Raw genomic sequence first — 57,671 nt, forward strand, 5'->3', positions numbered from 1 at the left:
ATCATATCCTCCGTTACCGGTATACCATATGGCGCAAGAGATGCATCTAACTGATTTTTCACCTGCTGCCTTGCTGAACTTTCAATCTGTGTTGCGATTGATTTCTGAATATTATCATCCAGTGATGTATATGAAATTAACCAATTTGCAATCAACGGCGCTAAAATGTAAGACAATACAACAGAGAGGATTGTAATCAGCAATCTGAATACAGACCGCAGAAATCCTCTCCGAAACCCTATAAACATTCCCGTTAATATCGCAAGTACTACTATAAATGTCATTTTTCCTGACCTTATTTTCTCTTATTCTGCATCTCCCGGTGTTGCTGTCGTCGGAAGATTTTCTGTTACGGTCTCCGCCTGCGTACCGTTTGAAGTTGTCTGAGACTCTCCTGTCGGCAGTACATTTTTCAGTTTGATTACCTGTGTTTCGTTCTCGTATACAACTACATATTCCAGATGTTTTCCGCTTGGCACCACGCTTCGTATGCGATTTTTCAATTTTCCATCAAACCTCACAGATCCATTTTTACGAAAGATTGCACAATCATTTCCACCTGTCACAATAATCTCATCTTTACCGGCAAATATGTTGTCATAATCAAAAGAGATTGATTTGGAAAACATCTCATTTCCGCGCAGATTATAGGCCTGGATCGTATAGAGGTTATCCATATCTGCATTTGTGTTTTTCTGAATCACACCAATATAATCTTCTCCATAAAACACACTTCGGATTTCCTGCTCGAATGCAATACGCTTTTTGAGCATTGGTTTTTCTTTCATGGTGTAAATCTCAATCGTTTTTGTTCCAAATGCAACTACAGTATCATTATCAACAAACTGCACCTTTGAAAACACCTGATCTGAAAAATCATAGCTGCCAACCAGACGGTCCGCATTACTATTCTGCCCCACCTCTCCAAAATTATAGGCTGCCAGAGCATTCTCCATAACCATATTCCCAACTCTCATATAGCTTGTAAATAACTTTTCTCCATTGTCAGAGATAGAAATATCAAGCGGATATCCATTCTTATCGATACTTGTCTGAATCTCATATACAATCTCACCTTTACGTGTATAAAGATTCACATAGTTTGTTTTCTCACTTTCAAGCACGACCGCAAACACACCTTGATCGCCGACATCAACATCACAGATTGGATACTGCATCGTCTGACTGCTGACTTCTCCTTCTGTGTTGAATACACAGACGGTGTTACCATTCATGTCTGCAACAACTGCATAATCCCCACTTGCAACAGCAACCGGAACCTTCATATTGATTCCTGTCGTCCAGACCGTCTCACCTTTTGCATTGATATAGGAAACTCCATCCGTCGTATATTTAAGCAGGTTGTCGCTGAACCGGATATAGCTCGCTGTATTTGAGTAATCTGTCTGATTACTTTCTACGACCTTGTAACCTTTATACTCCCAGTGCGTACCTATCACATACACCACAGCTGCCGCCACCAGCAGAAACAAAATAATGATTCTTGTAATCCGTTGTTTTTTTCGCTTCTTATTTACATATTCTGCGTTGCGCTCGCCCGCAATCTGCGAACCACCCACATCAATTATCTTTTCGTCTGTATTTTCTTTTTTTCTCATATTGTTTCCTCATAGTCTATTCGGTTCAAAATACAACTACATAATTCAATAAAGTATATCACATTTACTCCATATTGGGTAGGAGTATTTTCTGCCCGACAAAGATGTTATCATCAATTCCAATATCGTTTGCCTCTGCAATTTTTGAAGCCAGATCTGCATCGCCATACCGTGTAAATGCAATCGAGCTTAAAGAATCTCCATCCTGAATAATATAATACTGTTCCTGATCTGCCGCTACCGGCAGCGCACTTTCCGTTGTCACAGTTTCCGTTATTCCGGTGTTTTCTGTTGCATCCGGCACCACTTGCTCTGTAGGAGCGGATAGGATTGCCTCCGTTGTCGCCTGACCATTTGCTGCATCCATTCCGGTTGCTGATGGAATCTCGGTTGTCGCCATCGCCTCCACATAGTCAGAATCCACAGCTGTATCTGCTGTGACTTCAAGGCGATTGATAGATACCTCCATCTTTTTCATCTTGTCGTAATTACTTACAATTGTGATTCCCATCGCCAGGAGCGCGAGTACGACAAAAGAACTTGCAATATACACAAATCCGACTCCTGTATCTTTGTTTTCCGGCAGATCCTTGTTTTTGCGGCGAAATTGACGCACGATTTCTTCATCTTTTCTCTGGATCTCGGTCTGTTCCAAGGGAACATCTCCCTTTTGCTTCATAATGTAGTTTTGCATTGCCTCGTTTTTCTCATAGTAAATATAGTACCCCTTCTGTTTCACAAGCTGTCCTTGTTCATACATATAAAATGCATCTTCTGATTCCAGCGAATCCGTAATAAACAGCACTTTATCTTTACCCGGGAAATTCTCTACATGCATTTTCTCGATTTTGTCGTTGACAGCAGTCGAAAATCCCATCCGGGACAAAAACCATCCCATCACCGACAACCCCGGGAAGAATTGTTTCACCTGGTCATAAATAGTTGTCCACGCTTCTTGCGTAAACTCGCTTTCATCCATATCAAATTCAATATTTTGCGCATCAACCGCACCACTGATAAATATGACATCCCCCATATCCGATTTCTTGCTTTCTCCAAGCAAGATTGCGCCACGCGCCTGTGTACTTCCCGGTCTGGCAATATAATTCAGATATGTAACCACATAATCTTCCATGTAGATCCGCTTATGTCCATCCGGATTTCCAATCTGACGTATGTTTTTCGGCAGGCGCAGGTTTACGCTTACCTCGTGTTCATTTTTTTCGCTTGTTCCCTGCTTTTCTTTGTCCTTGTCTTTATCATAGATAATCTCAATCATGCTATGCTACGCCTCCATAATTTGTTTTATAGAATATAGCATCAGATACAAATGATGTGTTTCGAAACCTGTCGCCTGTTTCCCGCTTTCCACCGCAACTTATTTCAACAACGTGTATTCTGCGACAGAAAAGGAAACAGATTGCAGCTTTGTTTATTTTTCTAACAACATGTTAATACTTTGTGCATAAAGTATAAAAGGAGCAAATGTGTCTGAGGTGTCTATGAAGGAAATAGCAGAACGAAAAACCGGGATTCAGTATTTTGATGTTACACAAGGGCATACCCATATTGAGCTCGGAAAATGTATTCTGGAATATCTGCAGGATGTAGAAATCGAACAATATACCCCTATCATTCTATGTATCGGAACCGACCGTGCCACAGGCGACTGTCTCGGTCCACTTGTCGGGGAACAGCTTTTAAATTATAGTGAAACCTTCCATGTTATGGGATGTCTGTCCGCCCCCGTCCATGCCTTGAATATCTGTGACGCCCTACATGATATCAAAAACAATTATGAAAATCCATTTGTAATTGCGGTAGATGCTTCGCTTGGAAGCAGTTCGCATGTCGGTCTGGTCACGGTCAATGATGGTCCGATTCTGCCCGGCAAAGGCGTAAAAAAGAAATTGCCGGCAATCGGAGACCTCTCCATTACCGGCATTGTTAACGTATCCGGCGGACATCCGGGACTCCTGCAGTCCACCCGTCTGTACACCGTTATGCAGCTCGCTGACTGCATTGCTCACGCACTCAAATATTCAATTCATCATCTGGATGCCTTCTGACTTTTGTAGACAGAGATTGCTTCCGAAACCGTATCTGCCTGCCCCTCCTGCATAATTGCAATCAGTTCCTCCAGTTTGTCCTGCCTGCACAGATCCTCGCCAAGAATGGCTGCATATTTATTCGCAATCAAAAGAGTCTGATCCGAAAAGCGTTTTTCCTCAGCCGCAACTTCATTTTCAAGACTTGTTTTTTCTTCCTTCATCGCTTCTAACGCCGGAAGTCTGCGGTTATTGATCTCCTCTGTGATCATAACGGTTGTCTCTTCCTCAAATGCCCGAAGCGCCTCCTGCTTTTCCTTGCCAATGGCATCCGCTTCCGCATCCAGGTTATCCATCTTTTCGTCATATGCATCCAGATTATACTGGCTGTCATCATGATCTTTGTTGATAGAATGACGAATTGCGTTCGCCTGCTTCTTATTCGCAATCATCTTGTCCCGGATACTGCGTGCCTGTGTCAATGCATCCATGTGTTTCAACTTCGTCTTACTGTAAATCGCAAAATAAATCAATAATAACACTATCAGCGTTCCTGCCGCAATCAGCGCACACCAAAACGCAATATTAATATCTTTCTTTGTATCAAGTACAAGTTTTTTTATAAGAAATGTCACAAGTCCCGGAATACCGCCAAAACCGATTATAAATACCAGAAGTTTCAATCCAAACTCCCGTACGTTCCGCGCATAAAACAATGCAAAGTATAATTTCTTACCGCAGAAAGATGGAAGCTTATATTTCCGCAACAACGTCTGCATCTCAACCTTCAAATCCTTATCACTTTCGCGTAAGCTCTTTGTCTCTTCATGATAACGTTTGTCCATGCGCTCTTCTTTTTTCTTATCACGCTTATTTGCCACCTTCTTTTTACGCGCACGATTATCATCAAGTCTGTCATCGTAGGTTGCCTGAATCTCCTGCCGGCGTTTCTTGATCGTGGTTGCAATTTCATCTGAAATCGACTTTTCTTCCGATGCAATACTCCGCGACAATTTCTTCTGCTGCTGTTTCATCCTGTCGATATTTGCCGCATATTCATCCCGTTTTATCACTTCGTCACGCGCCGCAACGATATAATCCTGTTTTTCGTCAAATTTATTTTCTGCCATCCTGCATACCTCCTCGTTTGGATTCGGATATTTTCTCTAAAAATGGAACAAGCGATAATTGCATCCAATCATCGCTTATTCATGTACTCTTCCAATCGTTCCCGGTCAACCTTGATACGATTATCCATAGTCTTCATTATATCAACGATCTGGTAACGCCGATATACACCATTATTACTCAAATCATAAATTTTATTCGTTGAGAATCCCAAGACAACCGGACGCAGAATATTCTGCGGATTCTCTGATATGACAAGCCCTTTCTCACGATTCGTAAGCTCGATACATACGCCCGGTGTCAGAATGTTGATACTCTTAATCAATGCTCCAACAATCTCCTCATCGAACTCGTCTTTATTCAATAACAGATATTTGATCGCTGCAATCTCTGATATGGCTTCCTCACTAATCTTCATACAGGTCATCGTATCAAACAGATTCGCAACTTTCAAAATCTTCGTACTCTTTAAAATCTTACCCTGTTCCAGATTGCTGTTTCCATATTCCATCCGGTGAATCTGGGCTACGATTCTGCGAACGCCACTATCGATTCCAATCTCCGGTCTGAGCAATCCCAATCCATCGTTCTGAATCTTCTTGACAATGATCAGGTCATTCGTATCGTAATCATCGTACTTCTCTCGCACTTTGTTTGGCAGCAACAGCTTTCCGATATCATGCAGCAATGCCGCCAATACCAGTTCTTCCTGCTCCGTTGGTGTATAATACACCTGTGCCGAGATTAACGCGCACAAAATCGCTGTATTTATCACATGCTTGTATACATAATCCGTGGTTGAACGCAGATTCTGTGTGAACGTGATTTTATGATCCAGACGTCCATAGTTTGTAATGATTGCATTCGCCAAGCGTTTCAGGTTGATTGGTTCTCTGCCGGCAATAATGTTATCCAGTTCTTCCCGAATGCTAAACACCGCCATCGTCTGGAAACGCTCAAAATCGAGATCCTCCTCTGACATCGGTGGCACCGGTTCCGCCGGCTCCAGAATATATAATCCGAGCAGGCCAAAATTCTTTACACTTTCGATACCCTGAAGTGTCAGTCTTGTATTACGCTCATACAGCAAAACACCAGTCTTGTTGTAGATTGGTTTTGCCAGTCGCATACCATATTTCAAGTCTTCCGACTTCACAAATATCATGGTGTTACTCCTCCTGCTCGTTTTTTGCACATTTATCCACGCATGTTGTCAACTGTATTATCGACACAACATTTAGATTATTTTAGCACAAACTGTCAGATAAAACAAGAAGAAACAACATGGTATATTTTATTCAAATGTCTATTTGTTCATATGGTTTGAACGGTTCAATGCACTGATTAAAGCATAGGCAGAGGCATCAATAATGTCGGACTTGATACCCGCGCCCCAGACAATACCTTTCACGCCTTCCACTTCCAGTCCAACATATGCACATGCCTGCGAATCCGAGCCGACCTGCAATGCATGTTCTTCATATGTAACAAGCGAGAACTTGATATCGAAATGCTTCATGATCGCATTGCTGATCGCATCGAGACGTCCATTTCCCTGTCCATGATATACCTTCTTCTCGCCATTTACCAGAATTGTAAGTTCTACCTGAATACCGTCGATCTGCTTGAAATGATATTCCACAAGCTTAACTGTATCATCACGGTTTACATATTCGTTCTGGAAGATATCCAATACTTCCTTTGGAGAAAGTTCCTTATGCTGATGGTCAGATACACCCTTAACTGTATATCCAAGATCCTCACGCATCTTCGGTGGCAAGTTGAATCCATACTTCTGCTCGAGTAAGAATCCGATGCCGCCCTTTCCGGACTGACTGTTGATACGGATGACATCTCCATCGTATTTTCTTCCGACATCCTCTGGATTTAATGGCAGATACGGAACAGTCCACATACCATCCGGATCATTCTCACGATACTTCATGCCCTTGGCAATCGCATCCTGATGGGAACCGGAGAACGCTGCAAATACCAACTGTCCTGTGTATGGAGAACGCTCGTATACATGCATTCTTGTCAGTCTCTCATAAACCTCTGTCAAACGTGGAATATCAGACAGATCCAGCTTCGGATCGACGCCATGTGTAAACATATTCATAGCAAGTGTAATAATATCAACGTTACCAGTACGCTCACCATTTCCAAACAGTGTACCCTCGATACGGTCTGCACCTGCCAGTATACCAAGTTCTGCATCCGCAACACCACAACCACGATCATTATGCGGATGAAGGGAAAGTACGACATTTTCACGGTCATGCAGATTCTTGCTCATATACTCAATCTGACTTGCATAAACATGCGGCAATGACATCTCAACGGTTGCAGGAAGATTGATGATAACCTTACGCTCCGGTGTCGGCTTCCAGATATCGATGACGGCATTACATACTTCCAACGCATAGTCAATTTCAGTTCCGGTAAAGCTTTCCGGCGAATATTCAAACTGATGGTTTACACCATATTGGTCTGCCATATCATTCAACAGCTTTGCACCGTCGGTTGCGATCTTCAGAATCTCTTCCTTAGACTTCTTGAACACCTGTGTTCTCTGTGCATAGGATGTAGAATTATACAGATGCACAACCACATTCTTTGCACCCTGAATTGCCTCAAATGTTTTCTTGATAATGTGCTCTCTCGCCTGTGTCAGAACCTGGATTGTCACATCATCCGGAATCAGATTTTCCTCAATCAATGTCCGGCAGAACTTGTATTCTGTCTCAGATGCTGCCGGGAAACCTACTTCGATTTCCTTGAAGCCCACTCGCACCAATTCTTTGAAAAATTCAAGCTTTTCTTCCAGACTCATCGGAATGATCAGTGCCTGATTGCCGTCACGCAGATCCACACTGCACCATGCCGGCGCCTTATCAATATACTCCTTGTTTACCCAGTCTGTACTCTGTACCGGTGGCATATAATAGCCACGCTTGTAATGCTCAAAATTCTTCATATTTCTACCTCCATACATAAAAAAATAAACCTGTGCCTCTAATAACTACTTAGAGACGCAAGTTTCATCATTCCAACCTCTTACGCGGTACCACTCTAATTCATACATATCGTATGCTCTCACAGATACAAAGATGCATGCATCCTATATCTTCCCGCTGTAACGGTCAGGCTCCGTCCGGATCTACTTATGTCAAACCGCTTCGTCTCACATCTGTTCAATCGGCTGCTCCAAGGCGAGTTCAAAATCTTCGGATTATCGTTTCACACCAGCCAACGACTCTCTGAAATCCTTTGGATTCCTACTATTCCTCTTCTCTGCATTTACAGATTTACATTATCACAGATTCTTTTTGCGGTCAACCACATTTTTCAAATAATCGAAAAAGATTTACATCTGCAAAACATTTCCTATTTTATAGAGAAAATCCATGTGGTATTCTCCTGACAGTTGTGATAATCTAGTACTATATAGAAAATAACGAATTGATATCTGCCAGCCGCGCGCCGGCAGTGCTTGCAAAGGAGAGTATTATGCCACCAATTCGAAATGACTGGGCTGCGGTTTTGGCACCGGAATATAATAAGCCCTATTATCGAAAGCTGTTTGATTTTATCGGGAAGGAATACAGCACCCACACGATCTATCCACCCGGAGATGACATCTTCAATGCGTTTCATCTGACACCGTTAAAGGATGTGAAATGTGTCATCATCGGGCAGGACCCTTATCATGGTCCCGGACAGGCGCACGGACTTTCGTTCTCCGTAAAACCGGGTGTGGATATCCCACCGTCTTTGGCCAATATCTATAAGGAATTGCATGATGATGTAGGCTGCTATATTCCAAACAACGGATACCTTGTCAAATGGGCCAAGCAGGGAGTTCTTCTGCTCAACGCAGTTTTAACCGTGCGGGCACATCAGGCTGCTTCCCATCAGGGCATGGGCTGGGAAGAATTCACAGACGCAGCAATCCGTGCCGTCAACAAGCAGAACCAGCCAATCGTATTTTTGTTATGGGGAAGCTTCGCACAGAAAAAAGCAGCCATGTTGGATAACCCAAATCATTTGATCCTGAAAGCACCACACCCATCGCCGCTCTCCGCCTACCGAGGATTCTTCGGCTGTAAACACTTCAGTCAGGCGAATGAATTTTTGCAGAAGCACGGCGTAGCTCCAATCGACTGGCAGATTGAGAATATTTAGGAATTGGAGATAAAATATGGAAATATATATTGTACGCCATGGAGAAACCCTGTGGAACCGTGAGAAACGTCTACAAGGGCGCGAGGATATCGAATTAAGTGAAAAAGGACGCGAAGTTGCACGGCTGACGGGTACAGCATTAATGGATACACGGATTGACAAGATTTTTTCCAGTCCATTAAAGCGCGCCTATAAAACAGCCTGCCTGATTCGGAACGGACGCAATATCGAGATTGAAACGGATGACCGGTTACGTGAATTATCATTCGGACATTTTGAAGGTCAGAATTTCTCAGAACTGATCAAAGATGAAACTCTTACATTCCGCTACTTCTTCAAGCAGCCGGAATTGTATGTACCTGCAGACGACGCAGAGACGCTTCCGCATCTGATTGCACGCGCCGGAGATTTTATGCAGGACAAGATTGAACCGCTCGCCACTTCCTGCGAACGTGTGATGATTGTTGCACATGGTGCACTCAACAAAGGAATTATGTCTTATATCAAAAAACATGAGATCAAGGATTTCTGGTCGGGCGGATTGCAGCAAAACTGTAACGTGATGATTGTGGATTATACCGGCGGGAAATATCGAATCATAGATGAGACAAAGTTATTTTATACACTGCAGGAGAATACAAAAAGGGACTGTCGCTAATAAGCGCGGCAGTCCCTTTTTGTATATCAGATCAATGGTAGAAAGACCATTATTTTTCACAATTACATTTCTTCTTATCCACACATGGTGCCGAACGGTCAAACGCCGGATTAAATGCATAGAAATTCTTCTCATCCAGTTTATCCTGCACCAGACGCAGTGCTTCACCAAACCGCTGGAAATGCACTACTTCACGTGCTCGCAGGAATTTGATAGGCTCGTAAACATCCGGATAATCCTTACATAATCGGAGGATGTTGTCGTAGGTACTGCGTGCCTTCTGTTCAGCCGCCAGATCCTCATACAAGTCGGTAATCGTATCCCCCTTGCTTTGGAATTCACAGGCATTAAACGGAATACCTCCCGCTGCCTGCGGCCAGATACCAATCGTGTGATCGATATAATATTTGTCAAAGCCGGAAGCTTTGATTTCTTCCATAGAAAGGTTCTTCGTCAACTGGTAGATGATGGATGCAACAATCTCCAGATGTCCGAGCTCTTCCGTTCCGATATCCGTCAGAGTTGCCTGACACTCTTTGTATGGCATAGCATATCGCTGGGACAGATAACGCATGGATGCGCCCATTTCCCCGTCAGGACCGCCATATTGTGATATGATTGCCTGCGCCAGCTTCGCATTTGTCTCCTTAATATTCACAGGACATTGAAGTCTCTTTTCATAAATCCACATTTAACAACCACACGCTCCTTCCCAAGGCCATGGACCATCAATCCACGCATTCCAATCGTCGCACGTGTCCACATCATAGCGATTGAGTGGACCATATTGTTTTACATAATCCGAAACAGCTTCGCACCGAAGCATCTTGAAATGATTATAGGCATCTATTGCTTCCCGGCAGTCTGGATGCGTATCTAAAAATAAGGCAATATCATCAATCATAAAGGAAACCTGATCGATAAACTGTCGAAGTTCTGCTTTGCACATAGGTTTCATGATCCGTTACCCCCTTTTCCCGCAGAAAATCAGATTCAGACAAGGAAATGCGGTGCCCTGACACAAAGCTGTTGCCGGATCGTACATTTCCTCCCATTTTTGCATTGGAACATAGCCTATGCCAACCGGCATGTGACGCATATGTTCGTTTTTATCTCCGCATCTGCAGTTATTTCTGCGTGGAATGGATGCACACCCACAATCTGATTTCATCGGCATTTCCTTGCAGCCGCAATCCGGCATGGATGGTTTATTTCCGCAGCCGCAATCCGACATGGATGGTTTATTACCACAACCACAATCCGGCATGGATGGTTTATTACCACAACCACAATCCGGCATGAATGGTTTATCTCCACAACCGCAATCCGGCATGGAAGATTTCCGGCACGTCGTATCGGCCGGCATCACACAGCGGCTGGAACCAGAATATGGATAGCTGCCATTTGTGCCGCGCGGATTCATGTTACGACCTCTGCCGCAACCATAGTTTCTATAAGAATCCAAAATGATTACCTCAAACATTCTCTTTGTATACTTCATTGTATGTATTTGTGAGAAAAATGTGAAAACAGGAATATATCTTGCAAAGATTGGACAAACATACTAAAATAACGCTATTATCTTTTATTTCCATATAATGGGGGAACAAAATGGACGATACACATCAGTCGGATAAAAATCAGAAAATGGTATTAAAAAGCATCGCAAAATGGTTGGTTATCTTTGCGCTGATTGCTTTTGTATGCTATAAAAATCAGGATCTGATGCAGGAAGCACTGGAAGAAATCCAGATAACTCCTGTATGGAAACTGGTTGTGTGTCTGCTGCTCGGAAATCTGTATTTCATCGCGGAAGGCTGTATCATCAGCGAAATGACGAACACCTGCGACCATCGTTTATCTGTATGGCAGGGAATCACCTGTGCATACCTGTGTACATTTTTCCGGATTGCAACACTTGGAAGCGGAACCGGAGTCGCGCAGCTTTATTATTATAATCTGCATGGCATCCGTGTGAGTACCGCAACCGGTATGTCTATTGCACAGTACACATTCCAGAAGATCACAATCGGAATCTTTGGCATTGTGTCATTTATCCTTCTGATCTTGAGCGGGCACAGTGGCATCCGCAAATACGCGTGGTATATGTTTGCCGGTGCAGTTGTGATTTCGTTAATCTGTCTGTTTTTGTTTATATTAACGGTTTCCAAGAAATTCTCCGATTTGATCATGAAGCTGGCTCGAAAGCTTGTGAAACAAAAGAGCCGCCTGTATCCGCTGTTGGATAAAGCGCAGGTTTCCATCGACTATCTGCAGGAACAAGGGCGTATCGTATGGAAAGATAAGCGATTGTTTCTGACTGTCGTCGGTTTGGATTTCTTCAAATTCGCATGCTGGTATGCAATTCCGGGAATTTTCTTTGCCGGAAGTTATTCTGTCACAGTTGCAACCTGTCTGGGACTTACTGCCGTCTGCAACATGGTTGGCTGTGTCATGCTGGCACCATCCGGTGTCGGTACGCTTGACTTTGTATTCGCGTTGTTCTTCGCCTGTGTCATTCCGGACGGCGATGCCGTAGCAGCCGCACTTGTAATCTACCGGTTATTCACCTGGATCGTTCCTTTCGTGATCGGACTGGTTCCGGCACTGGCGGTACGGAAGAGGGATGAGAAGTAAAATGCTGCTATTTCTCATTCTTCTTCCGCTGGATTACCATATTGACAACGCCTAAACCACTGAGAAGAAGCAAGAACATCATCCCAATCACATCGCAATCACCAGTATCCGGGCTTTTGTTTCCCGCTGAAGCGTTCGTATCTGTTACATTTCTTTCTGTTATATCCTTTTTCTTTATTATAGTATCTGCTTTCCCAATTTCTTTCGTTGCATCCGCATCACTATAATATCTATTACATGCATCGCAATACCAGTATTCAATATTTCCCTCTGCATTGTCCGTAGCCGTTTGCGCTGGAAAATGCTTAAGATTCCTATGTCCCCGTGTGTCGAATTTCTCACCGCAGATCGTACAGACTGCGGACGATGTACAGTCTGGCTGTACTGCACTTCCTGCATGATCACAGATCTTCCACCTTGCCTTTAAAGTCACCGATTCTGTCACAGGTATCGTAAAATCATATGGCTCGTCATTCCTGTACCACCCCTCGAAAATATATCCTTTTTTCGTTGGATTTTCCAGTTGTTTTGCTGGAACATTTGCCAGCACCTGTGCTGGACATTCTGTACCTCCATCCGCGTCAAAGGTCACAATATACGCCCCGGTAATCCCACCTGCGAACGTTCCACCTGAAATCTGTCCCGGCGTATTTTCCGGTTCTGGAATACACGTTTCATTTATCACCGGCGCATGGAAAACACCGCCTGAAATAATGCCATGGCTTCTCCCCTTTACATTCGTAACTGTCCCATTGAATGTACCACCGCAGATCGTGCCATCATTATTTACTACATCATTAAACGTTCCATCCGAAATCACATTTCTATTTCTTACCGGTCCATTGAAAATTCCGCCTGTCACAGATAAATTTCCACCTGAATCTATTTTAACTCCATCGTCAAATATGCCGCCTGAAATCTGATTGTTCCCATCGCTTCCAACCTGCATGGATCCATTCCACTCATTCGCTTTACAATCAGTAATCGTCACTTCATCACAAATTATCAGGTTCCTTACACTATACAGTCCTCCACCTTCAAATCCATACACATCACTTGCGATAGCACGACATCCTTGAATCTTCGCCGTCGCAAACAAAGTCGTATTTCCAAAATTACAAATACCTCCCCCTCTTGTATCGTCCCCGTCTGCTCTGGCAAGACACCCAGAAATCGTTCCACCTGACATGGAAAAACTGCCCTCTACATACACACCACCGCCTTCTCTGGCGCTGCATCCAATGATATTTCCACCCTGCATGGTGAAAGCACCGCCCTCTGCAACATACACGCCGCCTCCGGCTGGGGAATTACCTCCTGTAATAACGCCTCCGTAGACAAGCTTATTCCCACCAGCTGCAATCACCCATAAACCTTCATTGTTCTCACTGAATGTATGCTCCGCGGCTGGATTCCCATCCACAATCGTCAGATCCCCCCCACTCACTATCCGGATTACATTACCGCTTCCGTTCGCCTTCATAACATAACCATTGAGATCAAGCGTAACCGTTCTTTTGATCAATATACATGCCGGTATTTCTATATCCGACATCAGTTTTATTTTCGCCGCAGTCGAATCAACCGCATTGGATAATTCCGAAACATCAGATACCACAATTTCGTCCGACAATCGCAGTTTACTTTGTTTTTGAATGTTATAGTCTGCAAGAGTACGACCATCTGCGAGTAATCTATCTCCGAAATAAAGATACTTTCCATCTGTAGAAATTCCGGCATTCCGAATTTTCTGTTTCACATTATCAATACTGTCACCTGACTCAACCTCCAAAGTCAGATCTGCTTCACCAATAATCGTTAAATCTATATAAATACTCATAGCCCTTGCCCTCTCAACAGGTACAAGCAACAAAGCCATAACACACACAAATACTATTCTAAAAAATGATCTTTTCATACAATCCCTCCAATTCTCTGTCCGCATATTCTATGAAGGTGTCGAATTTCCCCTCTATAGTAAAAGTATAATTTTTTTCATTGAAAAAGACAAGAAACTATTATCGACATTTTATTTCTAAGGTTGATTTAAGGTTCGTCCCCTATACTTCGTATTGTAAACAAAAACAAAACGAATTCGAAAGGACGTGATTTTATGAAGAAAAAATCTATTTTACCACTTGTAACAGTAACGATGCTTGCAACTGCCCTGCTTGGTGGATGCGCAAATAAAACAGATACGACAACAACCACTAAGGCAACACCTACAGAGGCAGTCAAGGAAGGGAACAGCTATGCAGGACAGACGATCTCCGGTGAGGTAACTGAGATTGATGGTGATACGATCTCCATGACCCCGGAAGGCGAGGAGGACGACATTTCCTTTACCGTAAATGATGATGATGTAGAGATCACCCGTGAAGGCATAGGGCTGCCACCGGAGATGTCCGGCGATGGCAGTTCCAACACACCTCCGGAGAAACCGGATGGCGATGCTCCTTCTGATAATGGCGGTCAGTCCGGTGACAGAAGTTCCGATAACAATTCTGACAGCAACACACCACCGGAAATGCCAGACGGCGAGGTCCCTTCCGGAAATGCTCCGGGTGGCGATATGGCAACTTCCACCGACGCATCCCTGACAGATATCCAAGTCGGTGACACGATACAGGTAACCTTTGATGATGACGGAACCGTAACCGCCATTGTGATATCAAACGGAAATGCAGGTGGAGGTGCTCCGGGACAGCCGGGCGGCGGGAACTCCGGTGGAGTGGAAAGCTACGATGCTGTCTCGGAATATACAACCGACACGGACGTGGACGGCGAGACATTTGAGTCCACAGGCACGGATGAAAACGCTATCCATGTGTATGATGGCGCGAATGTAAAATTGAATAATATTACCGTCACAAGATCTTCTGCGGAAAGCAGCGGTGGTGATAACTCCAGCTTCTACGGTGTCGGTGCAGTAATCCTTACAACCGACGGACAGACAACGATCACGAACAGCACAATTACAACGGACGCCAACGGTGCCGCAGGCGCATTTGCCTACGGTGACGGTACGGTCTACATCTCCGATTCCACAATTAAGACTACCGGAAATACAGCTGGCGGTATCCACGCGGCTGGCGGCGGTACACTCTACGCATGGAATCTCGATGTAGAGACTGACGGCAACTCTTCTGCCGCTATCCGTAGTGACCGAGGCGGCGGAACGATGGTTGTCGATGGCGGAACCTATACCTCAAACGGAACCGGTTCCCCTGCCGTATACAGCACTGCCGATATCGCAGTAAGCGGCGCAACGCTCGCCGCAAATGGTTCCGAAGCAGTCTGCATCGAGGGATTAAATTCACTTCGTTTGTTTGATACCGATCTGACCGGAAATATGTCAGATGACAGTCAGAACGACTGCACATGGAATGTGATTTTGTACCAGAGTATGTCCGGTGATTCAGAAGTTGGTAACAGTACATTTGAGATGGACGGTGGCAGCCTGACAGCGAAAAACGGCGGTATGTTCTATACGACCAATACCGAGTCCACATTTATCTTAAATGATGTAGATATCACCTATGCAGATGACAATGTTTTCTTCCTTCGCTGTACCGGCAACAATACCCAGCGTGGCTGGGGTACTTCCGGTTCCAACGGTGCGGATTGTAAATTCACCGCCATCGATCAAGACATGGAAGGTGATGTGATCTGGGATTCCATCAGCCAGCTTGATTTCTACATGACCGGTGAAAGCACACTCACAGGTGCCATTACAGATGATGAGACCTATGCTGGAAATGGCGGGAACGGCTACTGCAATGTCTATATCGAAAAAGGAAGCACATGGACAGTAACCAGCGACAGCACACTGACAAATCTCTACTGCGCCGGAACGATCACCGATGCAAGCGGCAAGACAGTTACAATTGTCGGAACCGATGGCACAGTCTATGTACAGGGTACAAGCAGCTACAAAATAACCGTCGACAGCTACAGCACAACGGTTGACACAAGTGACGCCGAATCGACCACAAGCTTTTCGGACTATGAAGTAACACAACCTTAATCAATTAAACTTTTTCACAATTATAAACTCTTTCCTATTTGAATCGCGGTCGGGGTGGTTGCTAGTCCACCCTGACCCGTTTCTTTTATGTTCGGAGACATTTCATTTCCGATTCTACGCATCGCGTCAATCACTTCATCCACCGGAATCGCACTCTTAATCCCTGCCAAAGATAGCTGTGCTGCACTTACTGCATTGACAGCTCCGGCAACATTCCGTTTCACACAAGGTACTTCGACCAGTCCACAGACCGGATCACACGCAAGTCCAAGCATATTTTTAAGCGCCAGTGCGGCCGCATTTGCAATCATCTCGTTCGTGCCACCCTGCAGGAAGCATAGCCCTGCCGCTGCCATCGCAGATGCTGAACCAATCTCTGCCTGACAACCGCCGGATGCACCGGCAATCGAAGCATTTTCCGCAATGACGGCACCTACCCCTGCGGAAATGAACATCGCCGCCACCATCTGTTCTTCCGTACATGCAAGCTTCTCCTGCGCCGTCAGGAACACCGCCGGAATCACGCCGCACGAACCTGCGGTCGGTGCCGCAACGATCCTTCGCATGCACGCATTTCCCTCTGCCATCTTGATTGCTTTCTCCATCACCAGACTTAAAAAATCACCGCAGAGATTCTTCCCCGCTTTGTTATATGCGTGAAGCTTCTCGCCATCGCCACCGACCAGTCCGGACGCTGACGTAAGCTTTGCATCGTAGGTTGCATCCGCATGGTGCATCGCCGCATACATGCTCTGCATCTTCGCATAGGAAGCTTCCTGCGTCACGGCACGTTCCTCCATATCCGCACGTTCGATCACCTGTGCAAACGTCATCTGTTCTTTCTCGCACAGCCCCAATATATCCTGAATCGAATGATACATTATCATTTTGTCTCGCCTCCTATACTAAGGTATGTCACCTTCTTCACACCCTCGACCTTCTTCAACCAGTCAATTCCCTCCTTCGGAATCTCCTGATCGCATTCCACGACCATAACCGCCTCTCCGCCACGGCTGGAGCGGTACAACTGCATGTACGCAATGTTTACACCTTTGTGTGAAAGCATCGACGTCACCTCCGCCACGTGTTCCGGCTGATCCTGATTGTGTACGACAAGCGTCGGATAATCACCGGAGAAATTCGTCTCAATTCCGTCAATCTCGGCAATGTTAATCCGGGAACCACCCAGCGACTGCCCGATGATTTCCAGACTTCTGTCATCCTGTCCCTGCAGAAAAAGTTGTGCGGTATTCGGGTGCGCTTCCTTTAACTGCGCCTCTCCAAATTCGATCTTCATACCCTGTTCTTCGGCAAGCGTAAGCGCCTGCGGAATCCGCGCATCGTCCGGCTGCATTCCAAGCAACCCCGCCACGAGCGCTTTCCGCGTACCATGTCCTTTTCCGGTCGTCAGAAAGCTCCCATATAATAAAATACGTGCGCAAACCTGCTGTTCGCCCAACAGCTTCCGACTGATATATCCTATTTTAACAGCACCTGCGGTATGGGAACTCGACGGTCCGACCATCACAGGTCCTACGACATCAAATATATTCATTGCTTCACTCTCTTTCTTCTGTATTATGAGATTTCTGCCTTCAAATTATGTCAAACATACAATACAAACTAAAAAAAATCAACCGGAAACGACTGGTCTTTTCATTCACAGTTTTTCCGGTTGATTCACTTAAATTGTTGCTTTTATTTACATCCTGAACTTTTCTATTATAAGTTTGATTATTGATGAGACTTCTAAGATTAATCTATCCGTGGCGGTGTTCCAACACTGCCATCCGGTCTGTCACCATTTTCCGGCATCTGTCCGCCATCACCATCCGACATATCCGGTCGCTCACCGTTACCCGGCATCTGTCCGCCGTTCTCATCCGTCATATCCGACATGTCACCATCGCCCGGTGTACCGCCTCCATGTCCCATGCTTCCCATATCCGTAAGGGAAATGGATGAAGCATCGACGAGTGCGGAATCATCTTCCTGCTGCCCATCACTTATAGACGGAATCGTGCCATCTATCTGTCCGCGGATGCTCTCTGCCCGGAGCAGGCAGAACGATTTCAACGTATCCACACCTGTTTCAAACTCTTCATAGGTACAGAATTTTGTTGGATCCTGTTCTACATAAGTAGCAATCAGATTCTCCGTCTCTGTAATCAGATTCTCGAAATATCCGCTCTCAAAATACTCGGAGATAAACGTATCAAAATACGTGTGATACAGTTCCGTATAGCTCTCATCTGCAAAGATCCACGCAAGCATCGGGCGGGAATCTACCATTCCACCGGAGACCGGTGTATCGATCGGATAGTTCACCATCTGTGTTGCCGAATCGCTGCCTCCGCCACCCGCCGAGAATCCGCCAAAGGCGAGATTGTAATCCCACGGAATCATTGAAAGCTGTCCATCTTCTTCGTACAGATAGTAATTATGGATCATCGAACCGGTATAGCTGTCGAAGTTGCAGACGAAATTATGTACGACGAAGTAGCGTATCACCTCATCTACATTTACCACATCCTCGATATCTGAATTCTCGTTCAGAGACTTCAGTGAAGCAATCAGACGTTCTTTATCCTCGTCTGTAATATCTGTCTTGGCGTTATCGAAGATGTTGCTGTAACTGCTATATTCATCATCCGAATAGATGAGCGATACATCATCACTTCCCATACTGCCTCCCGGTCCGCCTTGCTTATTGCCCATGTCACCATCCGGTTTCTGCATTTTCTGACCGTCAGACTCCGTACCTGTCGGCGGTTCCATCTTCTGTCCATCCGGTCTCTGCATATCCTGTCCACCTGTGAAAGCTCCATCCGGGCTCTGCATTCCCTGTCCACCTATGAAATCTCCATCCGGTGGCTGCATATCCTGTCCACCCGCGGAATCTCCATCTGGCGGCTGCATTTCCTGTCCACCTGTGGATTTTCCATCTGCGGTCGCATCACTGTCACTGGCTGTATCTTCGCCAAAGAATTGCTCTGCCAGTCCCGTCTCCGAGATATCCGCACCATTTCCACGGCCGCCTCCCATCGACTGACTATCCGGCTTATAAAGTTCTCCATAGGAAGTGCCGTAGTTTCGCTCCAAGAAACTATCTTCCACGCCTTCAACTGCGAGATACAAGCCCCACGCTTCTCCATTGACGGTGATCCAGACATAGCTGCAAAGCGGTGCATCCACGCCCATATACCCCATCATCTGGTAGCACAGGTAATCTTTCATGTATGTATTATCCTGAATGATATTGTTGAGTGATAATTTGTCCAGACCATGATAGCTTTTGCCGCTGTCAAAATGGTCGAATTCAATCTTGAAGCTGTACCGATCATTGCCATATGCGGCAACCGAGCTCAGGGATGTATTGCCCTTTGCACGGATCGCAACATTTTTATAGGCTTCGTTATCGATCACGACTGCACAGGACACATATTCCTCGTCCTCACATCCATCGATAAAGGAATCCCAATCGTCCATCACAATATTGATCGTATGCACCTTCGATGTATCAAACAGCTTCTTCTCATATCCCATCGTAATCGGAAGCTTATTCACACCCAGACTTTCCGCATTGCAGAACACGACAGTAATCAAGATTGTAAATATCAAAATGATGCAGCAAATCTTGTCAATATGTTTGCCTGTCGACATCGCATCACCTCCTAGAGAAATTCTCCGTTGAAGCTGACGAGCGATGCACTGCTCACACCGTCCATCTCCGATAGAATATTTACAAAGTCTGCATTATCGTCCTTCATACGCACCTCCAGATTCAACTCCACATGTCCCGGCTGTGCAACCTTGCTTTTAACTACGCATTTTTTCACCTGTTTCTCCATGAACTCACGTACCTTCACCTCGCTGTCGTGTCCGTCGCACTGTACGATCAGGATGTATGGGTGTACATGTGATTTTCGGTTGACAAACACAAGAAGCATCACACCAATGAAAATACTTCCGATCAATGCAAGTGGAAGCATACCTGCCGCAAGCACAATGCCGACCGCAATCGACCAGAACAAAAATGCAATATCAAGCGGATCTTTGATTGCCGCACGGAAACGCACGATAGAAAGCGCACCAACCATACCAAGTGACAACACCACGTTCGAAGTTACCGCCAAGATCACGACAGTTGTGATCATCGTGAGCGCGACCAGCGTCACACCAAATCCCGGCGCATACATGACACCGGAGTATGTCTTCTTATAAACAAAGAAAATAAACATACCGATTCCAAATGCAAGCACCAGTGCAATCACCATATCCAGAATACTCACGCTCGCTATATTCTCCAAAAAACTTGACTTAAAAACATCTCCAAATCCCATAGGTTTCCTCCTTTTTTCTTCCTGTCATTTTCATTTTATCTGCTGTTTCTAACCTGCATATTCATACGCCCGGCACGCCGCGTATTTCGAGAAGCTCTGTGTGCCCTGATTTCCAAGCTGGACTGCACTACGGATACAATCCGGCAGGTATGCGTCCCATTTCACTTCCAGAATCCGGTGATTCTCGATAATCGGAAGCGTAACACATTCTGCATTCAGAAAATCCAACCCACACATGCCGGTTCGTATATCGTAGTCCATCGTCACCCGTACATTTCCAGGTGCATAGGTAAATGCTTCCCGCGTGTAATCGACGATTGTCTTCGGCCGCAGTTCCTGATTCACAAGCTTCGTGTAGAATTCCCGTAGCAACGGTTCTTCCGACTTCTGCAGCCACGCGACATCGCCGCGCAGAATCTGCGTCACCTGCTCTGCCGTCACCTGCACACTCTGTTTGCAGGATAGTCCGTTGATCTTCGATTTCTTCTCCAGATGAATCACGGATGTATCGCCATCATAATAGCGCAGGCGATATTTCTCCCTGCAGTTCACGCCATTGATTTTCTCCATAAACGCTTTATCGTACAGATTGTCAAAATACAGGCTGCGAATGTGGTATTTTCCATGATTGCCATGCGCATCTGCATGGGCGACAGTGTTCAGGCGTCCACGCAAGCAAAGCATATCGCCATAGGTTATCTCATGTTTTAGTTCGTGTCTGTAATTCATAGTCTCACCTCCCGATCTTATGTCGTATCGTTGCAGGATTTCCTGCTCTGATCATGAGTATACGGGGGCAACCTTAAATTTACCTTAGAAAATCTAAATGAAATATTCTCTATTGACATAAATGTATGTATAGTGTATGGTGTGTATATACATACATCACACTTTAAGGAGGCTTGGAATGAAAATCCTTATATCAAATACATCCGATTCTCCGCTTTATCAGCAGATCGAAGAACAGATTATCGATGCTATTTTAAAGGGTGAATTAGCGGAAGGTGAAGCCTTACCGTCCATTCGAACATTTGCCAATGATTTGAAGGTAAGTATTTTGACAATACGACGGGTTTACGATGATCTAGAAAAAGAGGGCTTTGTAAATAGTCAGGTCGGTATCGGAACTTTTGTTTCTACTACAAATATAGACCTTTTAAGGGATTCGAAACGACGAATCATAGAACAAAAAATGCTGGATATGATACAGACCGCAAAATCTCTTGGAATCACACAAGAAGAGTTAAACGATATGATGAATATTCTATATGAGGAGGACTAAAATGGAATACATTTTAGAGATTACAGGGTTGAACAAAAGCTATCCGGGCTTTTCTCTGCAAGATATTTCATTTGCATTGCCTGATGGGTGCATCACAGGCTTTATCGGAAAAAACGGAGCCGGAAAAACAACCACACTCAAGTCTATTTTAGGGCTGGTTCCTAAAATATCCGGTACGATCAAATGGTTTGGAATGGATTTATCTTCCAACGAAAAAGAAATTAAAGAACGAATCGGAATTGTTCTCGATGATGGCGGTTTCTATGATGAATTGACCTTATCCGAGATGAAAAGCATCATAGCTTCCGCATACAAATCATGGAGTAATGATGATTATAACATGTATCTTGCGCGATTTTCACTTAACCCGAAGCAGAAGATCGGCACCCTGTCAAAGGGTATGCGAATGAAATATGCTCTGGCACTTGCCTTATCCCATAAAGCAGAATTTCTGATTATGGACGAGCCAACCAGTGGTCTTGATCCGCTTATCCGAAATCAGTTGTTAGAGATCCTGAAAGAGTTTATGGATAACGGCGGACGCGGCGTGTTCTTTTCGACACACATAACGTCTGATCTGGATAAAATTGCAGATACGTTAATCATGATTGATGAAGGGCATATTGTTTTTCAGGAAGAGAAAGACAATTTATTGGATCGTTACAGAATCGTAAAAGGCGATGTAGCAGATTTATGTCCGGATACCGAAAAACTATTGATGAATATTGATAAAACACCGTTCGGTTTCACCGCGATTACCAAATATGCGGATGATCTCAGAAAGCTCATGCCAGACTGCATGCTCGAACGGCCATCCATCGAAGATATCATGCTCAGCAATATCAAAGGAGGGAACTAAATGTTACTTCAATTAGTGAAAAAAGAGTTTCTAATTGTAAAGAAATATGTACTGCTCATGGCTGCAGTCTGTATCCTATTTCCAATATTTTTGCTATGGCGTATGCCGGAATTCGCCGGAATATTCGGATTTGGATTAGTGACTGTTTTCTCGATTTTGATGCTTTTGCAATATGTTTCTCTAAAAGAAACGCAATATCCAAAAGCATCCACGTTACTGTGTGCATTGCCATTTTCAAGGAAAAACATTGTGCTGTCGAGATATATTTTTTGCATCGTGATCTATTTCGCCTGCTGTTTGATTTTTGGAATCGAAGCACTTTTGTTTCCAACACTTCAAAGCGTAGGCTGCAGAATCCCAATTGTGCTATTCCTGCTTGTGTCACTGTGTTTAAGTATCTACCTGCCAATCCAATACAAAGTTGGATATGAAAAGACAAAATTATTCTTCACAGTCCTTATCACGGCAACCCCTGTTGGATTTGCCCAATTAATGAAAAAAGGGATAAACCTGAAATTTTTATCCAATATTCACCCTGCACTTTTACTGCTTGGAAGCTTGATCATAAGTGCACTGCTTTTAATAATATCTTCTATCGTGTCTATAAAAATATATAGAAAAACCGAATTAGCATAACAAGAAGAAATAAGATAGTTTCAAAAAGAGAGGATCAAGCTAAATCCTCTCTTTCTTATTATAATTCTACTTTGAATACAATCCGATTGCCATCCTTGTACTCAGCAGAAATTTTTCCTTTGTGGTTTTGTACGATGGCTCGGGCAACGGATAAACCGATGCCGTAGCCGCCACTCTTCTGGGTACGTGCTGCATCTGAGCGGTAGAAGCGATCGAAAAGCCGGTCTGCTTCCACATCTGGCAGCTTCTCGCATGTATTTTCACAGCTAAGCATTACTTCCTTGCCACGTTTTGCAAGCGTAAGCACAATGTCCGCCTGCTCAATAGAATACTTAATCGCATTGTCCAGCAGGATCGTGAGAAGCTGTGTCATCTCCTCACGGTTTGCATGCAATTTGATATCTGAAGCAATCTTCGTCTGCAGTTCAATCTTTTTCAGCTTCGCGGATTCCACGAACGAGTCTGCCACTTCCTTCGTGAGCTTGCTCATATCCAGATCAGTCATCACGACCGGTGCCGTTCCTTCTTCCATCCGCGCCAGAGTAAGCAAATTCTTCATTAGTCCCGACAGGCGTTCGGTCTGTTTGCGAATGTTCTTGCTCCATTTGCTCTCACCGTTATGCAGCTCCATCGCCTCTGTGTTCGCGAGAATAATCGCAAGCGGTGTCTTGATCTCATGTCCGGCATCTGTGACAAATTGCTTCTGTTTCTCCAGATTCTCTGCAATCGGTCGGATCGCACGCTTGGAAAGCGCAATCACTAAAAGCAACATCAAGCCCCAGCCGACAACAAAAATCAGGCTGGATATAAGCAGCACTGCCAGCATGGATTGCCGGTCACTGCCCACATTCAGAAATACAATATTCGTGCCGCGTCCATCCTTCGATGACTGCACTCTGTAACGAAACTCTTCCTTCTTGCCAGAGGTCTTTCCAGATGCATAAACTTCACTCGCATATGCATTGGCTGTCTCTTCGTCCACGGAGGAAATGTTATTTACATCCGTATAGACGATCTTCCCATCCATGTCAAACCGCACAAGGAAATATCGTGCTGCCATCGCCATGTCCTCGCTGATCTCTGGATTAAAGAGATTCGGACGTTTGTCATCCTTTGCTTCTGGTGGTTCTGGCTGATTGTCTGTCGCCCCAGTCTCTGGTACTGGCAATTCCATCTGGTTCTGATCTGCCCCGCCTGTCACCGGTGGCTCCGGCATTCCATCTGTCACCGTTGCAAGCTGCGGATTGCCTGCGTTATCCCCCGGTCGCATTCCATCATTTTCGACCAGCATGGTAAGCGTGTTATTCATCTCATTTCGAAGTCGGCTGATATTAAATACGTTGACCGCGCCAAGCGTCACAACGAGCAGCACAGTGATTGCAATCATCGCTGTAATTATGAACTTCTTCTGTAACGTCTTAACCAATTTATTCCACCTCTACAAGCCGATATCCAATTCCCCGTTTTGCCTGAATCTCCACATGTACATTTAACGCCTGCAACCGTTTCCGCAGATACGATATGTACACCCAGACTACGCCAACCTCGGCATCCGTGTCAAAGCCCCATACTTTCTCTAACAGGCTTTCCGTCGACATATAAATGCCCTGATTGAGCATAAAGACTTCCATCAACTGATATTCCAGCTTCGGCAATACAAACGACTGTCCATTCCCGCTTAATTCATACGTGTGCATGTTGAGCGACAGATCGCCGCATTTCACAATGTCCGGTGTGAACTCTTCCTTACGCCGGAGCATTGCCCGGATACGTGCAAGCAGCTCGCCCATCGCAAACGGTTTCGGAAGATAATCGTCGGCTCCCATATCCAGCCCTGCAATCCGGTCTTCAACCTCTGCCTTTGCCGTAAGCAGCAGCACCGGTGTCCGGTCACCGCGGCTCCGCAGCTTCTGCAGCACCTCTAATCCACTCATCTTCGGCATCATAATATCCAATATGATGCCATCGTATTCACCGATCGTTGCATAATCAAGTGCTTCTTCCCCATCAAATACAGCATCCACCGTATACTTGTGATAGGTGAGAATGTCGACCAACGCCTCGGACATATCTACTTCATCTTCTGCAAGTAATAATTTCATGCGGGTTCCTCCTTTCCTCCTAAAAATGGGTACAAAAAAATCGGTGCGACGGGATTCGAACCCACGACCTCTGCGTCCCGAACGCAGCGCTCTACCAAGCTGAGCCACGCACCGATAAATTGGAGATAAATCCAACATTTGACATGATAGCACAGATGCCCCGAAAAATCAATTCAAAATTCGATAGAAGCAGGCATTATTTTACCATCCATCAATATGAGCACGCTGAATCGCCGCAAACATCCGGCTCTTCGCCTTCGGAAATTCCTCCTCTATCCGCGCTAACATCTGCTTTGCAGCCTCCCGCTTTGTCGCACCATCCACCGGGCATAAGTTCTTTACCACCGGAAGCTGATACCGTCGCATAAATCCACGTACCTCCGCCTCCGTCACATACACAAGCGGCCGGATCAGATCCAGCTCTGTGCCATCGAGATGTGTCACCGGCGAGAATGTATGCACCCTGCCTTCTAATACCTGTGACATCAGAAATGTTTCCACAACGTCATCCTTGTGATGCGCATATGCAATCTTGTTGCATCCCATTCGGAGTGCGGCCTCATTAAATGCGCCCTTCCGCAGCTTCGCACAGAGCGGACACATCCGCTTCTCCTGCCGCTCCATCAGTATTGGAAATATCTGCGTCGGGATGATTTCATATGGAACATTCAACGACTCGCACAGTTCTTTCACCTTAGAGAAATCCATATTCCCTACGCCGGTATCAACTGTGATCGCTGCCACATCATATTTCTTCGGATAAAATTTTCGCATTCCAGCCAGTGCATACAGGAGTGTCAGACTGTCCTTCCCGCCAGAGATACCGATTGCAATCTTGTCGCCCTCTTCGATCATCTGGTAAGCATCCACTGCCTGCCGCACCTTGCTGTATAATTTCTGTAATTCCATACCCGCATTATAATACAAAACTCCCATCCGCTCAACACGGATGAGAGTTTTTTGCTTTGCACTTATAATTCTTCAATTGCTTATACGCGCCTATTATTTCTTGAGATTACCATCTTCTCTGCAATCCTTATACCGCTTATTCAACAGTCCGAGAATTGCCAGAAGTGCTGCCCCCATCACCGCAAGCCAGATAACCGGGTCAAAGGAATCGCCGGTTTTCGCTGCATTTGTATTTACTCCGGTCTTGTCATTTGTTGTTCCATTTGCCTGTGCTTCCGTTGTCACTACCAAGGTTTCCGAAGTCGGTGACTCCGTCGTCACACCCGGTGCTTCCGTTGTTGGATTCTCTGTTGTTGTCGTTTCCGGCGTAATCTGCTTTGCAGAATCCTTATATATAATCGCATAGGTTGAAAATTCATTTGTTACAAACGAATATTCCCAGCTACTCTCATCCAGTACACCGTCGATTATAGTGACCTTTCCGTTATGCAGACGGAGAATTTTATATTCCCGAATTACAGATGCATTCTTATTTCTCAGCCGGTCCGGAATCTTGAAGGTAACACGGATATCTGTCTGCGGCTCATGAATCTGCGTTCTTGCACGATTGTCCACCTGCTTATACAAATCCGCATTAAAGAACGTTATATCCGCATCGCTTCCTGCGAATTTCTCTGCTTCTTTTGCTAACAGTTCCTTTTCCTCCGGTGAAAGACTTTCCGAATCCAATTCTGATATTTCCAGCCATACATTTGCCTTTGATCCGTTTTCCAGTTCCACTTTTTCTTCCTCTGTAAAGATTCCCTCTGCGTTCAAAAGCTCAGAAGCTTTATTATCCAGAGTTGCTTTACGAATCGGCGAACCCGGCGTAACCTGTGCAGCCTTTTCCAGTTTTCCTTCATTCGGATCTATGGCAGCGCCTAAAACCGGAAGCTTCTCATACTTTTTCTGACCACAGCCTTCTACTTTACAAGTCTTTTCCTGTTCACCCTCTGTAGATTCCGTCGCTTCCTGCGTTACAACCCACGTATCAGACCAGTCATGATCCTCGATTGTCAAGGTTCCGTTCTCATACTTCACTATATAGTTTGGATTCAATGCTGCATCCAGACTTGGCGTAAGTACATATTCTCCAACCTTTTCTCCCGATGTTCGGGATATTGTCACTGTCGAGAGTGAATCTCCATCTACCAGCGTTTCTACCGTATACGTGTACTCCGGATCCTTCATTCCAACATGCTTTTCTGCATCCTCTGCCTTTATCGTTACACTCTTTGGAGTGATTGTAAATTCGGCGGTTGCTGCTGCCTTAGCATAATTTTCATCTTCTGCCACTGTTACACGTACAACATATTCGCCTGCATCCTTTGGAGCTGACTTTGTATATACGGCATCTTCTGCATCTTTCTGCTTATACTCAACCGTCACATTCGCATCATGTGCTCCCCTATCATTCGTAGTTTCAAATACAGGTGCTGTAATTGGTTTTCCATCATACTCCTTTGACTTCACCGAAAGTCCGGTTACCTGTCCTTTCTCCCGTGTTACAGTCAATGTTATAGTTGAATCCTTTGCCGTCGTCTGCGCATCCGATTCTTCCACCGGGCGATACGATATCTTCAGCGTATGCGTTCCAACCACAAGAGTCTGTAGATATGAATTTTTCAGAACAAGCATTCCTTTTTTTATCGCATAATCATCTGCGGAAAGTGCTATACCTCCATTTGTAATCGATGCAATTTCATTTCCGTTCACCTGAATTCCCGTCTCAAGATCCGCCGTTGTCTGACGCTTGTATTCCACTTCCGATTTTTCGGTTGCTTCCGTATAGATAACTACCGATTTCGGACCGATTACGGTTACATTTCCAGCCTTATCGGTCAATCTTGCATAGATATCGGACTTCTGACTTCCCGTCATTGTTACGGTTGTTCCGGATTTCCACCCTTCACTATCCTTGGTTACTATCTCGCCCTTTGGCACAACCAAATATTCCACGCCGTTATCCGTAATACCGCTGTTTGCGTCCTGTGCCGAGATTGTTACCTCCGCTTTATCCGCAAACACATACGCTCCGTCTGACTCTCCCAGCTTAATCTCACCCGCCGGAGCCGTTTTATCAATCTTTACCACCTGTGTCTTTAACGGTGTGACATACCCATGTTCTATCTCTTTCAGATAATACCCAATCGTATGCTCGCCTTCTTCTGAGCACTCAATGCAATCGGACCATGTGCTTCCATCTTTTGATATCTGATAGCCCTCTGCCTGTAATTTCACAGTTCCATTGCTCCAGCCATCCTGCCCCGCGATATCCGGCAATACAGATACATCCGCGTCATAGGTCTGGATATTCCACTCATGCGTTGTATTCTCTGCACCCTCTAATGTATAATTTGCATTTAATACACCTGTTACCTTTGCAGTGTACCTGCCTACCTCTGTCTTCTGATTGTCCTCATAATTCAGTTCTACAGTATCACCCTCTACCGCATTCGTTACCTTCGCCTTAATTGTATGCGGCTGTCCATCAAAATAAAATGGTTCTTTTTCCCAATCAAGTTTCACAACACGCGGTGTAATTGATGCAGTAACAGTTGTATCCGAAGGAACTGTCACCGTATAATTCGAAGCCTTTGCATTTTCGGAATCCGTCACATTTACTGATCCCGCATTCATCGTGACCGCCTTATCTGCTCCGACATCCGAATTCTCAAAGCTTCCCGTTACTCCGGAAATATTCAGCGTCTCGCCTTCCACCCCGGTATCCACCGTTGCATGCAGCACAGCATCTGTCGTTCCATCATATTGCTTATCTTCGGCAGTCACAACAGCCATTACTGGTTTTGGCGTAATCTTTACTCGCGCATAGGCCTGTACCGGATTATATCCCTTCTTTGATACCCGATAACGCACGGTCTCATAATCACCACCATAATAGGATTCTGATTTTGTTACATCCTTATATGTAACCGGTGTTGTACTGTATTTTCCAGATTCCTCCCACGGATTACTTGACGGCTCGCTTACCCAATACTCAACCATTGCTCCCTCTGCCGTACCTTTGGTTTCTATTGTAATTGTATGTTCTTTCCCGTCATATACGCCTTCATAATCCGTAACCTGCACGTCTCCATCCGCAAAATCTTTCCCACGAATATACGTCGTCAGATGTCCGGTCACTGTCGCATAATTGGAATTGCCATCTACAGAAACCCGGTAATATGTTGCATAATACCCTACATCCCCATACGAATACGGTTCTGTCCGATATGGACCGTCCGGCTTCTCACTATACTCAATTTTAGCACCCGGAACATTCGTGGTTACCTTCGCCGTATATGTTGTTCCCTCTGCATAGGTTGCTTCATACACCGGTTCTTCAGTTACATAGTTTCTTGCTTTTTCTATAGATACCTCCACAAAGCCTGCTGGATTCTCTTCCGATCCAAGCCCCTCATAGTTGGCATCACCAGTCACATAATAATACACCTTATAGGATGCATTCTCCTGCGACGCATCTACGGCTGTCGGAATATCTGTACTCCACGCACCATCCGTTCCTACCCTGTAATAGATGGTTCCTCCGTTTGTATTGGCTCTAACCAGCTTCTGCGGATCACCGTTATATTCCAATCCGTTCCGTCCAGCTACACTTACCTTCGGTGTTGCTTTCGTAATGGCAAACGCATCTACGACCTGCGCACTTTTCTCTCCAACAGTAATATTACAGACCGCCCAGTAATCACCTACATTGCTTGGTGTCATCTCAAGTGCAGTTCCTTTCAGATCATCCGAAGCATTTTCCGATGTTTTCGGATAATATGTATAAGATAACACAGCGCCGGTAACTTTTTTCAGATTGCCAGATACGCCCGCTTTATTATATTCCTTTCCCGTATATACCATATCTTCCGCATTCAGTGTCAGAGTTGCAGGGGATGTCCTATACTTGCAGAAAACGCCGTCATACGTACATACAGCATTTGCAACCGCAGGATTTTCCCCATCGACACTTATACTCCAGCTATGTTCATGCTCTGTCGTTTCCACCGACTTTGTCGCAGAACTGATACTCTGTCCTCCATCACCATTTACCGCACGTACCCGGTAATAATATTCTGTATATGATTCCAATCCGGAAAGTACAATCGAAGTACCGGTTACAGTATAGTTATTATACTCACCAACCATATTGGTAAAATCTTCGTCGGTTGCAACATCGACACGGTAAGATGCTGCATCCTCAACCGCATTCCATGAAATTGTAAATCCATCTGCACTTACACCGGATGCTATTGGATCCGGAGATGCAATGGCTGCTCCCAGTCCGGTTACCGCGTAAACGCACACATAAACCCCAGTATTATTGACACTATTTGAAATCCGAATATCCCGAATTAATTTGGTTGTATTGATATCCATCGCACACCGTGTCAGATACGGTCCACCGTTCGTATCGCCATCTGTCGCATCCCCTGTATATGTCCGCATATACTGGGACGTTACACTATTGGCTGAATCATACCAGTCACGTACCACGAATGTCTGGTTGGTCGAAGATCCATCTGTATAAGCTACCGTTACATTCATCGCTGCATTGCTCCCGACTCCGACACCGCCTGCCGTTACCAGAAAATATAACTTCTGATAGCAGCCAATCGTAGAAAATGTTATGGTTCCATTCTCTCCCGGAGCCATACGCAATGCATTGGCTGCCTGATAACTATTGAGTTTCCATGTAAGGCCATTAAAATCCCCCAACTCATCCGCAATAATACCATCTGCCGGAAATCCACCACTTTCGTCAACGCCGGACGCCTCTGTATAAAAACATGCCTTATTTTCATTCACCTTGGTACTGGATTCCGCAGAATCCGTCTCTGAAAAGGTTTCTCCGGCATCATAAAATACATCTGCATTAAAGCCGGATGCGATTGTCATCGGCTGATACTGCGCAGCCCCTGCCGCATGTACAACCGCTGTCGAGCCTGAAAATCCCTGCACCGATGTAAGCATCACCGCTGCCGACATAATTCCGGTAATCATTTTCTTCCATAGTTTGCTTTTTCTTATCATGTATCTATATCCTCCATCCTTTGTAAACCATCTCTCACACTGCATACCGCAGGTTTTCCATCTCCTCGTTGACCGCTTCCCGCGTGAACTTCTCAGTCACATAGCCACTCACCCGAAGCTCGGTCAGCTCTTTCAGATACCGGTACTCATTCGCAACCGCGATCACGTTTGTCCGCGGAGACAGATATTTCATCCGTTTGATCAGAAAATATCCTCTGCCGTCTTCATTCTCCGTGCTGATAAAGGCAACCTCCGGCTGCTGTGCCGCCACATAATCAAGTGCTGCCTGCGTGTCTTTGAATACATGTACCTCAGCACCCTTGGTCGTCTCACGGATGACATGTGCCATCTTCTGCCGTGTCCACCAGTTGTCATCATATACAATTATCTTCAAGCATAATCATCCCCTTTATCTGCATACTATAGCTATAAGTATACCAGTCCAAATATGACAAAAATATGACAAACGAAATATTTTCGTTATAAAAGGCAATAAATTCATAAAAAAGGAGCTATCAATTCCCATGATATTCCATGCGAACCGATAGCTCCTGTCTCAGTAATTATCTTTTCAACTGAATATTTGACATCCGATCACTTGCGATCTTACGTCAATTTTTGTACTATCAACCGATATCCGCGATATCCCGCCAGTCATACTGCGACATATACTCACCGTTATACGCCCGTATGCCTTCCGGTTTTCCGTCCAGATAATCATAATAATCGCAGCTGATCTTGGATGGATCCACCGCATACTTATTCCATCCGGTCACAAACACCTGCTCCATCCCAACATCTTTCAGCGTATTGAGCAGATCCCGCTTCAGCTTTTGCAGATAGACACCCGTTTTCTCGTCCGTTTCCACATCCTCCCAGAGCACTGCGCGAAGCTCCCCGGACGTCACGGAGCTTCCCCTCCGGTCGATCAGATACGCAAGCATCTCTTTGGTTTTGCTCCGTTCAAACTTCAGGCTTTTTCCGTTTACAAATACATCAAATGTACCAAAGCAGCGTGCCACCAGTACATCTCTTTGGAACTCCTCGATGGGATTGCGCAGGTTCGCCAGCTCCTCCCGGATCTTCTCCGTCGTCACCGGCTTGGCAACATATCCACTCGTCCGAAGCTTGATCGCATCCTCCATATATTGACTATATCCGGTTACAAATATGATATTTACCTTTGGATACCATGTTTTCAGCTGCCGGGCAACATCCACACCGGACAGATATCCCATCTCCACATCCAGAAATGCAACGTCACACGGATGCTCCTTCGCATAGATCAAAAGCTCCTCCGGATCCTGATATGCCTTTAGCTCCGCATCCGGCACAGCTTCCTGTATCGCCGTTACCAACTGCCTGTATCCCAATTCTTCATCATCTGCCGCTAATATCTTCATCGTTTGTCCCTCACACGTTTCCCTCCGGAATCAGAATCCGGACTGTCGTTCCAACACCCTTTGCACTTTCGATCCGAAGCTCTCCATCACACATATCCCGCAGACGCGACCGAACATTGGCAAGTCCGACATGCACCTTCTCGTCTTCGTGCTTTGTCAGCTACGTTTCATCGAACCCGGCTCCGTCATCCGCGACTGTCAGGCATATCCGATCATCCAGTCGTTCTGTGCGGATCGTCACGGTTCCGCCACCTTTTTTCTTGCAGAGTCCATGCTTGACCGCATTTTCCACAACCGGCTGCAACGTGAGCGCCGGGAGCAGAAAATCCTGTTCCCGGATATCATAGCACACCTTTACGCGCGTGCCAAACCGTTTTTGCTCTATCGCCAGATAATATTTCACATGGGCAAGCTCGCGTCCAAACGGAATCAAGTCGGTTTCACTCAGTGCATTCAGATTTCCACGCAGATATTCGGAGAACGCAAGCGTCGTCTCTTTGGCTTCTGCCGGATTACTCTCGCACAATCCGGCAATAGAATTTAACGTATTATAGATGAAATGCGGTGCGATCTGCGACATCATCACGGAGATCCGCATATCTGCCGCTTCTTTTTCCTTTCGTGCCAGATTCTCATTTTGCTCCATCATGGACGCCACGAACATGAGAATCATGGATATAAAAATCGCCAGATTGGAAAGGGAGATACCATAGTAAAAGGCAAGTGCAACCGTTGCCAGAAACGGAAGCACAATATACGAGATCAATGCGCGGAACATCAGCCGTTCCAACCGCTTCCGGTATTGCAGTAGCAGGGACACATCCACCAGCATTCCCAGCATCGGCAGAATCAGCGACACAATATACCCTGTGCTCCGATGATAAAAATTATCCGCATCAAAATAATAGTACCAATGCGTAAACTGGGAGATTACGACAAGCAGCACAGCCACTGCCGGTATCGCGTATCCCGCCATAACCCGGTAAACCGGCTTTTTTATGTCGCCCTTTTTTCCATGCCGAAACAGACAGCAGCACAGATACCCATGGTACAATCCGAGCAGTACATCACTCAAAGCAAAGACAGAAAAATTGCTGAAGTAAAGCACCAGATATGCACTGGCTCCTGCCACACCGCGATATCCCCATGCAAGCGAATCGCACAGCAAAAGCACCGCGCAGACTAGCTGCATGGCAATCATCCATCTGCGTTTTTCTTTGTCAAAATTTTTGCTCATGAACATGCAGAGTGCCGCGATCAGAGAGAAGATACAGCCCCATACAAGCATGGCAATATGTAAAGATGTTCTATTAAACATGCACCCTTTCCTCCACCGGTACAATGATTTTCCCCATAAAGTGTAGCACAAATTTTCTGTCGAAAAAAGTCTTCTTTTGATTCTTCACTTTTTTCTTGCTATTTGGAAACAGCTGTGCTACTTTTATGATGAATAGTTAAACGAAAGGAGAACTTGATATGAAGAAAAAAATCGCAGTGCTCACATTGCTTGCTGCACTAAACGCATGTGCCATTTCCGGATGCGGTACGGATAAAACGGATACAGCAAATACCACGCAGGCAGCCAGCACACAGACAACCGATACACAGGTAACCACCGCCGCAGATACACAAGACACGGAAGAAACAACCGCTGTCGGCACGGAAGAAACAACCGAGGCATCCCAAGCGGAAAGCAGCATAGACGTATACAAAGACGTTCTGGATAAATACCGGACGGCTGTCACAGAAAAATGGGATTACGGTACATGCATGGAGCAGGACATCTGTCCTCTGATCACAAACACCGATGCCGGTGTCGCTTCCTTTGACAATATCGGCGCGGCGCTCATCGATATGGATCACGACGGATATGACGAGCTGATCATCGGAGATCCGACAGACACCTCCGGCAAATCGGTCTATGAGGTATGGACTTACGATGGCACAACCCCAACAAAGCTTATCGCAGCACAGGATCGGAGTCTGTTGAACGTTGGATACATGGAGGAAGATAATGTCTATTTCATCTCTGCTATGGGTTCCAACAGTGCTGCTGAGTTTGAATATGACTATTACACGATCACGGGCGGTACACTTCAGAATATCCAGACCATCATCTCCGAAGCGACAAGCGAGACGGAGATAAACTGGTATCAGGCAGACCCAGCTTCCGGCACACGTGAATCCTTGGATGCAGACACGGCAAACGGAATTGTGGATTCCTATAGCAATGCATGGATTCTTCTGGAATACCGCTCGATAGAGTCCAAATAACCGCAGGTACAAAAAAAGAGCCGGCGCACGATACATGTGCGTCAGCTCCTTTTTCTCTATTCTTTCTGTTCGAGAATGAGCAAAATCACTTCGGACTGTTCTAACAACTGCTGATAATGCTTTTGTTCTTCTTTCATTCTCCGGCTGTTCTCATCATAATTTTTCTGATCCAAAAACCGTGAACTTTCCTCTAACTGCCGGTCATGAATCTGCCGCTCCAGAAGACGAATCTCGCTTTGCAATCGCGCGTGCGTCTCCACCGGAATCTCGGTTCCGAACCATTTCTTACGAAGACCTTTCGTCAGATTGTACAGGCAAAATCCTAAAAACGTCAACGCAATTTCAAATCCGACCAGACTGGTTACCAGACGCCACCACGCATTCCACGCCTGCATGAAAAACACATCCACCGTCCCCACTGTCACAAGCAAAGACAATACAACCGCAAGTGGTGTATCAATCCACAAGACAACCCCCAGTCTTCGACGACTGTATTTTTTATCGACCTGTCGATCCTCAAATTCCAGCTTTGACAAATCAAACTGCAGCTTTCCGATATCTGCATGCAGGACATTGGTTGTACCGGTCTGATCCGGACATGCCAGAAGCTTATCGGAAAGTTCGGCCTGTTCCTGTTCACTCCGGACAATTTCCTGTTGCAGTTTCTGAAGCTCCGTCTTTAATTTTGCCTGTTGCTCCGCCCACGCCTCTGACACCTGCGTTGGTGTATATGTAACCAATGCTGATCGTCCCGTCAGCGCCTGCAGTTCCTTCAGCATGCCGTCTGCATATTTTTTCTTCGCCGCCAGTGTCTGTTCCGTCTGTATCCGGTCAAATGCGGACATTCGTCTACCAAAAGCATTTTCTCGATTCAATTCCTGCAGCAATTCATAATCAAACGCCGGAGATTCTTCTTTTTTCTCCTCGAACCGCCGCATGGCAATCGGAACAAACTTCACACTTATGAGCTGCCTATCTATATAGCCATAGATAAATCCATGTTCGCCCGTTTCGTCCTCCGTGACCGGTTCCAGACTTCCGGGATAATACACGTGCTGTTTTTCAAATTCCAGATGCTGGTGTTTATGACCCAATCCCACATAGTTGAAATTTTTTCCGCCAAAATCCTCCACATCAAACGGACATACACGCTCACTTCCTCCATGTCCGAGGAAGATATTGATGGCTCGCAGATTTCTCGCATATACGCTGTCAAAATCATTTCGCTCATTGTATGGTCCGTATTGACAGATTCCATAGACATCCACGTTATATTTCGGAAAATGCAGACTATCCAGAATACCTTCCGCATAAGAATTTCGCACTGCACGTTCCGCCTCCGGCACATGATTGTGAATCTCCTCACAATTAAGCAGATACAGCCGCGAAACAAACTCATAATTCCACAGCACACTGTCCTGCCCCAGATAATCACGATTCCCGGTTACATAGACGATATCTGTCTTGTCAAGCCGGGCAAGTTCCGTATCCACAAAAAGTACATCCTCCTGCGTCGGTACATGGTCAAACAGATCTCCCGTGATAAAGATCATATCGACCGGATGTAATTCCATATAGTCAACAAAATTCAAAAAGCCATCATATAAATATGGCGTTTTCTTTCTCGTCCCAAGATGAACGTCCGCAATGTGTGCAAATTTCATACCACTCTATCTCCCGCGTTTTTCTATATTGAATCCAATCTAGAAGTATATCATATTTTTTCTGTTTCAAAATAGTTATTTTATACATTATTCATAGTACGCACATTGTTTTGCATAGTGTTTTATAGTATAATTTATTTTGTATATAGGAAAATACCACCGTGTATTTTTCATATCGAAGCACAAACACGAAGAGATATAAGCAGGGAATTATATGGAAAAACATGCTTTGTTGATTGCAAATTCTGCATCAATGATTGACCATTTTAATAAAGACAACATCCGCATCTTACAGGAGATGGGATACACCCTCTCGGTCGCTGCGAATTTTCAGGAAGGGAATTCCAGCACAGCTGAACGCATCCATGCGTTTTCCAGTGAGCTTGCCGAACAGGACATTGAGATTATCGACCTGCCAATTCCGCGAAAGGTGACAGAACTTGGGAAGGCATTCAAATCAATCCGGATTCTGAAACGCTATATGCGAAATCATCCCTGTCAGATCGTTCATACACAGACACCGTTTGGCGGTGTTGTCGGACGTCTGGCAGCTAAGAAATTCCGCGGTCAGGATGGTACAAAGGTAATCTACTTTGTGCATGGATTTCATTTTTACCATGGCGCCGGGCTCAAGAATTATCTCATCTACTATAATGTTGAAAAAAAGCTGTCACATATCACAGACTGCCTGATCACATTGAATCAGGAAGATTATCAGGCTGCCCGCCAGAAATTTCATCACCCAAATGTACACTATGTACCGGGGGTTGGTGTGGATACCGATGCGATTGCATCCATTCAGGTCGACAAACAAGAGGTCTGTCGCCGGTTCGGTCTGCCATCCGGCAAACGGATCATTCTGACCGTCGCAGAGCTGATTCCACGGAAAAATGTGGCGACCGCAATTCGCGCTTTCGCAGCCTCAAATCATACAGATACGATCCTTGTCATCTGTGGCAAAGGCACGCTTATGGATTCCCTTTCCCAGCTTGCGGAAGAGCTCGGCGTGCGTGACCGTGTGTTTTTCCCCGGCTATCATACAGATGTACTTGATCTATACCGATGTGCCGATTTGTTTTTGTTTACAAGTTTTCAGGAAGGACTGTCTGTCGCTGTCATGCAGGCGATGGCGGCCGGACTTCCGATCATCGCCTCGGATATACGCGGTGACCGAGACTTATTAGCCGCTGAGCCGCACACCCGCAGCAAGCACTACCTGCTTCCACCGAAAGCAGTCGACCGCTATGCAGAAAAAATAGATGAAATCCTGCGTGATCCCAATCTGGCGCATACGCTCGGAGCCGAAAATCAGGCGATGTGCAAAAAATACTTTGATATCGCGCTCGTGCATCAATTGATGGCACAAATCTACACGGATCTATCCGTGTAATCCCATTTTATGGAAATTGAAGTTTTATGAATCATAAGGAGTTTATTATGTATACAGTTCAGGTTCTGCTATCTACTTACAATGGTGAAACTTACTTAAAAGAACAATTAGACAGTATCTTGAATCAAAAAAATGTGACCGTAAAGCTGTTTGTCCGTGATGACGGCTCTTCCGATGGCACCGTGGATATCTTGCGTGCCTATGCCGCACTCCACGAAAATATTCAATATCTATGTGGCGAAAACTGTGGCGTTGTCGCTTCTTTTTTCCGTCTGTTTGAATTATCTGACCCGGATGCAGACTTCTATGCCCTCTCCGATCAGGATGATGTTTGGGACGAGGACAAGCTTTCTACCGCCTGTCAGAAACTCGAACAGATGCGCAAGGCAAAATCCCCGAAAAAAAAGAAGAACGATTCCCTGATCCGTTCATTTGCCACACCGCTTCTCTACTGTTGTAATGCATGGAATACCGATGACGCTTTAAATCCATTTCCGGAATCCATGCAGACAATTGGCAAGGAATTAATACCAGACTTTCGGAATGCATTGATTGAAAACATCGCGCGCGGTGCCGGCATCGTATTTAATCAGGCGCTTATGTCTTATATCCGGATCAGCATGCCGCGGGATATCTATATGCACGACTGGTGGCTCTATCTTGTTGCGTCCTGTTTCGGCGAAGTATACTACGACAGCGCCGCCCATTACAAATACCGCCAGCACGCAGGAAATGCACTCGGTGCAGCATCCCCTTCCGGCTGTTCCAGATTCTTCCGCCGCTTAAAGCAGAGCCGTACGAACGGCGGACATATCTCCAGACAGGCAAAAGCATTTGAACGAATCTACAATGTTCCCGAAGAAAAAAAGCAGTTTTTACATATTCTGACAAAGTATCAGGACGTGAAAGCCTACCGCAAAATGGGCAAATCCGGCAAATATCTATTCCGGCAGGATAAAAAGGATAACCGTGTCTTTCAGCTTATGTTTTATTCTAATCATTTGTAATTGACTTCGTTTTCCTTTTCGTTTATAATAATTTTTGAATTTTTCTTAAGCAAATAGAATAAAAATATAAAAATCAAACAGAAAGAGGAATGAGCTATGGCAGTAAAGTACATTTTTGTCACCGGCGGCGTTGTATCCGGGCTTGGTAAGGGAATTACCGCGGCATCACTTGGACGCCTGTTGAAGGCGCGCGGCTACAAGGTAATCAGCCAAAAATTTGATCCATATGTCAACATGGATCCGGGAACTATGAATCCGATTCAGCATGGCGAGGTATTTGTAACAGATGACGGTGCAGAAACCGATTTGGATCTTGGACACTACGAGCGTTTTATCGACGAGAGTCTGAACAAGGGTTCCAACGTGACAACCGGAAAGGTTTACTGGAGCATTCTGAACAAGGAGCGTCGTGGTGACTTCGGCGGTCATACCGTTCAGATCATTCCGCATATTACAAACGAAATCAAAGATCGTTTCTATCGCAATCCAGATGCAAAAGACGATGAGATTGCGATCATCGAAGTTGGCGGTACTGTCGGCGATATCGAGAGCCAACCGTACATGGAAGCCATCCGTCAGTTTCAGTTGGATGTCGGACATGAAAATTGTATCATGATCCACGTCACACTGATTCCTTACTTAAAATCATCCGGCGAACTGAAGACAAAGCCGACACAGGCAAGCGTAAAGACATGTCAGTCGCTTGGTATCCAGCCAGATATCTTAGTCTGCCGTTCCGATCTTCCGTTAGACAAAGCAATTAAAGATAAGATTGCCAGCTTCTGTAACGTTCCAAGCGAATGTGTCATCCAGAATCTGGACGTGGATGTATTATACGAAGTGGTCCTTGCTATGGAGCACGAGAAGCTTGCTGATGCAGCCTGCAAATGTCTCCACATTCCATGCCCGGCACCGGATCTTGATGACTGGATCGCCATGGTTGACAACTGGAAGCATCCACAGAAGAAGGTACGCGTTGCTTTGGTTGGAAAATATGTCAGTCTGCACGACGCTTACATCTCTGTCGTAGAATCCCTGAAACATGCCGGTGTAGCTCATCGTGCGGATGTTGAGATCAAATGGGTCGATTCTGAGCTTGTAACAAAGGAAAATGTTGCAGAGATCTTAGGTGATGTATCCGGCATCTTAGTACCGGGCGGTTTCGGCGACCGTGGTATCGAAGGTATGATCGAAGCAATCACCTATGCACGGGAAAACAAAATCCCTTACCTTGGCTTATGTCTTGGTATGCAGCTTACCATCGTGGAATTCGTAAGAAATGTTGTCGGCTATCCGGATGCGAACAGCTCCGAGTTCAACCCTAGTTCCAGCCATCAGGTCATCCATATCATGCCTGACCAGAATGGTGTCACAGACTTAGGAGGAACATTACGACTTGGTTCTTATCCTTGTGTACTCGATAAGAGTTCCAAAGCATACCAATTATATGGCACCGATCACATCAACGAGCGTCACAGACATCGCTATGAAGTAAACAACGATTACAGAAAGGTTCTTACTGATCACGGCATGCTCCTGTCCGGTTTGTCTCCGGACGGACATATCGTAGAAATGATTGAACTTCCGGATCACCCTTGGTTCATCGGAACACAGGCACATCCGGAGTTTAAGAGCCGTCCAAACAAGGCACATCCATTATTCTTAGGATTTGTCGGTGCTGCGATTGCACATTCCGAAGAAGCATGATATACTACCATTTGTCTACATTTGAAAGCGGCAGTTAAAATGCATGTGAATTCACCGGCTGGATATCCTTTCGGTTTTCTATGCAACACAAAAGAAAGGGTATCCGGACCGTATGAATAAAAAAAGTCCTACGTTTTTGAAAAAGTATAATCATATATGGACACTGTTATACATTGTAATTTATATGCCATGGTTTATGTGGCTGGAGAAAACAGTAACCACAGAGTTTCATCTCGTATCGATGCCGGTTGATTATAAGATTCCGTTCTGCGAATATTTTATTATCCCCTATTTTATGTGGTTTTTGTTTGTTCCGGCAATTGTCGGATACGAATTTTTCTACTCCAAGAAAGAATATTACCAGTGTTGTGCGTATCTGTTCAGTGGCATGACGATCTTCCTGATCATATGCACGATCTGGCACAATGGTCTGGATCTGCGGCAGGATATCTCCTACAACAATAACCTGTGCGCACGACTCGTCAAGATGCTGTATAAGACAGACACAAGCACGAACGTGTTCCCTAGTCTGCACGTATTTAACACACTTGGCTGTCTTGTTGCCCTATACAAGAGCAAAGGCACAAAAGATAAATCATGGATCAAAGTGATTGCAACAATAATCGGTATTCTGATTATCTTGTCCACGATGTTTTTGAAACAGCATTCGGTGTGGGATGTCATCGGTGCATTTGCGCTGGCAGCAATTCTCTATCCAATTGTCTATGTGATTCCCTGGGGAAGAACAAAGTAGGAAGAAATATAATAACTGTTCGTTTCATAGTTTTTTTGATAAAGCAAAAATTCCGAAGCCTGTTATAAACAAGCTTCGGAATTTTTATTTGTCTTTTAATTAAAACCAAACAACTTCTGGAATACACGATATCCGGTTCTAGCAAACCATCTGCCCGTTGGTCCGTGCAGATTGAACGTGATACCGAACAACGTTGTCCGAAGTTCCTTGTATAATTCTTCGTCTGTATCCTTCAGATACTTCCACAGTTCTTTTTTCTTCTTATATAACTCTTTGTCCTTTGATACAACACAGATACTCGATGCAACACACATCATCATATCTAAGTACTGGAACAAAAATCGATACATCTGTGGTGGGAGTTCTTTTCGATTCTCACTGAAAAACTGAATCAGCGTCCGGTTGACAAGCATCTGCTGATCAATCCGCTTCATCATCGTCTTCTCATTGACCGACTGTCCTTCTCTGCCAATATAATAATGATATAAGTCAACATTTAAGTACATCAGCTTCTTCACATGGACCATCGGTTCAAATATATAGAGATTATCCACGTAAAATGTATGCTTCGGAAGCTGCAAACCACAGTCCTTCAACAGTTGTGTCCGGTAAATGACCGAGTGCATCAGTACATACTGAAACTTGTTGAACCGTATCCGGCTGTCTTCCCAACTGATAATCCGTTTCTCCGGCAAAGCACCGTGATAACGCATCACACGCTTCTTCCGACGTTCCACCTTATCATAGATATAGTTGGAGAGCAGGACATCCAAATCCTTCTCATCTTCCACAATCTTTTTTAAGACCTTCAGCACCTGTTTGTAGGCTTCTTTGTCAAGCCAGTCATCACTGTCAACAACCTTGAAATAAACTCCGGTTGCATGGGCGATACCGGTATTCACCGCATCGCCATGCCCACCATTTTCTTTATGAATTGCCTTTACAATCGTCGGGTACTTCTCTGCATAGGCATCTGCAATCTGCGCCGTGTCATCTGTAGAGCCGTCATCCACGATCAATATCTCCACGAGTTCGCCACCAATCAATGCGTGATCGACACACTTTTTCATATAGTCCTGCGAATTATAGCAGGGGATTGTGATGGTTAATATTTTTTTATTCATAAATTATTTGATTACCTTGATCCAGCCTTCCGGTGCTTCGATTCTTCCCATCTGGATACCTGTCAGAGCATCATACAGCTTCTTAATGTATGGTCCCATCTCATCCATACCACTTGGGAAGCAGATTTCCTTGCCATGATCGTTAATCTTTCCAACCGGAGAAATAACTGCGGCCGTACCACACAAACCACACTCTGCGAAATCCTTTACCTCATCGAAGTAAACTTCTCTATGTTCTACCTTCATGCCAAGGTACTTCTCTGCAACAACCATCAGAGAACGACGCGTGATAGAAGGAAGGATACTGTCTGACTTTGGTGTTACCAATGTGCCATCCTTTGTAATAAAGATGAAGTTTGCTCCACCTGTTTCTTCTACCTTTGTACGCGTTGCAGCATCCAGATACATATTCTCAGCAAATCCCTGATTATGTGCATCAACGATTGGATATAAGCTCATTGCATAGTTCAGTCCGGCCTTGATATGGCCTGTTCCATGAGGTGCTGCACGATCATAATCGCTGACACGGATTACGATTGGCTTTGCACCGCCCTTAAAATATGGACCAACCGGTGTACAGAATACACGGAACTGATACTCATCTGCAGGCTTTACACCGATAACCGGATTGCTGCCGAACATATACGGACGGATGTACAGCGTTGCACCGGAACCATAAGGCGGTACCCAGTCAATATTTGCCTCGACTGTCTTTACAACTGCATCAACCCACTTATCCTCCGGATATACAGGCATCTCCAAACGCTTGCAGGAATCTGCCATACGGGATGCATTTAAGTCAGGACGGAAAATCACAATCTGTCCCTTCTCTGTTGTATATGCTTTCAAACCTTCAAAACATGTCTGTGCATACTGAAGAACTCCGGCACACTCACTCAGATTAACGGTTGCATCCTCGGTCAGTACACCATCATCCCATGCACCATTCTTATAGTTTGATACGAAACGCTTGTCCGTCTGCACATAGCCAAAGCCAAGTGAAGACCAATCAATATTTTTGCTCATGATCTATTACTTCCTTTCCCTCATGCGTATTATCTGCCCTTTATTTTACCACTCATGTGTAATTATGCAAGCAGAAAATAACATAATCGAGCGTTTTCACTTGTTTTTACTGTTCAATATTCCTATTATATTATTTTTTGATTGCGATTGCTTCAATTTCAATCTTCACATCCTTCGGAAGTCTTGCAACCTCCACACAGGAACGTGCCGGGCAGTCCTTCTCGAAAAACGTTGCATATACTTCATTCACTGCAGCAAAATCATTCATATCCTTAATAAATACGGTAGTCTTTACCACGTGATCCGCATCGCTTCCTGCCTCATCCAACAACGCAATCAAGTTTCCGATTGCCTGCTTTGCCTGTGCCTTGACATCACCTGTCTCAAGTTCGCCTGTCTCCGGAATAATAGGAATCATCCCCGATGTATAAATCATGTCTCCCACCGTGATTGCCTGTGAATACGGTCCGATTGCCGCCGGTGCCTTTGGTGTCTGAATCACTGTCTTCATAATACAAGTACCTCCTGTAACTGTTATCTAATCAACAAGCTCGATTGTCTTCTCTGTAATGCGGATCTTTCCTTCTTTTAAAAGACGTCCACAGGCGCGCTTAAATGCGTTCTTACTGAGTCCGAACTCTTTCTTGATTATATCCTTATCTGCCTTATCTGTAAACGGTAAAACGCCTTTATAGCTCTTTATAACTGCATATACCATCTCACTGTCCTCTTCCATCTGTGCATACGCAAGCTTACGCAGAGCAAGATCTGCTTTTCCATCCGGACGAATCTTTACGATTCTGCCATGCACTTCATCGCCGACACGCACAGGTGCATACAATTCACTTGCATAAATCAGTCCCGGATATTTGTCATCAATTGCCACAAAAGCGCCGAAATCCTTCTTAAACTCATACACAGTTCCAATAAAATCCTGTCCTTCTTCGTAGCCCTCAATTGGCTGTAATTCCCTACCAATTTTCATCGACACCGCCAGACGTCCGGATTTATCGACATACATCCTAACGAGATAAAACTTTCCAGCTTCCACCTTCGCCGTCTGCTCCTTAAACGGAAGAAGCACGTCTCGTTCCAGTCCGCAATCCATAAATGCACCAAGGCTTGTCACACTCTTCACCTGCAGTTTTTTCACTTCGCCCACAGTAATCAACGGCGTATTCGTCGTTGCGATAATCCGGTCCTGTGAATCACGGTAAATAAAAACATGCAGGGATGCGCCTGCTTTTACACCCTCCGGCACCTGTTTTCTCGGAAGCAGAACCGTCTCCGCTGTTGAACTGTCCTCTTCTCCAAGATATATTCCAAAATCCTTTGATCGGATTACCTTTAAATCATTCCATTTTCCAATTTCTATCATTGTTCCTGCTTTCTAGAAAAATAGACCACAACTATACGTGGTCTATTTTTTCTTGTCCTTATTCAACTTCAATACCTTATTCTTGATAAATGCCGACTCATTCTCATCTGCTTTCTGGAATCCCAGATTCTCCAACACATCCTGTGAATTCGTAAGAGAGAAGACAGACATACCTTTTTCGTTCATCTTATCCTTATAGCCATTGAATACGTCCACAATCGCATACGTATCCTTTGTTCTGCGATCCGGACTTGCAACCACATTACGAATACACCACGAATTAAACTCACTGCCCTTCTCCGGTACCTGCACGTCGTCGCCCTTGACTTTTTTCACATATATGCTTTCTGTATCACAAATGGCCCACGGAACCACATATATTACGCTGCTCATACTTACTTCCTTTCAAATAGTTGTTCACTACGCAATTGATTTGCAAAAATCTTTGTTTTCTCCTAGCGTTCAACGTATGCAATCATATAGTATTTGTTTCCGTTTGTCAAACAATTATTTATCCAATTCCTGACAAGTAAGCGGAAATGTATACTGTTTCAATTTTTTGTAAATTTTTTTTAAAAAAGTCTTGCATTTTAGCAAGACATGTAATATAATACCAACTTGTGAGACACGAAAAAGTCTTCAAACTTCATAATGATGGGCTATCGCCAAATGGTAAGGCACTGGACTCTGACTCCAGCATTTTCCAGGTTCGAATCCTGGTAGCCCAGTTTATAAGACGGTCGAGGTTCGATCGTCTTTTTTATGGTTTAGAATGCGAGCCCTTTATTATAATTTAGGAACGCATAAAAAAAACTTCTTGATTTCTCAAGAAGTTTTTTTATGCGGCCGAGAAGATTCGAACTCCCGACACCTTGGTCCGTAGCCAAGTGCTCTATCCAGCTGAGCTACGACCGCATCTGTGTTGTTTCTCACAACAGATGATATTCTATCGTAGTTTTTAATGATTGTCAAGAGCTTTCTGTAAATTCCGCGAATTTTCCAGACCAGTTTTCAAATCAACTTCCTATTTCATAGTCTGCTCTGTAATCATACTCAATCTCACAACCTTCTCCAGCGCAGACAGAAACCCAATAATCGTCCTTTCGTTGCATATAATACCGGTAAGGTGTTCCCTTGACCTCTTTCTGTACCGGATCAATCTCAAACGAATTGAGCGGCACACTGATTCCTTCACCCGTGAGTTTCAGATACGCTTCCTTCATCGTCCATAGATAAAAAAATCTTGACATATTCTCCTGCATTTCCGCAGCGGTTTTCTGACAGTCCTCATTCTTTGACCGTCCTTCCACAACATACGCATATTCCGCATCTGTGTAGCACCGTTTTGCAACGTGCAGGTTCTGTGGTCGAATTCGCTCAATATCAACGCCCAAAGGTACATCTCCATATGCCAGCACGACATAATCACCTGCATGAGAGAGATTAAAGTAAAACTCCGGATGCCCCTGCACCATCGGCTTACCATTTTCATTTTTTTCGAGTACCAGTGCACACGGAGCTATCCCCAGTTTTTGTTCTATCAGAGTCTGCAACATCAAGCCTGCAACAATTGATGTATATGCCGGTTCCTTCCTACGAAAAGCCAATACCCGGGACTTTCGTTCCGGGTATAAGCGTTCGACCAATTCATCAAAATGTTGTTCTATCAATACACAATTCACTTTTTGAACAATCACATGAATCTTCGCCATATTATTTATCTTCCAGTTCTGCAAGGATACGGAACAGAATACTGATTTCCTTTTCCTTCGCTGCATCCAAATACTTCTTGAATCTTACAGATGATTCAATCTCACCTGTGATAGAAATACGAACAAGCAGATTTCTGGCTGTCAGCATATTACGTACAACTGTCTCATACTCTTTGATCGTATCCTCATTGTACTTTAAGTATCCATGATTCATCAGATACTTGATTCGCTCTAACATCAATACTTTATGATCATACATCACATGCAATGCACGGACATCGAAATCAGGTTCTTGCGCATGAAGCTGCTTATCAATCTGTGCAAGCACCTTATCATACACTTTAATACCAAATGTTGTATCATCAAAACGATTACGAAGCATACGGAAATGATCCTTCGTATCCTGTGAATTCAAATACTCACTGATTGTCTGCTTAATTAATTCGATATCAAGCTCATAGATTGGATGCTCTGTATTCTTCATAACAACATACAGGCCACGGCCACCCTTATGATCATCCTTAAATACATGGTCATCCTGTTCTGTGATAACCTCATAACCACGCTCCAGATCCTTGAAGCTGACTGTATTATAAGAATAATGATCCTGGAATGTGAAATCTCCTACATAGAATACTTCTTCATCACGGTTGTATCCATAGATAAACAGCTCATGAGGGAATTTGTAGTCCACATCTGCATCACACAGAATCTTCGCCTCATCAAATACACCATATACATAACCATTCAGATCAATCGTCTTGATAACAAAATCAATAATATTTCCACAATAACTCTGAATCTGCTCTTTCGTAAGAAGGGAGAACATCAGATATGGACACTGCTTCAACGCACTGCTTCCCGGCATCATATCCGCAAGAAGCATATCGTCCCCTGTAAAAATCTCCTGAATGTTATAGCAACGGAGCTGAATATAGTTACTAAAAATCCATTTCTTCGCATTCTCATCATCCGAAAGAATGGAAAACAGTGTCGCGTGCCACTGCCAAGATGTAATCATAGGATATGTTACCGGTAATTTTTTCATGTCTGCCATTTTACTGTTCCTCCCATTTATGCTAATTTTTCCGCTATCAAAGCTGCAATATCACTGAACGAATCGTAATCACTAAGTGCAAGCTCATAATCATCAAACGAAATATCAAACTTGCTCTCTGCTGCTACGAGCAGGCGAATTAAAGATACGGAATTCACACCATATTCATTTACCATGTTTGCATGCATATCTACATCATCCAATTCTGGCAAAACATCATGAATCACTTCCGTAAGTTTTGTTACAATCTGTTCCTTTTCCATTGTTTGTACCCCCTTGGTAATAAATTACTTTCTCGATGTATCAAGTACTTTAATATTACTATTATTACGCTTGAAAAGCAAGAAAAAAAGAGTGCGTCTGCACTCCGCATCGGAATCCATTCACACTCGTTTCTTCGTTATGGCTAAATCCTAGTACTTTGTAACATTCAGCTTTACGCCAGGACCCATTGTAGAAGCTACTACCAAGCTCTTAATGTACTGTCCCTTTGCTGCTGCCGGCTTAGCCTTAACAACTGCATCTATTAAAGTCTGGAAGTTGTCTGTTAACTGCTCCTCTGTGAAAGAAGCCTTTCCAATTGGCACATGGATAATGTTTGACTTATCAAGTCTGTACTCGATCTTACCAGCCTTAATATCGTTGATTGCCTTTGTTACGTCCATCGTAACTGTACCAGCCTTTGGATTTGGCATCAAGCCCTTTGGTCCAAGGACACGGCCAAGACGTCCAACAACACCCATCATATCCGGTGTAGCAACAACAACATCAAAATCCAACCAACCTTCGTTCTGGATCTTTGGTACAAGCTCATCTCCACCTGCGTAATCAGCGCCTGCTGCAAGAGCCTCGTCTACCTTGTTACCCTTAGCAAATACGAGAACCTTTACAGTCTTACCTGTTCCGTGTGGAAGAACAACCGCACCACGAACCTGCTGGTCTGCATGACGACCATCAACACCCAAACGGAAGTGAGCTTCGATCGTCTCATCAAACTTTGCACTAGCTGTCTTCTTAACGAGTGCAACAGCCTCTTCTAAGTCATATGTTTTTGTCTTTTCAACAAGCTTTGCAGCTTCTGAATATCTCTTACCTGTTTTCATTCAAATAAACCTCCTGTAGTTTTGCGGGAGCGACCCTCCTACGATTATTTCTTATTAATCCTCAACTTCGATTCCCATAGAACGAGCTGTACCAGCGATCATGCTCATAGCAGCCTCAAGGCTTGCTGCGTTCAGATCCGGCATCTTCAGCTCAGCAATCTCCTGAACCTTAGCCTTAGAAATCTTTGCAACCTTTGTCTTGTTCGGTGTTGCAGATGCTGACTTAAGGCCGCACGCCTTCTTAAGCAGTACTGCTGCCGGTGGAGTCTTAGTTACAAAGCTGAAACTCTTATCTGCATAAACTGTGATAACAACAGGGATAATCATATCGCCCTGATCAGCAGTTCTTGCGTTAAACTCCTTTGTGAACTGTACAATGTTTACACCGTGCTGTCCAAGTGCAGGACCAACAGGTGGTGCAGGTGTTGCCTTTCCTGCAGGAATCTGTAATTTAATATATCCTTCTACTTTCTTAGCCATTATAGCTACCTCCTAAACCTCTTACATCTTCTGGATATCTCCAAATCCAATTTCAACAGATGTAGCACGTCCGAAAATGTCAACGTCAATGGTTACGGTTCTCTTGCCTTCATTAATTGCCTTAACAACTGCAACATTGCCTTCCCAAGCTCCGGTAATAACCTTAATCTGATCACCAATCTCCACATCAATGTGTACAACCGGTGCCTCAGTCACGATACCCATCGCACGCATCTCGCGCTCTGTGAGCGGAACCGGCTTGGATTCCGGACCTACAAATCCTGTAACACCCCTTGTGTTACGAACTACATACCATGTAACATCGTTCATGTACATATGAACCAGAACATAACCAGGAAACAACTTTCTCTGAACTGTCTTCTTCGCGCCTGTCTTTGTTGTCTCGATTACCTCCTGAACCGGTACGGTTACCTCAAGGATTTGCTCTTGAAGCTTTCTGTTTTCAACAGTCTTCTCGATATCATTTTTCACCTTGTTCTCATAACCTGAGTAGGTATGAGCCACATACCATCTTGCCTCACCATCAGTCGGAATCCCGCTCTCTGGTGTTCCAGATGCTGTAGCTTCGTTTTCGAATAGTTCTGACATACATTCACCTACCTAACCAACAATATAAGTTAAACCGATCTGTAACAGGTAATCCACACCTGCAATGATAAATCCGAGAATTACGGAAATCACAATTACAGCCGCAGACTGTTTCACAAGCTTATCCTTTGCAGGCCAAGTGATCTTTGCGAACTCGCCCTTAAGCTCCTGAAACCAGCTTCTTTTCAAGGAAGGTGAAGAAGTCTCTTCTTTTTTTGACATAGACTACTCCTCCGATTACTTTGTTTCCTTGTGCATCGTGTGCTTCTTACAGAACTTACAATACTTCTTTGTTTCCATTCTGTCTGGATGCGTCTTCTTATCCTTTGTCATATTGTAATTACGCTGTTTACAATCCTGACATGCCAATGTAATTTTTACACGCACAACTATCCACCTCCATATTTATTTTTTCACAGATGACATAATAGAATCCTCTTTTTTCGTGCAAAAAAAAAGGACCTCTTCCATCGCAAGCTTTAGAATAACAAAACCTACCTGTAAAGTCAAGGAAAAAGTTGAATTTTTACGATATTTATACTATATTTAATCTATACAACATATAATACATAATATGATAGTTTACTTCATTACATCGGGAAAGGAGGCCTTCTTATGAATATATCACAAGTTTACAATTATTTAAACCATGATCTCGTACCGAAAAAACGCACACGGACTCATAAGGCTTCCGAACTCAAGGCTGTTTATAACAATATTTCCAAATACAATCAGTCATCCCCGCTCTATCTGGTGTCACTTTCAGAATCCAGACAGACCCATATGATTGATATCAAAGAGCAGGCTCTGACGCTGCGTGATATCACAGACCAGCTTGCCAATCCGGAAAGCGAGCTTTATACGAAAAAGCAGATATTTACGGATAACCCGGACGCCATATCCGGTTCCTTCCGTGCACATGCGACAGGCGAGCTTCCGGATCAGATGACTTTACAGATTGACCAGCTTGCCCGCGAGCAGGTAAACATCGGTAATTACCTTGTATCTGACGACATCGCACTAGCACCCGGCAATTACAATTTTTCCATGCAGACCGAACATGGCAGTCTGCCATTCACCCTGTCCGTATCTGACAGCGACACAAATCTGTCTCTCCAGCAACAGCTTGCAGACCAGATCAACCGAAGGCATATTGATATCCGCGCTTCTATTATTAAGGAAGGAATTACAAGTGCACTGATGCTCACCTCCAACGATACGGGTACGCCATCAACTGACACATCCTTATATTTCTCCTTCAATCAGAAACAAGATACAGATGTGATTAATACATTTGGCTTAAATCAGGTAAAGACTTATCCTGAAAACGCAAGATTTTATATCAATGATCTGGTTCATTCGTCTGCCTCCAATCATATATCCATTAATCAGATGGCAGAGTTTGATTTTCACAAGATAACAGATACTCCGGTCAATGTACGTTTTACACCGGACAGACATCTGCTTGTCGATCAGCTCACCAGCTTCACTGATGCTTACAATCAGTTAGTTACGCTCTCCGAAGAAGGGGAACCTACGACCATCGGAAGCAGGAATCTCTATCATGATATTTCCGGAATCGTATCCAGACACGAGGACCAGCTTGCTTCCATCGGCATCACAGTCGGTGAAGACCGTCGTCTGACACTGAACATAGATCAGGCTGTCGGCATTTCCTACGATTCACTGAATACATTATTCGGAGCTGATTCTTTATTACGGCAGGATATCTCCAAAGCCGTGAATCGACTGACTTTAGACCCGCTTGCCTATGTTGACCGACTGATTGTGACTTATCCAAATGCAAAAGAAAAACAGACCGCAACGTACACGCAGTCTGTTTACAGCGGTCTGATGTATAATAATTATGCATAGTATTTCTTATTTAAAAAGCAGCAAACAGATGCCGGCAAGAATCAGTAAATGCAGCGGATAAAATATGTAGAACGCCCATTTTAGTTTCAAGCCCCGTTTTCCATTATAGAAATATATGATACCCGCATCCACAAGTGCATATAATTCAGACATATCCATTACACACAATATCACACAGGGAGCTGCCATCCGCAGTTCCTTTTTTTGATCCCGGAATCCATATGCCACACAGATTGCCAATACACCATACGCCCCATAATCCGCATGTAGCGCATACGCAAGTGCCGCACCAAATGCCACTACGCCAACAATCAGAATTGTTTTTAAGATTGTATCCATATGCAGACTGCGCAGGCCTTCCAATCCGGTCAGCACAATCAGACCGATTGCCAAAGTAAAAAACACATTCTGATTTGTGAACTCCAGAAAATGTCCCTTCCGGACCCACATGGATGTTATATTAAACGCCAGATCATACGGAATCTCCGAAACGATTGCAAAAAGCAGCAACCGTCCAATATATAAAAACCGATTGTGTGTATACACAAAACCCTCTAATAATAGAAAGATAAAAATCGGAAAAGACAATCTTCCGATTCCGCGCAGGATATAATACAACAATACCATACCTGTCATACGCACATTTCCGAACGCATCAAAATTGGCCGGATTTTTTGTGACAAGCTGCATCACAACCGTAGCTCCAATATGATCGATCAGCATTGTAATCATCGCAATGATCTTCAGCGTACTGCCCGTGATACCTTTGCGTGTATCTTCTGTTTTTTCTGCCTGAATAAGCTGTTCCAATCTACCGGTCTCCCTCTTCTTTCGTCATGCACACAGCAATCATCCTACCATATGTCGATTATGCTTCCATCTCCCGAAAAACTCCGGCTGCCACTTCCGGAAGATCACTGAACTTCTCAATTTCCGCAACCTCTGTATTGATCGTTCCAAACCCATACTTTGCATGGATGAAGGTTGCACCAGCCTGCATCGTTGCATCGTAATCCCCCTGAATATCGCCCACATAAATCGTCTGTTCCAAACTGTTTCGTTCCATCACAAGACGGATATTATCCCCCTTACTCTTCTCGTTATTTCCATAACATTCAATATCTTCAAAATACTGCCCGAAATTATAGTAGTCTAAAAACGCCTCGATATAACCACTCTGACAGTTGCTTACGATATAGAGATGATATTGTTCCTTGAGTTTTTTCAGTGTATTCTCCAACTCCGGGTAAAGTTTTCCTCCGTTTCTGCGGAGATACTCATTCTCCCAGTCACCGCATTTTTCAACCAGAGATTTCCGTTCCGCCGAAGTAAGCTCCGGGAAAAAAATATCTCCTATCACGTCCATTGTTTTGCCCATCACCCGCTTGATATCCTGCTCGGTAACTGCCATATCTTTCTTATACTCGTTTTGAATCACCTGTGTCCATGATTTTGCGACTCCATCCGCAGAATCCCACAATGTGCCATCCATGTCAAATATGATACCCTGTTTCATCGTAAGTCTCCTTTATAGATATTTATATCTTATTTATTCCCCGAAATAGTTCCCACATACACTCCAACCATTGATATTGCCTGTTTCACCGGATTCCTCATGCATACAAAATATATCTGCATTTTATTATGCCAAACGCTGTGCTGCAAGCCTTCTGCCGATTTTCCGCCGCACAATCACAAAGCAGATTACATGCGCACATATCGTGATCAACCAGCTTGCCGGATACGTCAGATACAGCGACTGCGGTGTATGAAACTGCCCGTACATACGGAAAAATGTAAATATCCACAATAGCCGAAGTCCGCAGGCACCAACAAGCGATACGATTGTCGGCATCACCGAATATCCAAGCCCTCGCAGGGATCCGACCATGACATCCATAATACCACACAGCGCATAAACTGTACATATAATCTTCAAACGATTCATACCTGCCGCTTTCACAGCCGCGCTCTTCGTATAAAATCCGAGCAGGTCATGTCCAAAAAGCACTGCCAGATTACCAAGCACCAATCCGGTCACAATGACACATGCCTGTGCGGTAAATAAAATCTTATTTACACGCTCATATTTGCCTGCGCCGACATTCTGGCTCGTGAAGCTGATCGTACCCTGATAAAAGGAATTCATGGACACATATACAAAGCCTTCGATATTACTTGCCGCAGAATTACCGGCAACAACCGTAGATCCAAAGGAATTCACCGACGACTGGATGATGACATTTGATATGGCGAAAATCACCCCTTGCAGACTTGCCGGGAAACCGATCCGCAATATCTCCGCGAATCTCCCCGGATGAATCTTTAAATTCGATAATGTCAGCCGGATGCATCCTTTCTCACGCATCATGCAACGGAGTACAAGACCGGCGGAGATTGTCTCGGAGATAACCGTCGCCAGTGCCACGCCTGCCACACTCATCCGGAACACAATCACGAAGAGCAGGTTCAGTCCAATATTGATAACGCCTGCTACCGACAGATAATAGAGTGGCCGTTTCGTATCTCCGACCGCCCGCAGGATTGCACTACCGAAGTTGTAGATCATCATAGATGTCATTCCAACAAAATAGATACGCAGATAGGTTGTCGCAAGCGGCAGCACATCTTCCGGAGTCTGCATCCAGATCAGGATCTGTCTGGCACCGAGGCATCCGACCACCGTCAGAATAATGCCGCTGAAGATGCTAAGCAGCATCGCTGTATGTACGGTATCGCTCACATCTTCCTCCGCCTTTGCACCATAGAACCGCGCCACCAGTACATTTGCGCCAATGGACAGTCCTAAGAAAAAGTTCGTCAGCAGATTGATGAGTGCGGTGTTGCTTCCAACCGCCGCAAGCGCGGTGTCTCCGGCAAAGCTTCCGACAACGATGATATCTGCCGCATTGAACAAAAGCTGTAATACGCTCGAACACATCAACGGCAATGTAAACGCCAGCAGCTTCGGCAGGATGGCACCGTTACACATATCAATCTCATATTTTTTCTTATTTTTTATTTTTTTCTTTGTTCTATCGTTCTTTCTTGTCTCCTCGGACACGATATTTCGCCTCCATTATATCTGATAATTCGCTATTTTTCTTTTCTGATTCATTATTCTCTGATAGTCATATGTCATGCATATTTTGGTTCTCAGGCTGTCATGATTGCAGATTCCCGTTCTCGACATTTGGCTTGATAAAATTCTCGTACGCATAGTCCCACAACGTCTTTGAGCCTTGCGGTGTAATCTCGTTTCGTTTCATTACCTGCTCCGCACGCACGCCCCGGTCCTTCCAGTCAAAACCACCCGTACTCGCGGTAAGCATCATCGGCTGCAGGTTGTCCATCGCGCGTGCGAACTTCGCTTCCGGGGTCTCCTTCGCCTCGAACTCCAGCCAGATATCATACAGTTTCTTTGCCTGATCCTCCGGAAGCAGGTTGTAGATACGGTCTGCCGCCTTCTTCTCCCTTGCTTCCTGCGTCTTCTTGCCTTCCTCGTCATAGGCATACGTATCTCCTGCATCAATCTCCACCAGATCATGGATCAAAAGCATTGTAACTGTACGAAGCACGTCAATTTCCTCGTTTGCATATTCCGAAAGCAGGATTGTCATGATTGCCATATGCCATGCATGTTCTGCATCGTTTTCGCGTCTTTTTCCATCGGTTAATTTCGTCATCCGGGTAATAAATTTCTCTTTGTCAATCTCCCGGATAAAATCCATTTGCTTATCTAATCGTTCGTTCATTTTATTCGCTCCGTTTTTATATTAATTATCCATTTCCATTATATAGAAAAGTCGCTTTCTTACTCCATACTATTGTTCTGAAAACGACTCAATGCCGGCATACATGGAAGCTGTATATCTCTGACAGGTTTCAAAGAAACGAAAAACATGGCTGGGCTTTCGCTCCCTCCATGTTTTTATTTTCGCTTTATGATTCTTTGGTTCTTCCGCTTGTAAACAACACAACCGCTGCAACCAGATCAATAATCCCCTCTGCCAGATAAAACCAATGATGTCCCTGAATATTCGGGATGATATGTATCACGCTCATCAACGCCAGATACGCGCCGGTCACATAATTCATATATGGCACACCCTTGATGATCAGGAATGCAAGTGCGCCACTGATTAGCAGTGTCACAATATTTCCAACCGAAAATCCCAATATCAGATTGACAATTCCCTTTACGATCATGTATGCCCCGATCAGAGACATCCACTTTCCGCCTGTCTGTTCCATATCTACACCTCATTTTTTTCTTTGCCGCAATACTTCTCTATGAGTGTAACACTTTGGTTGGAATAACTCAATTGTTTTCTGCTAAATCCAGATATACTTACACTTACGCATCCCCACAAATCCATCTATGTATGCACAAACGTCAGTATAAACTCCGTGTATTTCCCGATCTCGCTTCGCACAGATATCTTGCCACCCATGCCCTCCACGATCGATTTTGTGAGGGAAAGACCGATACCGACACTGTTCGGATTGACCTCTTTGTTGATACGGTAGAAGCGCTTGAATATATTTTTAAGCTCCGACTCCGCAATGCCGCATCCCTCATCCTTCACATAAATGCGCGTGTACATTGGATTGTCTTCGGTCCGGATGTGGATCGTTGTCTGCTCGCCGGAATAGTCCGATGCGTTCTTAAATAGGTTGATGATTGCTTCGGTCAGCCAGTCTCCGTCGCAGACAAGCATCTGTTTCTCATCGATCTGCACATCGATGTGCTGTCCGCGTTTCTCCGTCAGATACGCGACACTCTCCTTCGCCTGTGCCACAATCGCATACAGGCTGCACGGCTGCTTCTCAAACTGGATGGCGCCCGCCTCGATTCGCGCAAGCTTCAGCATGGACAGCACCATCCACTCCATACGGCTGACCTGATTCTTCGATTCTAAGAGCATCTGCTTCTGCTTATCTGCATCCGGTACACGCCCATCATACAGAAGATCTAAAAATACCGTAAGCGATGCAAGCGGGGTCTTCAACTGATGGGAGATATCCGACATGATATCCCGCAGAAATATCTTCTCCTGTTGCTCCTTGCGGTTACTCTCCTTTAACGCCTGTACCAGCTTATACAGATTCGTATATAACTCTCCAAGCTCGCCCTGTTTATACGGCTCTGCAGGAACCTGTTCCGGCGCTTCCAAAATCTGATTCATGATATCGACAATGGCACGAAGCTCACGGCTCGTAGTTCCTATCGAACAACGACCTGCCACATAAGCACTTACAAGCAGCAGGCAGCCAAGTAACAGTGTTACCCATAACTGCCAGCCACGCAGCCACAAAACAAGCACAACAAAAACGGCGTATATGCTGTATGCAATACCGCCGTATATGAAAAAACGCTTATGAAATTGTTGTAATTCGTAACTTTTTGCCTGCATCATAACTATACTCTACCGCCAATGTATTTTCGATTCCGTGTTTCATCCGGCTTTTCTACACGTTTCATTTTTCAGACATTGTCACTTCCGGAACCGGTATCCCATTCCACGCACCGTCTCGATATAGGCTCCATCCTCTCCCAGCTTCTGCCGAAGTCTTTTTATGTATACCGAAAGCG

The 57,671-nt window shown here is 44.7% G+C and carries 58 protein-coding genes, 3 tRNA genes and 1 other annotated feature (2 of these 62 running past the window's edge); of the genes, 15 read left to right on the plus strand and 46 right to left on the minus strand.

Features of this window, described 5'->3' with window-relative positions; genetic code table 11:
- The 3 genes from KP625_RS06850 to KP625_RS06860 form a co-directional block, all read right to left on the minus strand.
- On the minus strand, positions 1 to 284 hold the start of the coding sequence (locus KP625_RS06850) for a CvpA family protein (RefSeq protein ID WP_238296884.1). Its footprint begins 487 nt before the window's first position; the window shows 284 of its 771 coding nt (coding positions 1-284); the start codon lies at positions 282 to 284; the stop codon falls past the left edge of the window.
- A gap of 21 nt (positions 285 to 305) precedes the next feature.
- On the minus strand, positions 306 to 1,619 hold the full coding sequence (locus KP625_RS06855; RefSeq protein ID WP_238296886.1) for a DUF5711 family protein: 1,314 nt from the start codon (positions 1,617 to 1,619) through the stop codon (positions 306 to 308).
- 64 nt (positions 1,620 to 1,683) lie between these two features.
- Complete coding sequence (locus tag KP625_RS06860; protein ID WP_238296888.1) at positions 1,684 to 2,898, minus strand: LysM peptidoglycan-binding domain-containing protein; 1,215 nt, start codon at positions 2,896 to 2,898, stop codon at positions 1,684 to 1,686.
- 223 nt (positions 2,899 to 3,121) lie between these two features.
- On the opposite strand from KP625_RS06860, the gene yyaC reads away from it, so the two are divergent.
- The gene (gene yyaC, locus KP625_RS06865) at positions 3,122 to 3,688 is read left to right on the plus strand and encodes a spore protease YyaC (RefSeq protein WP_238296889.1); all 567 of its coding nucleotides are present in this window, start codon (positions 3,122 to 3,124) and stop codon (positions 3,686 to 3,688) included.
- On the opposite strand, the gene KP625_RS06870 is transcribed toward yyaC, so the two are convergent.
- The 3 genes from KP625_RS06870 to KP625_RS06880 form a co-directional block, all read right to left on the minus strand.
- Positions 3,670 to 4,797 carry a hypothetical protein gene (locus tag KP625_RS06870; RefSeq protein ID WP_238296891.1) on the minus strand — a complete coding sequence of 376 codons (1,128 nt, stop codon included), beginning with the start codon at positions 4,795 to 4,797 and terminating at the stop codon, positions 3,670 to 3,672. The genes yyaC and KP625_RS06870 overlap by 19 nt on opposite strands.
- 68 nt (positions 4,798 to 4,865) lie before the next feature.
- Positions 4,866 to 5,960 (minus strand): HD-GYP domain-containing protein, encoded by a 1,095-nt coding sequence (locus tag KP625_RS06875; RefSeq protein ID WP_021984601.1) that lies wholly within the window; start codon positions 5,958 to 5,960, stop codon positions 4,866 to 4,868.
- Positions 5,961 to 6,101: 141 nt separating this feature from the next.
- Positions 6,102 to 7,772 carry a 2-isopropylmalate synthase gene (locus KP625_RS06880; RefSeq protein ID WP_238296892.1) on the minus strand — a complete coding sequence of 557 codons (1,671 nt, stop codon included), beginning with the start codon at positions 7,770 to 7,772 and terminating at the stop codon, positions 6,102 to 6,104.
- Between the two features lie 48 nt (positions 7,773 to 7,820).
- Positions 7,821 to 8,099, minus strand: a binding site (T-box leader).
- 206 nt (positions 8,100 to 8,305) lie between these two features.
- On the opposite strand from KP625_RS06880, the gene ung reads away from it, so the two are divergent.
- Complete coding sequence (gene ung, locus KP625_RS06885; protein ID WP_177969964.1) at positions 8,306 to 8,980, plus strand: uracil-DNA glycosylase; 675 nt, start codon at positions 8,306 to 8,308, stop codon at positions 8,978 to 8,980.
- Between the two features lie 16 nt (positions 8,981 to 8,996).
- Entirely contained in the window at positions 8,997 to 9,638 is a 642-nt protein-coding gene (locus KP625_RS06890) for a histidine phosphatase family protein (RefSeq protein ID WP_238296893.1), read from the plus strand.
- Positions 9,639 to 9,687: 49 nt separating this feature from the next.
- On the opposite strand, the gene KP625_RS06895 is transcribed toward KP625_RS06890, so the two are convergent.
- Genes KP625_RS06895 through KP625_RS06905 form a run of 3 tightly spaced genes read right to left on the minus strand, consistent with a single transcriptional unit; the run spans position 9,688 to position 11,139 of the window.
- On the minus strand, positions 9,688 to 10,329 hold the full coding sequence (locus tag KP625_RS06895) for a manganese catalase family protein (RefSeq protein ID WP_021984605.1): 642 nt from the start codon (positions 10,327 to 10,329) through the stop codon (positions 9,688 to 9,690).
- Positions 10,330 to 10,596 carry a spore coat protein CotJB gene (locus tag KP625_RS06900; protein WP_238296894.1) on the minus strand — a complete coding sequence of 89 codons (267 nt, stop codon included), beginning with the start codon at positions 10,594 to 10,596 and terminating at the stop codon, positions 10,330 to 10,332. It lies immediately after the preceding gene.
- Positions 10,597 to 10,602: 6 nt separating this feature from the next.
- Positions 10,603 to 11,139, minus strand: a complete 537-nt coding sequence (locus tag KP625_RS06905; protein ID WP_238296895.1) for a spore coat associated protein CotJA — start codon at positions 11,137 to 11,139, stop codon at positions 10,603 to 10,605.
- A 110-nt stretch (positions 11,140 to 11,249) separates the two neighbouring features.
- On the opposite strand from KP625_RS06905, the gene KP625_RS06910 reads away from it, so the two are divergent.
- Positions 11,250 to 12,275: a lysylphosphatidylglycerol synthase transmembrane domain-containing protein gene (locus KP625_RS06910; RefSeq protein WP_238296896.1), complete on the plus strand. Its 1,026-nt coding sequence runs from the start codon at positions 11,250 to 11,252 to the stop codon at positions 12,273 to 12,275.
- A gap of 7 nt (positions 12,276 to 12,282) precedes the next feature.
- Here the strand turns inward: KP625_RS06910 and KP625_RS06915 are convergent, their stop codons facing one another.
- Positions 12,283 to 14,115, minus strand: a complete 1,833-nt coding sequence (locus KP625_RS06915) for an InlB B-repeat-containing protein (protein WP_238296897.1) — start codon at positions 14,113 to 14,115, stop codon at positions 12,283 to 12,285.
- Positions 14,116 to 14,388: 273 nt separating this feature from the next.
- Between KP625_RS06915 and KP625_RS06920 the strand changes: the two genes are divergently transcribed.
- Complete coding sequence (locus KP625_RS06920) at positions 14,389 to 16,302, plus strand: hypothetical protein (protein WP_238296898.1); 1,914 nt, start codon at positions 14,389 to 14,391, stop codon at positions 16,300 to 16,302.
- 20 nt (positions 16,303 to 16,322) lie between these two features.
- Here the strand turns inward: KP625_RS06920 and sdaAA are convergent, their stop codons facing one another.
- The 5 genes from sdaAA to KP625_RS06945 all read right to left on the minus strand — a co-directional run bounded on the left by sdaAA (position 16,323) and on the right by KP625_RS06945 (position 21,374).
- Entirely contained in the window at positions 16,323 to 17,189 is an 867-nt protein-coding gene (sdaAA, locus tag KP625_RS06925; RefSeq protein WP_370641332.1) for an L-serine ammonia-lyase, iron-sulfur-dependent, subunit alpha, read from the minus strand.
- Positions 17,186 to 17,857 carry an L-serine ammonia-lyase, iron-sulfur-dependent subunit beta gene (sdaAB, locus tag KP625_RS06930; protein WP_238296899.1) on the minus strand — a complete coding sequence of 224 codons (672 nt, stop codon included), beginning with the start codon at positions 17,855 to 17,857 and terminating at the stop codon, positions 17,186 to 17,188. Before sdaAB ends, sdaAA begins: the two co-directional genes overlap by 4 nt.
- A 200-nt stretch (positions 17,858 to 18,057) precedes the next feature.
- Positions 18,058 to 19,965 (minus strand): CotH kinase family protein, encoded by a 1,908-nt coding sequence (locus KP625_RS06935; protein WP_238296900.1) that lies wholly within the window; start codon positions 19,963 to 19,965, stop codon positions 18,058 to 18,060.
- 11 nt (positions 19,966 to 19,976) lie between these two features.
- Positions 19,977 to 20,645, minus strand: coding sequence for a DUF4956 domain-containing protein (locus KP625_RS06940; RefSeq protein WP_238296902.1), 669 nt, complete (start codon positions 20,643 to 20,645; stop codon positions 19,977 to 19,979).
- 48 nt (positions 20,646 to 20,693) lie between these two features.
- On the minus strand, positions 20,694 to 21,374 hold the full coding sequence (locus tag KP625_RS06945) for a polyphosphate polymerase domain-containing protein (protein ID WP_238296903.1): 681 nt from the start codon (positions 21,372 to 21,374) through the stop codon (positions 20,694 to 20,696).
- 178 nt (positions 21,375 to 21,552) lie between these two features.
- On the opposite strand from KP625_RS06945, the gene KP625_RS06950 reads away from it, so the two are divergent.
- Genes KP625_RS06950 through KP625_RS06960 form a run of 3 tightly spaced genes read left to right on the plus strand, consistent with a single transcriptional unit; the run spans position 21,553 to position 23,422 of the window.
- Positions 21,553 to 21,927: a GntR family transcriptional regulator gene (locus KP625_RS06950; RefSeq protein ID WP_238296904.1), complete on the plus strand. Its 375-nt coding sequence runs from the start codon at positions 21,553 to 21,555 to the stop codon at positions 21,925 to 21,927.
- A 1-nt stretch (position 21,928) separates the two neighbouring features.
- Entirely contained in the window at positions 21,929 to 22,786 is an 858-nt protein-coding gene (locus KP625_RS06955; RefSeq protein ID WP_238296905.1) for an ABC transporter ATP-binding protein, read from the plus strand.
- On the plus strand, positions 22,787 to 23,422 hold the full coding sequence (locus tag KP625_RS06960) for an ABC-2 transporter permease (protein WP_238296906.1): 636 nt from the start codon (positions 22,787 to 22,789) through the stop codon (positions 23,420 to 23,422).
- 58 nt (positions 23,423 to 23,480) lie between these two features.
- On the opposite strand, the gene KP625_RS06965 is transcribed toward KP625_RS06960, so the two are convergent.
- From KP625_RS06965 to KP625_RS07000, 9 genes are all read right to left on the minus strand, one after another.
- Positions 23,481 to 24,848: a sensor histidine kinase gene (locus KP625_RS06965; RefSeq protein WP_238296907.1), complete on the minus strand. Its 1,368-nt coding sequence runs from the start codon at positions 24,846 to 24,848 to the stop codon at positions 23,481 to 23,483.
- 1 nt (position 24,849) lies between these two features.
- Entirely contained in the window at positions 24,850 to 25,524 is a 675-nt protein-coding gene (locus KP625_RS06970; RefSeq protein ID WP_238296908.1) for a response regulator transcription factor, read from the minus strand.
- Positions 25,525 to 25,564: 40 nt separating this feature from the next.
- Positions 25,565 to 25,638: transfer RNA gene (locus KP625_RS06975), tRNA-Pro, on the minus strand.
- Positions 25,639 to 25,725: 87 nt separating this feature from the next.
- On the minus strand, positions 25,726 to 26,460 hold the full coding sequence (locus KP625_RS06980; RefSeq protein ID WP_370641334.1) for a tRNA lysidine(34) synthetase: 735 nt from the start codon (positions 26,458 to 26,460) through the stop codon (positions 25,726 to 25,728).
- Between the two features lie 66 nt (positions 26,461 to 26,526).
- The gene (locus tag KP625_RS06985) at positions 26,527 to 31,512 is read right to left on the minus strand and encodes an MBG domain-containing protein (protein WP_238296909.1); all 4,986 of its coding nucleotides are present in this window, start codon (positions 31,510 to 31,512) and stop codon (positions 26,527 to 26,529) included.
- 34 nt (positions 31,513 to 31,546) lie between these two features.
- Positions 31,547 to 31,906 (minus strand): response regulator, encoded by a 360-nt coding sequence (locus tag KP625_RS06990; RefSeq protein ID WP_238296910.1) that lies wholly within the window; start codon positions 31,904 to 31,906, stop codon positions 31,547 to 31,549.
- Between the two features lie 232 nt (positions 31,907 to 32,138).
- Positions 32,139 to 32,915 (minus strand): response regulator, encoded by a 777-nt coding sequence (locus KP625_RS06995; protein ID WP_238296912.1) that lies wholly within the window; start codon positions 32,913 to 32,915, stop codon positions 32,139 to 32,141.
- A gap of 10 nt (positions 32,916 to 32,925) precedes the next feature.
- On the minus strand, positions 32,926 to 33,051 hold the full coding sequence (locus KP625_RS13580; RefSeq protein ID WP_255731493.1) for a hypothetical protein: 126 nt from the start codon (positions 33,049 to 33,051) through the stop codon (positions 32,926 to 32,928).
- Positions 33,052 to 33,075: 24 nt separating this feature from the next.
- Positions 33,076 to 34,233, minus strand: a complete 1,158-nt coding sequence (locus KP625_RS07000) for a sensor histidine kinase (RefSeq protein ID WP_238296914.1) — start codon at positions 34,231 to 34,233, stop codon at positions 33,076 to 33,078.
- Positions 34,234 to 34,391: 158 nt separating this feature from the next.
- Here KP625_RS07000 and KP625_RS07005 point away from each other — a divergent pair, with 158 nt between their 5' ends.
- Positions 34,392 to 35,189 (plus strand): hypothetical protein, encoded by a 798-nt coding sequence (locus KP625_RS07005; protein ID WP_238296916.1) that lies wholly within the window; start codon positions 34,392 to 34,394, stop codon positions 35,187 to 35,189.
- Between the two features lie 56 nt (positions 35,190 to 35,245).
- Here KP625_RS07005 and KP625_RS07010 read toward each other — a convergent pair whose 3' ends face one another.
- Positions 35,246 to 36,853, minus strand: coding sequence for a metallophosphoesterase family protein (locus KP625_RS07010; RefSeq protein ID WP_238296918.1), 1,608 nt, complete (start codon positions 36,851 to 36,853; stop codon positions 35,246 to 35,248).
- Positions 36,854 to 37,067: 214 nt separating this feature from the next.
- Here KP625_RS07010 and KP625_RS07015 point away from each other — a divergent pair, with 214 nt between their 5' ends.
- The 4 genes from KP625_RS07015 (at position 37,068) to KP625_RS07030 (ending at position 41,711) form a co-directional block, all read left to right on the plus strand.
- Complete coding sequence (locus KP625_RS07015) at positions 37,068 to 38,243, plus strand: glycosyltransferase (RefSeq protein WP_238296920.1); 1,176 nt, start codon at positions 37,068 to 37,070, stop codon at positions 38,241 to 38,243.
- Positions 38,244 to 38,290: 47 nt separating this feature from the next.
- Complete coding sequence (locus KP625_RS07020) at positions 38,291 to 39,250, plus strand: glycosyltransferase family 2 protein (protein ID WP_238296921.1); 960 nt, start codon at positions 38,291 to 38,293, stop codon at positions 39,248 to 39,250.
- A gap of 96 nt (positions 39,251 to 39,346) precedes the next feature.
- A complete protein-coding gene (locus KP625_RS07025; protein ID WP_177971278.1) occupies positions 39,347 to 40,957 on the plus strand; it encodes a CTP synthase in 1,611 nt (536 codons plus the stop codon).
- A 112-nt stretch (positions 40,958 to 41,069) separates the two neighbouring features.
- A complete protein-coding gene (locus tag KP625_RS07030; RefSeq protein ID WP_238296922.1) occupies positions 41,070 to 41,711 on the plus strand; it encodes a phosphatase PAP2 family protein in 642 nt (213 codons plus the stop codon).
- A gap of 95 nt (positions 41,712 to 41,806) precedes the next feature.
- Here the strand turns inward: KP625_RS07030 and KP625_RS07035 are convergent, their stop codons facing one another.
- From KP625_RS07035 to KP625_RS07055, 5 genes are all read right to left on the minus strand, one after another.
- Positions 41,807 to 42,835 carry a glycosyltransferase family 2 protein gene (locus KP625_RS07035; RefSeq protein WP_238296923.1) on the minus strand — a complete coding sequence of 343 codons (1,029 nt, stop codon included), beginning with the start codon at positions 42,833 to 42,835 and terminating at the stop codon, positions 41,807 to 41,809.
- Between the two features lie 3 nt (positions 42,836 to 42,838).
- Positions 42,839 to 43,864, minus strand: a complete 1,026-nt coding sequence (locus KP625_RS07040; RefSeq protein ID WP_177982132.1) for a branched-chain amino acid aminotransferase — start codon at positions 43,862 to 43,864, stop codon at positions 42,839 to 42,841.
- Between the two features lie 127 nt (positions 43,865 to 43,991).
- Positions 43,992 to 44,372: a RidA family protein gene (locus tag KP625_RS07045; protein WP_238296924.1), complete on the minus strand. Its 381-nt coding sequence runs from the start codon at positions 44,370 to 44,372 to the stop codon at positions 43,992 to 43,994.
- Positions 44,373 to 44,399: 27 nt separating this feature from the next.
- Positions 44,400 to 45,239: a CvfB family protein gene (locus KP625_RS07050; protein ID WP_238296925.1), complete on the minus strand. Its 840-nt coding sequence runs from the start codon at positions 45,237 to 45,239 to the stop codon at positions 44,400 to 44,402.
- A 42-nt stretch (positions 45,240 to 45,281) separates the two neighbouring features.
- The gene (locus KP625_RS07055; RefSeq protein WP_238296926.1) at positions 45,282 to 45,632 is read right to left on the minus strand and encodes a hypothetical protein; all 351 of its coding nucleotides are present in this window, start codon (positions 45,630 to 45,632) and stop codon (positions 45,282 to 45,284) included.
- A gap of 262 nt (positions 45,633 to 45,894) precedes the next feature.
- Here KP625_RS07055 and KP625_RS07060 point away from each other — a divergent pair.
- Positions 45,895 to 45,967: transfer RNA gene (locus KP625_RS07060), tRNA-Gln, on the plus strand.
- Positions 45,968 to 46,080: 113 nt separating this feature from the next.
- Here KP625_RS07060 and KP625_RS07065 read toward each other — a convergent pair.
- The 9 genes from KP625_RS07065 to rpmG all read right to left on the minus strand — a co-directional run bounded on the left by KP625_RS07065 (position 46,081) and on the right by rpmG (position 50,587).
- A tRNA-Arg gene (locus KP625_RS07065) sits at positions 46,081 to 46,154 on the minus strand.
- Positions 46,155 to 46,255: 101 nt separating this feature from the next.
- Positions 46,256 to 46,951, minus strand: coding sequence for a 4'-phosphopantetheinyl transferase family protein (locus KP625_RS07070; RefSeq protein WP_238296927.1), 696 nt, complete (start codon positions 46,949 to 46,951; stop codon positions 46,256 to 46,258).
- A 1-nt stretch (position 46,952) separates the two neighbouring features.
- Positions 46,953 to 48,008, minus strand: a complete 1,056-nt coding sequence (locus tag KP625_RS07075; RefSeq protein WP_238296929.1) for a hypothetical protein — start codon at positions 48,006 to 48,008, stop codon at positions 46,953 to 46,955.
- Positions 48,009 to 48,025: 17 nt separating this feature from the next.
- On the minus strand, positions 48,026 to 48,271 hold the full coding sequence (locus KP625_RS07080; RefSeq protein WP_238296930.1) for an acyl carrier protein: 246 nt from the start codon (positions 48,269 to 48,271) through the stop codon (positions 48,026 to 48,028).
- A gap of 150 nt (positions 48,272 to 48,421) precedes the next feature.
- On the minus strand, positions 48,422 to 49,111 hold the full coding sequence (rplA, locus tag KP625_RS07085) for a 50S ribosomal protein L1 (RefSeq protein WP_177982063.1): 690 nt from the start codon (positions 49,109 to 49,111) through the stop codon (positions 48,422 to 48,424).
- Positions 49,112 to 49,165: 54 nt separating this feature from the next.
- Positions 49,166 to 49,591 carry a 50S ribosomal protein L11 gene (gene rplK / locus KP625_RS07090; RefSeq protein WP_118374444.1) on the minus strand — a complete coding sequence of 142 codons (426 nt, stop codon included), beginning with the start codon at positions 49,589 to 49,591 and terminating at the stop codon, positions 49,166 to 49,168.
- Positions 49,592 to 49,612: 21 nt separating this feature from the next.
- Entirely contained in the window at positions 49,613 to 50,200 is a 588-nt protein-coding gene (gene nusG / locus KP625_RS07095; protein WP_238296932.1) for a transcription termination/antitermination protein NusG, read from the minus strand.
- Positions 50,201 to 50,212: 12 nt separating this feature from the next.
- Positions 50,213 to 50,422, minus strand: coding sequence for a preprotein translocase subunit SecE (secE, locus tag KP625_RS07100; RefSeq protein ID WP_238296934.1), 210 nt, complete (start codon positions 50,420 to 50,422; stop codon positions 50,213 to 50,215).
- 15 nt (positions 50,423 to 50,437) lie between these two features.
- A complete protein-coding gene (rpmG, locus tag KP625_RS07105) occupies positions 50,438 to 50,587 on the minus strand; it encodes a 50S ribosomal protein L33 (RefSeq protein WP_021984632.1) in 150 nt (49 codons plus the stop codon).
- 228 nt (positions 50,588 to 50,815) lie between these two features.
- Between rpmG and KP625_RS07110 the strand changes: the two genes are divergently transcribed.
- Entirely contained in the window at positions 50,816 to 52,075 is a 1,260-nt protein-coding gene (locus KP625_RS07110; RefSeq protein WP_238296936.1) for a hypothetical protein, read from the plus strand.
- Between the two features lie 6 nt (positions 52,076 to 52,081).
- On the opposite strand, the gene KP625_RS07115 is transcribed toward KP625_RS07110, so the two are convergent.
- The 7 genes from KP625_RS07115 to KP625_RS07145 form a co-directional block, all read right to left on the minus strand.
- Positions 52,082 to 52,885, minus strand: a complete 804-nt coding sequence (locus KP625_RS07115; protein ID WP_238296937.1) for a TraX family protein — start codon at positions 52,883 to 52,885, stop codon at positions 52,082 to 52,084.
- Between the two features lie 58 nt (positions 52,886 to 52,943).
- Entirely contained in the window at positions 52,944 to 53,591 is a 648-nt protein-coding gene (locus tag KP625_RS07120) for an HAD family hydrolase (protein WP_238296939.1), read from the minus strand.
- Positions 53,592 to 53,717: 126 nt separating this feature from the next.
- Positions 53,718 to 55,067, minus strand: a complete 1,350-nt coding sequence (locus tag KP625_RS07125) for an MATE family efflux transporter (RefSeq protein WP_238299920.1) — start codon at positions 55,065 to 55,067, stop codon at positions 53,718 to 53,720.
- 172 nt (positions 55,068 to 55,239) lie between these two features.
- The gene (locus KP625_RS07130; protein WP_238296940.1) at positions 55,240 to 55,830 is read right to left on the minus strand and encodes an HD domain-containing protein; all 591 of its coding nucleotides are present in this window, start codon (positions 55,828 to 55,830) and stop codon (positions 55,240 to 55,242) included.
- A 187-nt stretch (positions 55,831 to 56,017) separates the two neighbouring features.
- Positions 56,018 to 56,329: a DUF308 domain-containing protein gene (locus KP625_RS07135; protein ID WP_177982047.1), complete on the minus strand. Its 312-nt coding sequence runs from the start codon at positions 56,327 to 56,329 to the stop codon at positions 56,018 to 56,020.
- A 125-nt stretch (positions 56,330 to 56,454) separates the two neighbouring features.
- A complete protein-coding gene (locus tag KP625_RS07140) occupies positions 56,455 to 57,495 on the minus strand; it encodes a sensor histidine kinase (RefSeq protein WP_238296942.1) in 1,041 nt (346 codons plus the stop codon).
- Positions 57,496 to 57,573: 78 nt separating this feature from the next.
- Positions 57,574 to 57,671 carry the 3' end of a response regulator transcription factor gene (locus tag KP625_RS07145; protein ID WP_238296944.1) on the minus strand. 592 nt of this gene lie beyond the right edge of the window, so 98 of the gene's 690 nt are visible here — the last part of the coding sequence; the start codon falls outside the window, past its right edge — the gene reads right to left on this strand; the stop codon is at positions 57,574 to 57,576.

Origin of the sequence: Eubacterium sp. MSJ-33, assembly GCF_022174665.1 — a bacterium.
GTDB lineage: Bacteria > Bacillota > Clostridia > Lachnospirales > Lachnospiraceae > Coprococcus_C.

What these genes read in the sequence shown, in the direction of transcription:
- KP625_RS06855 (WP_238296886.1), bottom strand. Translation starts at nt 1,619, where the DNA reads ATGAGAAAAAAAGAAAATACAGACGAAAAGATAATTGATGTGGGTGGT.
- KP625_RS06860 (WP_238296888.1), bottom strand. Translation starts at nt 2,898, where the DNA reads ATGATTGAGATTATCTATGATAAAGACAAGGACAAAGAAAAGCAGGGA.
- yyaC (WP_238296889.1), top strand. Translation starts at nt 3,122, where the DNA reads ATGAAGGAAATAGCAGAACGAAAAACCGGGATTCAGTATTTTGATGTT.
- KP625_RS06870 (WP_238296891.1), bottom strand. Translation starts at nt 4,797, where the DNA reads ATGGCAGAAAATAAATTTGACGAAAAACAGGATTATATCGTTGCGGCG.
- KP625_RS06875 (WP_021984601.1), bottom strand. Translation starts at nt 5,960, where the DNA reads ATGATATTTGTGAAGTCGGAAGACTTGAAATATGGTATGCGACTGGCA.
- KP625_RS06880 (WP_238296892.1), bottom strand. Translation starts at nt 7,772, where the DNA reads ATGAAGAATTTTGAGCATTACAAGCGTGGCTATTATATGCCACCGGTA.
- ung (WP_177969964.1), top strand. Translation starts at nt 8,306, where the DNA reads ATGCCACCAATTCGAAATGACTGGGCTGCGGTTTTGGCACCGGAATAT.
- KP625_RS06890 (WP_238296893.1), top strand. Translation starts at nt 8,997, where the DNA reads ATGGAAATATATATTGTACGCCATGGAGAAACCCTGTGGAACCGTGAG.
- KP625_RS06895 (WP_021984605.1), bottom strand. Translation starts at nt 10,329, where the DNA reads ATGTGGATTTATGAAAAGAGACTTCAATGTCCTGTGAATATTAAGGAG.
- KP625_RS06900 (WP_238296894.1), bottom strand. Translation starts at nt 10,596, where the DNA reads ATGAAACCTATGTGCAAAGCAGAACTTCGACAGTTTATCGATCAGGTT.
- KP625_RS06905 (WP_238296895.1), bottom strand. Translation starts at nt 11,139, where the DNA reads ATGAAGTATACAAAGAGAATGTTTGAGGTAATCATTTTGGATTCTTAT.
- KP625_RS06910 (WP_238296896.1), top strand. Translation starts at nt 11,250, where the DNA reads ATGGACGATACACATCAGTCGGATAAAAATCAGAAAATGGTATTAAAA.
- KP625_RS06915 (WP_238296897.1), bottom strand. Translation starts at nt 14,115, where the DNA reads ATGAGTATTTATATAGATTTAACGATTATTGGTGAAGCAGATCTGACT.
- KP625_RS06920 (WP_238296898.1), top strand. Translation starts at nt 14,389, where the DNA reads ATGAAGAAAAAATCTATTTTACCACTTGTAACAGTAACGATGCTTGCA.
- sdaAA (WP_370641332.1), bottom strand. Translation starts at nt 17,189, where the DNA reads ATGATAATGTATCATTCGATTCAGGATATATTGGGGCTGTGCGAGAAA.
- sdaAB (WP_238296899.1), bottom strand. Translation starts at nt 17,857, where the DNA reads ATGAATATATTTGATGTCGTAGGACCTGTGATGGTCGGACCGTCGAGT.
- KP625_RS06935 (WP_238296900.1), bottom strand. Translation starts at nt 19,965, where the DNA reads ATGTCGACAGGCAAACATATTGACAAGATTTGCTGCATCATTTTGATA.
- KP625_RS06940 (WP_238296902.1), bottom strand. Translation starts at nt 20,645, where the DNA reads ATGGGATTTGGAGATGTTTTTAAGTCAAGTTTTTTGGAGAATATAGCG.
- KP625_RS06945 (WP_238296903.1), bottom strand. Translation starts at nt 21,374, where the DNA reads ATGAATTACAGACACGAACTAAAACATGAGATAACCTATGGCGATATG.
- KP625_RS06950 (WP_238296904.1), top strand. Translation starts at nt 21,553, where the DNA reads ATGAAAATCCTTATATCAAATACATCCGATTCTCCGCTTTATCAGCAG.
- KP625_RS06955 (WP_238296905.1), top strand. Translation starts at nt 21,929, where the DNA reads ATGGAATACATTTTAGAGATTACAGGGTTGAACAAAAGCTATCCGGGC.
- KP625_RS06960 (WP_238296906.1), top strand. Translation starts at nt 22,787, where the DNA reads ATGTTACTTCAATTAGTGAAAAAAGAGTTTCTAATTGTAAAGAAATAT.
- KP625_RS06970 (WP_238296908.1), bottom strand. Translation starts at nt 25,524, where the DNA reads ATGAAATTATTACTTGCAGAAGATGAAGTAGATATGTCCGAGGCGTTG.
- KP625_RS06980 (WP_370641334.1), bottom strand. Translation starts at nt 26,460, where the DNA reads ATGGGAGTTTTGTATTATAATGCGGGTATGGAATTACAGAAATTATAC.
- KP625_RS06985 (WP_238296909.1), bottom strand. Translation starts at nt 31,512, where the DNA reads ATGATAAGAAAAAGCAAACTATGGAAGAAAATGATTACCGGAATTATG.
- KP625_RS06995 (WP_238296912.1), bottom strand. Translation starts at nt 32,915, where the DNA reads ATGAAGATATTAGCGGCAGATGATGAAGAATTGGGATACAGGCAGTTG.
- KP625_RS07000 (WP_238296914.1), bottom strand. Translation starts at nt 34,233, where the DNA reads ATGTTTAATAGAACATCTTTACATATTGCCATGCTTGTATGGGGCTGT.
- KP625_RS07005 (WP_238296916.1), top strand. Translation starts at nt 34,392, where the DNA reads ATGAAGAAAAAAATCGCAGTGCTCACATTGCTTGCTGCACTAAACGCA.
- KP625_RS07010 (WP_238296918.1), bottom strand. Translation starts at nt 36,853, where the DNA reads ATGAAATTTGCACACATTGCGGACGTTCATCTTGGGACGAGAAAGAAA.
- KP625_RS07015 (WP_238296920.1), top strand. Translation starts at nt 37,068, where the DNA reads ATGGAAAAACATGCTTTGTTGATTGCAAATTCTGCATCAATGATTGAC.
- KP625_RS07020 (WP_238296921.1), top strand. Translation starts at nt 38,291, where the DNA reads ATGTATACAGTTCAGGTTCTGCTATCTACTTACAATGGTGAAACTTAC.
- KP625_RS07025 (WP_177971278.1), top strand. Translation starts at nt 39,347, where the DNA reads ATGGCAGTAAAGTACATTTTTGTCACCGGCGGCGTTGTATCCGGGCTT.
- KP625_RS07030 (WP_238296922.1), top strand. Translation starts at nt 41,070, where the DNA reads ATGAATAAAAAAAGTCCTACGTTTTTGAAAAAGTATAATCATATATGG.
- KP625_RS07035 (WP_238296923.1), bottom strand. Translation starts at nt 42,835, where the DNA reads ATGAATAAAAAAATATTAACCATCACAATCCCCTGCTATAATTCGCAG.
- KP625_RS07045 (WP_238296924.1), bottom strand. Translation starts at nt 44,372, where the DNA reads ATGAAGACAGTGATTCAGACACCAAAGGCACCGGCGGCAATCGGACCG.
- KP625_RS07050 (WP_238296925.1), bottom strand. Translation starts at nt 45,239, where the DNA reads ATGATAGAAATTGGAAAATGGAATGATTTAAAGGTAATCCGATCAAAG.
- KP625_RS07055 (WP_238296926.1), bottom strand. Translation starts at nt 45,632, where the DNA reads ATGAGCAGCGTAATATATGTGGTTCCGTGGGCCATTTGTGATACAGAA.
- KP625_RS07070 (WP_238296927.1), bottom strand. Translation starts at nt 46,951, where the DNA reads ATGGCGAAGATTCATGTGATTGTTCAAAAAGTGAATTGTGTATTGATA.
- KP625_RS07075 (WP_238296929.1), bottom strand. Translation starts at nt 48,008, where the DNA reads ATGGCAGACATGAAAAAATTACCGGTAACATATCCTATGATTACATCT.
- KP625_RS07080 (WP_238296930.1), bottom strand. Translation starts at nt 48,271, where the DNA reads ATGGAAAAGGAACAGATTGTAACAAAACTTACGGAAGTGATTCATGAT.
- rplA (WP_177982063.1), bottom strand. Translation starts at nt 49,111, where the DNA reads ATGAAAACAGGTAAGAGATATTCAGAAGCTGCAAAGCTTGTTGAAAAG.
- rplK (WP_118374444.1), bottom strand. Translation starts at nt 49,591, where the DNA reads ATGGCTAAGAAAGTAGAAGGATATATTAAATTACAGATTCCTGCAGGA.
- nusG (WP_238296932.1), bottom strand. Translation starts at nt 50,200, where the DNA reads ATGTCAGAACTATTCGAAAACGAAGCTACAGCATCTGGAACACCAGAG.
- secE (WP_238296934.1), bottom strand. Translation starts at nt 50,422, where the DNA reads ATGTCAAAAAAAGAAGAGACTTCTTCACCTTCCTTGAAAAGAAGCTGG.
- KP625_RS07110 (WP_238296936.1), top strand. Translation starts at nt 50,816, where the DNA reads ATGAATATATCACAAGTTTACAATTATTTAAACCATGATCTCGTACCG.
- KP625_RS07120 (WP_238296939.1), bottom strand. Translation starts at nt 53,591, where the DNA reads ATGAAACAGGGTATCATATTTGACATGGATGGCACATTGTGGGATTCT.
- KP625_RS07125 (WP_238299920.1), bottom strand. Translation starts at nt 55,067, where the DNA reads ATGTGTAACGGTGCCATCCTGCCGAAGCTGCTGGCGTTTACATTGCCG.
- KP625_RS07130 (WP_238296940.1), bottom strand. Translation starts at nt 55,830, where the DNA reads ATGAACGAACGATTAGATAAGCAAATGGATTTTATCCGGGAGATTGAC.
- KP625_RS07135 (WP_177982047.1), bottom strand. Translation starts at nt 56,329, where the DNA reads ATGGAACAGACAGGCGGAAAGTGGATGTCTCTGATCGGGGCATACATG.
- KP625_RS07140 (WP_238296942.1), bottom strand. Translation starts at nt 57,495, where the DNA reads ATGATGCAGGCAAAAAGTTACGAATTACAACAATTTCATAAGCGTTTT.